This is a genomic window from Streptococcus sp. HMSC10E12 (assembly GCF_001807855.1).
GTDB classification, from domain to species: Bacteria; Bacillota; Bacilli; order Lactobacillales; family Streptococcaceae; genus Streptococcus; species Streptococcus salivarius.
This window is the reverse complement of record NZ_KV791076.1, coordinates 1-57,671: the sequence shown is the minus strand read 5'-3', so window position 1 is coordinate 57,671 and position 57,671 is coordinate 1. Positions and strand designations below refer to the sequence as shown.

56 protein-coding genes, 1 tRNA gene and 3 pseudogenes are annotated in these 57,671 nt (G+C 40.4%); 2 read left to right on the top strand and 58 right to left on the bottom strand.

All coding sequences use genetic code 11. The features are described from left to right. Positions 1 to 135 precede the first annotated feature (135 nt). The 3 genes from rpoC to pbp1b all read right to left on the bottom strand — a co-directional run bounded on the left by rpoC (position 136) and on the right by pbp1b (position 10,239). Positions 136 to 3,774, bottom strand: a complete 3,639-nt coding sequence (rpoC, locus tag HMPREF3112_RS00825; protein WP_070437474.1) for a DNA-directed RNA polymerase subunit beta' — start codon at positions 3,772 to 3,774, stop codon at positions 136 to 138. Positions 3,775 to 3,874: 100 nt separating this feature from the next. Beyond that, entirely contained in the window at positions 3,875 to 7,456 is a 3,582-nt protein-coding gene (gene rpoB / locus HMPREF3112_RS00820) for a DNA-directed RNA polymerase subunit beta (RefSeq protein WP_002885744.1), read from the bottom strand. Positions 7,457 to 7,815: 359 nt separating this feature from the next. Further along, on the bottom strand, positions 7,816 to 10,239 hold the full coding sequence (gene pbp1b / locus HMPREF3112_RS00815) for a penicillin-binding protein PBP1B (RefSeq protein ID WP_070437472.1): 2,424 nt from the start codon (positions 10,237 to 10,239) through the stop codon (positions 7,816 to 7,818). 101 nt (positions 10,240 to 10,340) lie between these two features. On the opposite strand from pbp1b, the gene tyrS reads away from it, so the two are divergent. Then, on the top strand, positions 10,341 to 11,597 hold the full coding sequence (tyrS, locus tag HMPREF3112_RS00810; protein WP_003092098.1) for a tyrosine--tRNA ligase: 1,257 nt from the start codon (positions 10,341 to 10,343) through the stop codon (positions 11,595 to 11,597). A 153-nt stretch (positions 11,598 to 11,750) separates the two neighbouring features. On the opposite strand, the gene ilvC is transcribed toward tyrS, so the two are convergent. From ilvC to HMPREF3112_RS00745, 13 genes and pseudogenes are all read right to left on the bottom strand, one after another. Beyond that, a complete protein-coding gene (gene ilvC / locus HMPREF3112_RS00805; protein WP_002885764.1) occupies positions 11,751 to 12,773 on the bottom strand; it encodes a ketol-acid reductoisomerase in 1,023 nt (340 codons plus the stop codon). A gap of 75 nt (positions 12,774 to 12,848) precedes the next feature. Then, positions 12,849 to 13,325 (bottom strand): acetolactate synthase small subunit, encoded by a 477-nt coding sequence (ilvN, locus tag HMPREF3112_RS00800; RefSeq protein WP_002892046.1) that lies wholly within the window; start codon positions 13,323 to 13,325, stop codon positions 12,849 to 12,851. Next, positions 13,318 to 15,018, bottom strand: coding sequence for an acetolactate synthase large subunit (locus tag HMPREF3112_RS00795; RefSeq protein ID WP_070437470.1), 1,701 nt, complete (start codon positions 15,016 to 15,018; stop codon positions 13,318 to 13,320). The genes ilvN and HMPREF3112_RS00795 overlap by 8 nt, the downstream gene beginning before the upstream one ends. Before the next feature lie 133 nt (positions 15,019 to 15,151). Beyond that, on the bottom strand, positions 15,152 to 16,873 hold the full coding sequence (gene ilvD / locus HMPREF3112_RS00790) for a dihydroxy-acid dehydratase (RefSeq protein ID WP_070437467.1): 1,722 nt from the start codon (positions 16,871 to 16,873) through the stop codon (positions 15,152 to 15,154). Between the two features lie 168 nt (positions 16,874 to 17,041). After that, positions 17,042 to 18,709, bottom strand: coding sequence for a DAK2 domain-containing protein (locus HMPREF3112_RS00785; protein WP_070437464.1), 1,668 nt, complete (start codon positions 18,707 to 18,709; stop codon positions 17,042 to 17,044). Then, entirely contained in the window at positions 18,709 to 19,074 is a 366-nt protein-coding gene (locus HMPREF3112_RS00780) for an Asp23/Gls24 family envelope stress response protein (RefSeq protein WP_002885694.1), read from the bottom strand. The genes HMPREF3112_RS00785 and HMPREF3112_RS00780 overlap by 1 nt, the downstream gene beginning before the upstream one ends. 111 nt (positions 19,075 to 19,185) lie before the next feature. Then, a complete protein-coding gene (locus tag HMPREF3112_RS00775; protein ID WP_048674234.1) occupies positions 19,186 to 20,472 on the bottom strand; it encodes an MATE family efflux transporter in 1,287 nt (428 codons plus the stop codon). Positions 20,473 to 20,532: 60 nt separating this feature from the next. Next, positions 20,533 to 22,017, bottom strand: a complete 1,485-nt coding sequence (gene thrC, locus HMPREF3112_RS00770; protein ID WP_014635127.1) for a threonine synthase — start codon at positions 22,015 to 22,017, stop codon at positions 20,533 to 20,535. 159 nt (positions 22,018 to 22,176) lie between these two features. Next, positions 22,177 to 23,154 carry a hypothetical protein gene (locus HMPREF3112_RS00765; RefSeq protein ID WP_048674235.1) on the bottom strand — a complete coding sequence of 326 codons (978 nt, stop codon included), beginning with the start codon at positions 23,152 to 23,154 and terminating at the stop codon, positions 22,177 to 22,179. Positions 23,155 to 23,179: 25 nt separating this feature from the next. After that, a complete protein-coding gene (locus tag HMPREF3112_RS00760; protein WP_048674237.1) occupies positions 23,180 to 24,025 on the bottom strand; it encodes a hypothetical protein in 846 nt (281 codons plus the stop codon). A gap of 160 nt (positions 24,026 to 24,185) precedes the next feature. Next, a pseudogene (gene adhE / locus HMPREF3112_RS00755) lies at positions 24,186 to 26,798 on the bottom strand (bifunctional acetaldehyde-CoA/alcohol dehydrogenase); the annotation flags it as partial. Between the two features lie 115 nt (positions 26,799 to 26,913). Beyond that, on the bottom strand, positions 26,914 to 28,809 hold the full coding sequence (locus HMPREF3112_RS00750; protein ID WP_048674241.1) for a M13 family metallopeptidase: 1,896 nt from the start codon (positions 28,807 to 28,809) through the stop codon (positions 26,914 to 26,916). An 81-nt stretch (positions 28,810 to 28,890) separates the two neighbouring features. Continuing rightward, positions 28,891 to 30,210 (bottom strand): annotated as a pseudogene (locus HMPREF3112_RS00745) (alpha-amylase family glycosyl hydrolase); the annotation flags it as partial. Between HMPREF3112_RS00745 and HMPREF3112_RS10860 the strand changes: the two are divergent. After that, a pseudogene (locus HMPREF3112_RS10860) lies at positions 30,206 to 30,391 on the top strand (UTRA domain-containing protein); the annotation flags it as partial. The pseudogenes HMPREF3112_RS00745 and HMPREF3112_RS10860 overlap by 5 nt on opposite strands. Positions 30,392 to 30,444: 53 nt before the next feature. Here the strand turns inward: HMPREF3112_RS10860 and HMPREF3112_RS00740 are convergent. From HMPREF3112_RS00740 to HMPREF3112_RS00545, 42 genes are all read right to left on the bottom strand, one after another. Further along, complete coding sequence (locus HMPREF3112_RS00740; RefSeq protein ID WP_048674243.1) at positions 30,445 to 31,005, bottom strand: TIGR01440 family protein; 561 nt, start codon at positions 31,003 to 31,005, stop codon at positions 30,445 to 30,447. Positions 31,006 to 31,020: 15 nt separating this feature from the next. Next, positions 31,021 to 31,359: a hypothetical protein gene (locus HMPREF3112_RS10855; RefSeq protein ID WP_082160352.1), complete on the bottom strand. Its 339-nt coding sequence runs from the start codon at positions 31,357 to 31,359 to the stop codon at positions 31,021 to 31,023. Between the two features lie 32 nt (positions 31,360 to 31,391). Continuing rightward, positions 31,392 to 31,748, bottom strand: a complete 357-nt coding sequence (locus HMPREF3112_RS00735) for a hypothetical protein (RefSeq protein WP_048674245.1) — start codon at positions 31,746 to 31,748, stop codon at positions 31,392 to 31,394. 403 nt (positions 31,749 to 32,151) lie between these two features. Further along, entirely contained in the window at positions 32,152 to 33,033 is an 882-nt protein-coding gene (locus HMPREF3112_RS00730) for a class II fructose-bisphosphate aldolase (RefSeq protein ID WP_002887043.1), read from the bottom strand. A 145-nt stretch (positions 33,034 to 33,178) separates the two neighbouring features. After that, positions 33,179 to 33,264, bottom strand: a tRNA-Leu gene (locus tag HMPREF3112_RS00725). 192 nt (positions 33,265 to 33,456) lie between these two features. Next, positions 33,457 to 34,752 (bottom strand): glutamate-cysteine ligase family protein, encoded by a 1,296-nt coding sequence (locus HMPREF3112_RS00720; protein WP_070437456.1) that lies wholly within the window; start codon positions 34,750 to 34,752, stop codon positions 33,457 to 33,459. A gap of 249 nt (positions 34,753 to 35,001) precedes the next feature. Next, positions 35,002 to 35,388, bottom strand: coding sequence for a 50S ribosomal protein L17 (rplQ, locus tag HMPREF3112_RS00715; RefSeq protein WP_002885709.1), 387 nt, complete (start codon positions 35,386 to 35,388; stop codon positions 35,002 to 35,004). Between the two features lie 17 nt (positions 35,389 to 35,405). Further along, positions 35,406 to 36,344, bottom strand: coding sequence for a DNA-directed RNA polymerase subunit alpha (locus tag HMPREF3112_RS00710; RefSeq protein ID WP_002887046.1), 939 nt, complete (start codon positions 36,342 to 36,344; stop codon positions 35,406 to 35,408). Between the two features lie 48 nt (positions 36,345 to 36,392). Further along, positions 36,393 to 36,776, bottom strand: coding sequence for a 30S ribosomal protein S11 (gene rpsK / locus HMPREF3112_RS00705; RefSeq protein WP_002885718.1), 384 nt, complete (start codon positions 36,774 to 36,776; stop codon positions 36,393 to 36,395). Positions 36,777 to 36,803: 27 nt separating this feature from the next. Next, a complete protein-coding gene (rpsM, locus tag HMPREF3112_RS00700) occupies positions 36,804 to 37,169 on the bottom strand; it encodes a 30S ribosomal protein S13 (protein ID WP_002885820.1) in 366 nt (121 codons plus the stop codon). 17 nt (positions 37,170 to 37,186) lie between these two features. After that, positions 37,187 to 37,303, bottom strand: coding sequence for a 50S ribosomal protein L36 (gene rpmJ, locus HMPREF3112_RS10850; protein WP_000868345.1), 117 nt, complete (start codon positions 37,301 to 37,303; stop codon positions 37,187 to 37,189). Positions 37,304 to 37,328: 25 nt separating this feature from the next. After that, the gene (infA, locus tag HMPREF3112_RS00695) at positions 37,329 to 37,547 is read right to left on the bottom strand and encodes a translation initiation factor IF-1 (RefSeq protein ID WP_001040189.1); all 219 of its coding nucleotides are present in this window, start codon (positions 37,545 to 37,547) and stop codon (positions 37,329 to 37,331) included. Positions 37,548 to 37,664: 117 nt separating this feature from the next. Then, the gene (locus HMPREF3112_RS00690) at positions 37,665 to 38,321 is read right to left on the bottom strand and encodes an adenylate kinase (RefSeq protein WP_002885632.1); all 657 of its coding nucleotides are present in this window, start codon (positions 38,319 to 38,321) and stop codon (positions 37,665 to 37,667) included. Positions 38,322 to 38,452: 131 nt separating this feature from the next. Beyond that, entirely contained in the window at positions 38,453 to 39,748 is a 1,296-nt protein-coding gene (gene secY / locus HMPREF3112_RS00685; RefSeq protein WP_002892081.1) for a preprotein translocase subunit SecY, read from the bottom strand. A 16-nt stretch (positions 39,749 to 39,764) separates the two neighbouring features. Continuing rightward, complete coding sequence (gene rplO / locus HMPREF3112_RS00680; protein WP_002885849.1) at positions 39,765 to 40,205, bottom strand: 50S ribosomal protein L15; 441 nt, start codon at positions 40,203 to 40,205, stop codon at positions 39,765 to 39,767. Positions 40,206 to 40,332: 127 nt separating this feature from the next. Then, entirely contained in the window at positions 40,333 to 40,515 is a 183-nt protein-coding gene (gene rpmD / locus HMPREF3112_RS00675; protein ID WP_002885773.1) for a 50S ribosomal protein L30, read from the bottom strand. A 14-nt stretch (positions 40,516 to 40,529) separates the two neighbouring features. Then, on the bottom strand, positions 40,530 to 41,024 hold the full coding sequence (gene rpsE, locus HMPREF3112_RS00670; RefSeq protein ID WP_002885626.1) for a 30S ribosomal protein S5: 495 nt from the start codon (positions 41,022 to 41,024) through the stop codon (positions 40,530 to 40,532). Positions 41,025 to 41,042: 18 nt separating this feature from the next. Beyond that, positions 41,043 to 41,399, bottom strand: a complete 357-nt coding sequence (gene rplR / locus HMPREF3112_RS00665) for a 50S ribosomal protein L18 (RefSeq protein ID WP_002885810.1) — start codon at positions 41,397 to 41,399, stop codon at positions 41,043 to 41,045. Positions 41,400 to 41,488: 89 nt separating this feature from the next. Beyond that, on the bottom strand, positions 41,489 to 42,025 hold the full coding sequence (rplF, locus tag HMPREF3112_RS00660) for a 50S ribosomal protein L6 (protein WP_002887056.1): 537 nt from the start codon (positions 42,023 to 42,025) through the stop codon (positions 41,489 to 41,491). 126 nt (positions 42,026 to 42,151) lie between these two features. Continuing rightward, complete coding sequence (rpsH, locus tag HMPREF3112_RS00655) at positions 42,152 to 42,550, bottom strand: 30S ribosomal protein S8 (protein WP_002885642.1); 399 nt, start codon at positions 42,548 to 42,550, stop codon at positions 42,152 to 42,154. 122 nt (positions 42,551 to 42,672) lie between these two features. Next, complete coding sequence (locus HMPREF3112_RS00650) at positions 42,673 to 42,858, bottom strand: type Z 30S ribosomal protein S14 (RefSeq protein WP_001085699.1); 186 nt, start codon at positions 42,856 to 42,858, stop codon at positions 42,673 to 42,675. A 17-nt stretch (positions 42,859 to 42,875) separates the two neighbouring features. Continuing rightward, positions 42,876 to 43,418: a 50S ribosomal protein L5 gene (gene rplE / locus HMPREF3112_RS00645; protein WP_002887058.1), complete on the bottom strand. Its 543-nt coding sequence runs from the start codon at positions 43,416 to 43,418 to the stop codon at positions 42,876 to 42,878. Positions 43,419 to 43,444: 26 nt separating this feature from the next. Beyond that, complete coding sequence (rplX, locus tag HMPREF3112_RS00640) at positions 43,445 to 43,750, bottom strand: 50S ribosomal protein L24 (protein ID WP_002885874.1); 306 nt, start codon at positions 43,748 to 43,750, stop codon at positions 43,445 to 43,447. 80 nt (positions 43,751 to 43,830) lie between these two features. Beyond that, positions 43,831 to 44,199, bottom strand: coding sequence for a 50S ribosomal protein L14 (gene rplN / locus HMPREF3112_RS00635; RefSeq protein WP_002885711.1), 369 nt, complete (start codon positions 44,197 to 44,199; stop codon positions 43,831 to 43,833). A gap of 24 nt (positions 44,200 to 44,223) precedes the next feature. Beyond that, a complete protein-coding gene (rpsQ, locus tag HMPREF3112_RS00630; protein WP_002885836.1) occupies positions 44,224 to 44,484 on the bottom strand; it encodes a 30S ribosomal protein S17 in 261 nt (86 codons plus the stop codon). Positions 44,485 to 44,511: 27 nt separating this feature from the next. Beyond that, positions 44,512 to 44,718, bottom strand: coding sequence for a 50S ribosomal protein L29 (gene rpmC / locus HMPREF3112_RS00625; protein WP_002885754.1), 207 nt, complete (start codon positions 44,716 to 44,718; stop codon positions 44,512 to 44,514). 9 nt (positions 44,719 to 44,727) lie between these two features. Beyond that, positions 44,728 to 45,141, bottom strand: a complete 414-nt coding sequence (rplP, locus tag HMPREF3112_RS00620; protein ID WP_000960950.1) for a 50S ribosomal protein L16 — start codon at positions 45,139 to 45,141, stop codon at positions 44,728 to 44,730. A 3-nt stretch (positions 45,142 to 45,144) separates the two neighbouring features. Next, entirely contained in the window at positions 45,145 to 45,798 is a 654-nt protein-coding gene (rpsC, locus tag HMPREF3112_RS00615) for a 30S ribosomal protein S3 (RefSeq protein WP_002885727.1), read from the bottom strand. Between the two features lie 12 nt (positions 45,799 to 45,810). After that, positions 45,811 to 46,155: a 50S ribosomal protein L22 gene (gene rplV / locus HMPREF3112_RS00610; protein WP_002887063.1), complete on the bottom strand. Its 345-nt coding sequence runs from the start codon at positions 46,153 to 46,155 to the stop codon at positions 45,811 to 45,813. A 15-nt stretch (positions 46,156 to 46,170) separates the two neighbouring features. Next, on the bottom strand, positions 46,171 to 46,449 hold the full coding sequence (gene rpsS, locus HMPREF3112_RS00605; protein WP_000533765.1) for a 30S ribosomal protein S19: 279 nt from the start codon (positions 46,447 to 46,449) through the stop codon (positions 46,171 to 46,173). Positions 46,450 to 46,542: 93 nt separating this feature from the next. Further along, positions 46,543 to 47,376: a 50S ribosomal protein L2 gene (gene rplB, locus HMPREF3112_RS00600; RefSeq protein WP_002887065.1), complete on the bottom strand. Its 834-nt coding sequence runs from the start codon at positions 47,374 to 47,376 to the stop codon at positions 46,543 to 46,545. Positions 47,377 to 47,393: 17 nt separating this feature from the next. Beyond that, positions 47,394 to 47,690 carry a 50S ribosomal protein L23 gene (locus tag HMPREF3112_RS00595; RefSeq protein WP_002887066.1) on the bottom strand — a complete coding sequence of 99 codons (297 nt, stop codon included), beginning with the start codon at positions 47,688 to 47,690 and terminating at the stop codon, positions 47,394 to 47,396. Then, positions 47,690 to 48,313, bottom strand: coding sequence for a 50S ribosomal protein L4 (gene rplD, locus HMPREF3112_RS00590; protein WP_002885795.1), 624 nt, complete (start codon positions 48,311 to 48,313; stop codon positions 47,690 to 47,692). The genes HMPREF3112_RS00595 and rplD overlap by 1 nt, the downstream gene beginning before the upstream one ends. A gap of 24 nt (positions 48,314 to 48,337) precedes the next feature. Further along, entirely contained in the window at positions 48,338 to 48,964 is a 627-nt protein-coding gene (gene rplC / locus HMPREF3112_RS00585; RefSeq protein ID WP_002885755.1) for a 50S ribosomal protein L3, read from the bottom strand. A 110-nt stretch (positions 48,965 to 49,074) separates the two neighbouring features. Further along, positions 49,075 to 49,383 (bottom strand): 30S ribosomal protein S10, encoded by a 309-nt coding sequence (rpsJ, locus tag HMPREF3112_RS00580; protein WP_002885653.1) that lies wholly within the window; start codon positions 49,381 to 49,383, stop codon positions 49,075 to 49,077. Positions 49,384 to 49,626: 243 nt separating this feature from the next. Then, entirely contained in the window at positions 49,627 to 50,628 is a 1,002-nt protein-coding gene (gene ruvB, locus HMPREF3112_RS00575) for a Holliday junction branch migration DNA helicase RuvB (RefSeq protein ID WP_002892095.1), read from the bottom strand. An 80-nt stretch (positions 50,629 to 50,708) separates the two neighbouring features. Next, entirely contained in the window at positions 50,709 to 52,532 is a 1,824-nt protein-coding gene (locus HMPREF3112_RS00570; RefSeq protein WP_060973086.1) for an acyltransferase family protein, read from the bottom strand. Further along, entirely contained in the window at positions 52,529 to 52,939 is a 411-nt protein-coding gene (locus tag HMPREF3112_RS00565; protein WP_014635145.1) for an MORN repeat-containing protein, read from the bottom strand. The genes HMPREF3112_RS00570 and HMPREF3112_RS00565 overlap by 4 nt, the downstream gene beginning before the upstream one ends. After that, on the bottom strand, positions 52,936 to 53,370 hold the full coding sequence (locus HMPREF3112_RS00560; RefSeq protein WP_070437453.1) for a low molecular weight protein-tyrosine-phosphatase: 435 nt from the start codon (positions 53,368 to 53,370) through the stop codon (positions 52,936 to 52,938). The genes HMPREF3112_RS00565 and HMPREF3112_RS00560 overlap by 4 nt, the downstream gene beginning before the upstream one ends. Before the next feature lie 274 nt (positions 53,371 to 53,644). Then, positions 53,645 to 54,937, bottom strand: coding sequence for an adenylosuccinate synthase (locus tag HMPREF3112_RS00555; RefSeq protein ID WP_014632520.1), 1,293 nt, complete (start codon positions 54,935 to 54,937; stop codon positions 53,645 to 53,647). 249 nt (positions 54,938 to 55,186) lie between these two features. Beyond that, positions 55,187 to 55,693 carry a DNA topology modulation protein gene (locus tag HMPREF3112_RS00550; protein WP_070437450.1) on the bottom strand — a complete coding sequence of 169 codons (507 nt, stop codon included), beginning with the start codon at positions 55,691 to 55,693 and terminating at the stop codon, positions 55,187 to 55,189. Between the two features lie 501 nt (positions 55,694 to 56,194). Next, complete coding sequence (locus HMPREF3112_RS00545) at positions 56,195 to 57,340, bottom strand: low temperature requirement protein A (protein ID WP_021152654.1); 1,146 nt, start codon at positions 57,338 to 57,340, stop codon at positions 56,195 to 56,197. Positions 57,341 to 57,671 lie beyond the last annotated feature (331 nt).

The following is a 57,671-nucleotide window of genomic DNA, read 5'->3' as shown; positions in this document are numbered from 1 at the left end:
TCTTATTATACAAAATTTTCTGGAAAAGATAAAAAAAATGGTCTTATATTTTATATTTATCAAAAATAGAAGAAATTCTAGTCATATAAATACGAAAAGAACCCACAATTCATTGTGAGTTCTTTTGCTTTCATTTTAGTCTTCAGATGATTCCACAATTGCTTCGTCAACAGCAATGTTTTCAATAACTTCAACTTCGTTAACTGAAAGTGGTTCAATGTTACGGTAACGAGCCATACCTGTACCAGCAGGGATAGTCTTACCAATGATAACATTTTCTTTAAGACCAAGGAGATGGTCTTTCTTACCACGGATAGCTGCATCTGTAAGGACACGTGTTGTTTCTTGGAAGGAAGCCGCTGACAAGAATGAATTTGTTTCAAGTGAGGCTTTCGTAATACCAAGAAGGACTGGACGAGATGTTGCAGGAACACCACCAGAGATAACAATATCCTTGTTAGCGTCTGTAAAGTCAGAAATGTCCATAAGTGTACCTGGAAGGAGATCTGTATCCCCTGGATCCATAACACGTACTTTACGAAGCATTTGACGAACCATTACTTCGACGTGTTTGTCACCGATTTCTACCCCTTGGCTACGGTAAACTTTTTGTACTTCTGCAAGAAGATAAGTTTCAACTGACAAGGTATCACGTACTTCAAGGAGACGTTTAGGTTGGATTGAACCTTCTGTCAAGGCCGCACCACGGTGTACTTCGTCACCCACTTCAACTTTCATACGAGCTGTAAATGGAACAACGTATTCACCCATTCCAGTCTTACCTTGAACGAAGACTTTCTTAGTACGTGTTGCAGCATCTTCTTCGATTTCAATAACAGTACCCTTAACTTCAGTGATAACCGCTTCCCCTTTAGGGTTACGTGCTTCAAAGATTTCCTGGATACGTGGAAGACCCTGTGTGATATCGGTGTTTGAGGCTACCCCACCGGTGTGGAAGGTACGCATAGTAAGCTGTGTACCAGGTTCCCCGATAGATTGAGCGGCGATAGTACCAACTGCTTCACCAACTTCAACCGCATCACCTGTTGCCAAGTTGATACCGTAACAGTGACGGCAGACACCGTGACGTGTGTTACATGTAAAGACTGAACGGATAGTTACTTCTTCAACACCAGCATTGACAATAGCAGCAGCCATGTCTTCAGTAATCAAAGTATCTGGACCTACGATTACTTCACCTGTTGTAGGATTCTTAACTGATTTCTTAGTGTAACGACCTTGAAGACGTTCTTCAAGTGTTTCCGTAACTTCTTTACCATCAGTAATCGCACGGATGAGAAGACCACGGTCTGTTCCACAGTCGTCTTCACGGATGATAACATCTTGGGCAACATCAACCAAACGACGAGTAAGGTAACCTGAGTCGGCTGTCTTAAGGGCCGTATCGGTCATACCTTTACGCGCACCGTGAGTAGAGAAGAACATTTCCAAAACGCTCAAACCTTCACGGAAGTTTGAAAGGATAGGCAATTCCATGATACGTCCGTTAGGAGCAGCCATCAAACCACGCATACCGGCAAGTTGAGAGAAGTTAGAGATGTTACCACGAGCTCCTGAGTCCATCATCATAACGATTGGGTTCTTAGGATCTTGTGTCTCAATCAGACGTTTTTCAAGTGCTTCTTTCGCTTCACGCCATGTTGTTGTAACAGCAACATAACGGTCATCATCTGTCATCAAACCACGACGGAAGGCCTTGTTAATTTCTTCAACACGGTGGTGAGCAGCATCAATAATTTCTTGTTTGTTATCGATAACTGGGATATCGGCGATACCCACTGTCAAACCAGCAAGTGTTGAGTGGTAGTAACCAAGGTCTTTCAAACGGTCAAGGAAGGCTGATGTTTCAGTCGTACGAAGACGTTTGAAGGTTTCAGCGATGATGTTACCAAGATTTTTCTTCTTGAATGGCGCATTAATTTCCAAACTATCAATAACTGTTTGGATATCTTGACCTGGTTCAAGGAAGTACTTATCTGGTGTACTATCTGTCAAGTTCTCATTTGTTGTTTCTTGAAGATATGGAATTTCTGCTGGAATGATTGAGTTAAAGAGAATCTTACCAACAGTTGTAACCAAAATCTTGTGAAGTTGGTTTTCTTTCCAAGGTTTATCAGGCATGCTGTCTACTGCGATACCGACACGGCTATGCAAGTGAACATAACCATTACGATAAGCCATAACTGCCTCATCAATATCCTTGAAGACCATACCTTCACCCTCACGGCCGTCTTCTTCCATAGTCAAGTAGTAGTTACCAAGAACCATATCCTGAGATGGCGTTACGACCGGTTTACCGTCTTTAGGGTTAAGGATGTGTTCAGCCGCAAGAAGGAGCAAACGTGCTTCAGCTTGAGCTTCTTCAGACAATGGAACGTGGATGGCCATTTGGTCACCGTCAAAGTCGGCATTGTAGGCCTCACATACCAATGGGTGAAGACGAAGGGCCTTACCATCAATCAAGACAGGTTCGAAGGCCTGGATACCCAAACGGTGGAGGGTAGGTGCGCGGTTAAGAAGTACTGGGTGTTCCTTGATAACATCTTCAAGAATATCCCAAATACGTTCATCACCACGTTCAACCATACGTTTAGCGGCTTTCACGTTACCTGCGTATTCACGCGCAACGATTTCACGCATCACAAATGGTTTGAAAAGTTCGATGGCCATCAAACGTGGCACACCACATTGGTACATTTTAAGTGTTGGACCAACGGCGATAACGGAACGTCCAGAGAAGTCAACACGTTTACCAAGCAAGTTTTGGCGGAAACGACCTTGTTTACCTTTAAGCATGTGGCTCAAAGATTTAAGTGGACGACTACCTGGTCCAGTGATTGGACGACCACGACGACCGTTGTCGATCAAAGCGTCAACCGCTTCTTGGAGCATCCGTTTTTCGTTTTGCACGATGATACCTGGGGCATTCAATTCAAGCAAACGAGCCAAACGATTGTTACGGTTGATAACACGACGATAAAGATCGTTCAAGTCAGATGCCGCAAAACGTCCACCATCCAATTGAACCATTGGACGAAGGTCTGGTGGCAATACTGGCAAGATGTTAAGCACCATCCATTCTGGTTTGTTACCAGACTTGTAGAAGGCATCAAGAACGTCCAAACGACGAACAGCTTTAACACGTTTTTGACCAGTTGCTGTTTTCAACTCTTCTTTGAGTTCAGCAATTTCAGCTTCCAAATCTACTTGTTTCAAGAGATCTTGGATAGCTTCGGCACCCATTTTAGCGACAAATGAACCATGTCCATACTCTTGCAATTTTTCACGATATTCACGTTCTGTCAAGAGAGATTTTGGTTCAAGTGGTGTTTCCTTTGGATCAATAACCACGTAAGCTGCGAAGTAAATAACTTCTTCAAGCGCACGAGGACTCATGTCCAAAGTCAATCCCATACGAGAAGGGATTCCCTTGAAGTACCAGATGTGTGATACTGGTGCTTTCAACTCGATGTGACCCATACGTTCACGACGAACCTTAGCACGTGTTACTTCAACACCACAGCGGTCACAAACGATACCTTTATAACGGATACGTTTGTATTTCCCACACGCACATTCCCAGTCTTTGGTAGGACCAAAGATCACTTCGTCGAAGAGACCTTCGCGTTCTGGTTTGAGCGTACGGTAGTTGATTGTTTCAGGTTTCTTAACTTCACCATAAGACCATGAACGGACCTTAGTTGGTGAAGCTAGTGTGATTTGCATACTTTTAAATCGATTTACGTCAACCACTAGTATTACCTTTCTTTTGTTCTATTGACAATAGCAGCGCTATTCTCACCTTTATCAGCTACCTTAGCAGAGAGAGTGAGCTCCCTCTCTAAAGCTTATTTTATTCTGTTTTATCTGAAGCTTCTTCTTTAGCTTTTTCTAATTCAGCAGCTTCTTTAGCTTGTTGTACACGTGCTTTTTCAAGATCATCAACGTGCATGACATCATCGTCTTCACCTTCATCAAGATCACGTAATTCAACTTCGTAGTCATCCTCATCAAGGACACGCATATCAAGACCAAGTGATTGCAATTCTTTAACAAGTACTCGGAATGATTCTGGTACACCTGGTTTTGGAATTGGTTTACCTTTAGTGATAGCTTCATAGGCTTTCAAACGTCCGTTAACGTCATCTGACTTGTAAGTCAAGATTTCTTGAAGGATATTTGATGCACCATAAGCTTCAAGGGCCCAAACCTCCATCTCACCGAAACGTTGTCCACCAAATTGTGCTTTACCACCAAGAGGTTGTTGGGTAACAAGTGAGTAAGGACCTACTGAACGAGCGTGAAGTTTATCATCAACCATGTGGTGAAGTTTGATCATGTACATGACACCAACTGACACACGGTTATCAAATGGTTCACCTGTACGTCCATCGTAAAGGATTGTCTTAGCATCACTATCCATACCTGCTTCACGAACAGTATCCCAGAGATCTTCTGAGCTTGCTCCATCAAAGACTGGTGTTGCGATGTGGATACCCAAGTTACGTGCAGCCATACCAAGGTGAAGTTCCATAACCTGACCGATGTTCATACGTGATGGCACCCCAAGTGGGTTCAACATGATATCAACTGGTGTACCGTCTGGAAGGTAAGGCATGTCTTCAACCGGAACAATACGAGAAACAACCCCTTTGTTACCGTGACGACCGGCCATCTTATCTCCGACCTTGATCTTACGTTTTTGAGCGATGTAAACACGAACAAGCATGTTAACACCTGATTGCAATTCATCACCGTTTGCACGTGTGAAGATTTTAACATCACGAACGACACCATCACCACCGTGAGGTACACGGAGTGACGTATCACGTACTTCACGAGATTTATCACCAAAGATAGCGTGGAGAAGACGTTCTTCAGCAGAAAGGTCTTTTTCACCCTTGGGTGTTACCTTACCAACAAGAATGTCACCTTCTTTAACCTCAGCACCGATACGGATAATACCCATTTCGTCAAGGTCTTTGAGGGCTTCTTCACCAACGTTTGGCAATTCACGTGTGATTTCTTCAGGCCCAAGCTTTGTATCGCGTGTTTCTGATTCGAATTCTTCCAAGTGAACAGATGTATAAACGTCATCTTTCACAAGACGCTCACTCATGATAACGGCATCCTCGAAGTTGTAACCTTCCCATGTCATGTATGCGACGATAGGGTTTTGACCGAGGGCCATTTCTCCACCTTCCATAGATGGACCATCAGCGATAAAGTCACCTTTTTCAACAATATCGCCAACCTTAACCAAAGTACGTTGGTTATAGGCAGTACCTGAGTTTGAACGACGGAATTTTTGAATAGTATAAACATCAAGAGAACCATCTTCACGACGAACTTCAACTTTATCAGCATCAGAGTAGACAACTTTACCGTCGTGTTGGGCGATAACTGCAGCTCCTGAATCGTGGGCAGCTTGATATTCCATACCAGTACCAACATAAGGTGCTTTAGGATCAATCAAAGGCACAGCCTGACGTTGCATGTTGGCACCCATAAGGGCACGGTTAGAGTCATCGTTTTCTAAGAAAGGAATACATGCTGTCGCAACGGCAACTACCTGTTTAGGAGAAACATCCACGAAATCTACAAGGTGTGATGGGTACTCTTGGTTATTACCTTGGTGACGACCCATAACGATTTCTTCTGCAAATGTTCCATCTTCGTTCAATTTAGAGTTAGCCTGAGCAACTGTGTACTCATCTTCTTCATCAGCAGTCAACCAAACCACTTCGTTGGTTACTTTACCAGTTGCACGGTCAACCTTACGATATGGTGTTTGAATGAAACCGTACTTGTTAAGGTGTCCGTATGAAGACAAGTTATTGATCAAACCGATGTTAGGTCCTTCAGGTGTTTCAATTGGACACATACGACCGTAGTGCGTGTAGTGCACGTCACGAACTTCATATCCGGCACGGTCACGTGTCAAACCACCAGGTCCCAAGGCTGACAAACGACGTTTGTGTGACAACTCTGACAATGGGTTGTGTTGGTCCATGAACTGTGACAACTGTGAAGAACCGAAGAATTCTTTAACAGCTGCAGTTACAGGGCGAATATTGATGATTTGTTGTGGTGTCAAGACTTCGTTATCTTGAACTGACATACGCTCACGTACGTTACGTTCCATACGAGCCAAACCAATACGGAATTGGTTAGCAAGCAATTCACCAACGGCACGGATACGACGGTTACCAAGGTGGTCGATATCGTCTACTTTACCGATACCTTCAGCAAGGTTGAGGAAGTAACTCATTTCAGCCAAGATATCCGCTGTTGTCAAAGCACGAACTTTGTCATCTGGGTTGGCATTACCAACAATTGTAACCACACGATCTGGATCATTTGGTGCAACAACCTTGAATTTTTGAAGAACAACAGGTTCTGTAACCACCGCATAATCGTTTGGTGTGTATACAAATTTGTTCAAATCACCATCCAAGTATTCTGCGATTGAATCAATCACATCACGTGTCATTTCAGTACCAGCTTCAACAAGGATTTCACCTGTTTCAGGATCTACCAAGTTTTCAGCAATTGTTTGTCCCAAAAGACGTGTCTTGATGTTAAGTTTTTTATTGACTTTGTAACGACCAACAGCAGCCAAGTCATAACGACGTGGATCAAAGAAACGAGCTACAAGCAAGCTACGTGAGCTGTCGGCAGTTTTTGGTTCACCTGGACGAAGACGTTCATAAATTTCTTTAAGCGCTTCATCAGTACGTGAATCTGCTGGGTTTTTGTGGATATCTTTTTCAATGGTATTACGAACCAACTCGCTATCACCAAAGATATCAACAATTTCGTCATCACCTGAGAATCCAAGCGCACGCACAAGCGTTGTGAATGGAATCTTACGTGTACGGTCGATACGAGTGTAGGCAATGTCTTTTGAATCTGTTTCAAGCTCAAGCCATGCCCCACGGTTAGGGATAACTGTTGATCCATAACCCACTTTACCGTTTTTATCAACCTTATCGTTAAAGTAAACACCAGGTGAGCGCACCAACTGAGAAACGATAATACGTTCACCACCATTGATGATGAAAGTACCCATCTCAGTCATAATAGGGAAATCTCCGAAGAAGACTTCCTGAGTTTTGATTTCACCAGTTTCTTTGTTAATAAGACGGAAAGTCACAAAGATAGGTGCTGAGTATGATGCATCGTGGATACGAGCTTCTTCAAGTGTATACTTAGGCTCTTTCAATTCGTAACCAACGAATTCCAATTCCATAGTGTCTGTGAAGTTTGAGATAGGAAGTACATCCTCAAAAACCTCTTTAAGACCAGTATCCAAGAATTCTTTGAATGAATCCGTTTGGATTTCAATCAAGTTTGGTAAATCAAGAACTTCTTTGATTCTTGAAAAACTACGACGGGTACGATGTTTCCCGTATTGAACGTCATGTCCTGCCAAGTCTTCTACTCCTTTTCTACATTCGAGACCTGCTTTGCAAGTCGTGCACTTTAAATATTTGTCTTCTGCCTTGTTCAGTCGCTTGTCCCATTAACAAGTGATTAAACACTAACATCCACTTATCTGATCAAGGATAAGCAAAACTCTTAGTATTTGAATTTTTAGAACCTTTAAATATGAGTTACAACACTTGAAAATCCTAAAAATAAGCACAAAAATAGCAGCTAAATCTGACCGAAAAAACGTTGATTTAACTGCTGTATCTCTTGATTGGACAATATTTCAACCAAGTAAGACGACAAATAGTTGTCTATATTATACCTAATTTTTTGCTTTTTTGCAAGTTTTCTTGGGAATTCCTAATGCCCTCCAAGAATGCTAGACCAGGCTTTTTGATAGTCACTGTCAGTTCCACCAATAGCAAATTTGTAGGTTGTATCTCCAGGCCCATTTTTAGCCCAATAAGTATCGACCATTTCACCACTTACAGAAACATTACGACCATTGACAGACACTGTTGCTGGTTTAAGGCCTGTTGATTTGAGCACACTTGCCTTAATAGCACTTGAATCGATATTAAACTTATCTCCCGTTTTAAAAATACCTGGATTGGCATTGTAGATGGCGGAAGTTAAACGAGCCATATATTGCGCATTGTAGGTGTAACCCGTTTTAGAATTGGTTGGTGTATTATTGTCATAACCAGCCCAACCACCAAGAGTAATACCAGGCGTTGAGACGATCAACCAAGCATCTGCAAAGTTATCTGTCGTTCCTGTTTTACCCATCCAGTCAGCTGAGGCTGCTGCACCATTGACATTTTTCAATTCAGAATGAAATTGAGTTGTCGCTCCCTTAACCACAACTTCCTTGAGCAGGTTATCCATGATGCTAGCCGTAGCTCTTGAAAAGACTTGAACCCCTTCAGATTTATGCTGATAGATAACTTCGCCAGTCCGGTCAGTAATACTATCAATCATATGACCCTTCTCATAGACGCCACCATTTGAAAGCATCTGATAGGCATTTACTTGCTGGGCAACCGTGGTTTCAATTCCCCCGCCAAGAGGTAAACTCTCGATATTGTAGTTAGCAATCTTATAACCCATCTTGGTCATGTAACCCTCAACGTCAACATCATGACGTTGAAGCATTTGATATGTCCAAAAGGCTGGAATATTCCACGAGGTATTGAGTGCCTCTTGTAGGTTCATCATAGCTGTACCCTTATCACCATCATGGAGAATAGGCGTTCCACCCGTAAAATTAGTTGGGTAGTTAGAAAGGATACTTGAGCTACCCATTAAACCTTGATCAATAGCAATTCCATAAGCAATAATAGGCTTAATAGATGAGCCTGGGGAGCGTGCCGTATCAAAAGCATGATTATTTTGATTATTTTCGTAACTACGACCACCAACAAATCCTAGAATTGCTCCAGTCGCATTATCCATGAGCACATTTCCGACTTCAACTCCACTATTTCCACCTTGGTCGAGGAGGCCACCATATTGACTCGCAGCATCTTGCATCGCATTATAAACTGCATTATCAATAGTTGTCTTAACGCTGTAGCCACCGGTTTGTAGCTCTTGTAGGGCCCTCTCACGATAGCTTTCCTTGGTCTTATCATTTTTCAAATCTTGACTCGATACCTTGTCACGTTTAACTAGATAATCATACATGACATCCTGAGCCTCAGACATGACAGAATAGTACAAATAGTCATGACTTACGGCATCAGACTTCTCACCAGCCTTGAAATCTTTAGTGATATCATAATCCTTATAGCTTTCATACTGCGACTTATCTAGATAGCCACCGCGATAAAGATTGTAGAGTACATCTTGCTGACGTGCTAAGCCATAAGAAAGATCCTCTGCATTTTTTAATTGACCGTCAGCTGTATAAGGTGAGTAGACAATCGGGCTCTGTGGCAAACCTGCCAGATAAGCCGCCTGAGGAACTGTCAAATCCGCTGCAGATACCCCAAAAATACCTTGAGCAGCCTCCTCAATACCAGCAATATTTTTCCCCTTGTTGTTACGTCCAAAAGGAGAAACATTCAGATAATCGGTTAAAATTTCATTTTTAGAAGCGCGACGCTCCAATTGTAAGGCATAGATAATCTCTGCTGCCTTACGTTTAAAGGTTGGCGCATCGCCTGTTACCTGTTGCTTGATTAACTGCTGCGTTAGCGTCGAACCACCACTTGAAGAGCCAACCCCCAAAACTGATGACACCAAAGCCCTAAAAACTGCCTTTGGTACAACACCCTTATGCTTTTTAAAATTTTCATCCTCAGTCGCAATGATGGCATTTTTGACATTGTTAGAAATCGCATCACTCTCAATAGGTGTTCTCAGCAAGTCAGTATCAATATCCGCAATCTTCTTGGAATCGGAATATCTCATCGAAGATACCAAACTAACCTCACTAATCTGATTCAACAAGGTTTTGTCCTTAATCGACGGAACAGACTCAATTTGACTCCCCAGATAACCCAAACCAATTCCTGCACCGAATAAGGTAAGAACGATAATAACCACATAAAAGAAATCAGACAAGAGCTTTAAAGTTTTTAAGAAAACATCACCCATGTCTAAGAGTGTCATCCCATCCTCAGGCGACTTCCGTGCTTGCTTACGATTCCACTTAGATCCAGTCGTAGCTTTCCTTTCTTTAAAAGATTTATCTCCTCTTTTAGACCTAGAACTAGCAAACTTTGTACGAATAGTCTGCCCTAGTCGCCTAAAATAATTTATTATTTTTTCAAAATTCATAGAAATACCTCAAAGCCTATTATAACAAACTTTGACAAAGCTTGCATAGGGTTGCTTTCTTTTGGTATAATGGTTCAGAATATACTTTACTGGAGAATATCATGACAATTTTTGAAGAACTAAAAGCACGTGGCTTGATTTTTCAAACCACTGATGAAGAAGCCCTTGTAAAAGCCTTTGAAGAGGGACCAGTCTCATACTACACTGGTTATGACCCAACAGCAGACAGTCTCCACCTTGGACACCTTGTCGCTATCCTTACAAGTCGCCGACTTCAATTGGCTGGACACAAACCTTACGCCCTCGTTGGTGGTGCAACAGGTTTGATTGGTGACCCATCATTTAAAGATGCTGAACGTAGCCTGCAAACCAAAGAAACTGTTGAAGGTTGGGTTGAAAAAATCCAAGGACAACTCTCTCGTTTCCTTGATTTTGAAAATGGTGACAACAAGGCCGTTATGGTCAACAACTATGACTGGTTTGGTTCAGTCAGCTTCATTGATTTCTTACGTGACGTAGGTAAATACTTCACAGTTAACTACATGATGAGTAAGGAATCTGTTAAGAAACGTATCGAAACAGGTATCTCTTACACTGAGTTTGCCTACCAAATCATGCAAGGTTACGATTTCTATGAACTCAACGATAAGTACGGCGTAACCCTCCAAATTGGTGGTTCTGACCAATGGGGTAACATGACAGCAGGTACTGAGCTCTTGCGTCGTAAAGCAGATAAATCTGGACACGTCATCACTGTACCACTTATCACAGATTCAACTGGTAAAAAATTCGGTAAATCAGAAGGTAACGCTGTCTGGCTTGATGCTACTAAAACAACCCCTTACGAAATGTACCAATTCTGGCTCAACGTCATGGATGATGACGCCGTTCGCTTCTTGAAGATTTTCACTTTCTTGTCACTTGAAGAGATCGAAGAGATCGGTAAAGAATTTGACCAAGCTCGTCATCAACGTTTGGCACAAAAGGTTTTGGCTCGTGAAGTTGTTACTTTGGTCCACGGTAAAGAAGCTTACGAACAAGCTGTTCACATCACTGAACAACTCTTCGCTGGTAACCTTAAAGCTCTCTCAGCACGAGACCTTAAAGTTGCCCTTAACGGTGTCCCAACTTATGAAATTTCTGCAGATGAAAATCTGAACATCGTTGAACTTCTCGTCAATGCAAAAATTTCACCATCTAAACGTCAAGCACGTGAAGATGTCCAAAACGGCGCTATCTACATCAACGGTGAACGTGTACAAGACTTGGATTACACTCTCTCAGACACAGATAAAATTGATAATGAAATTACTGTTATCCGTCGTGGTAAGAAGAAAAACTTTGTCTTGACTTACTAATTTATAGCTATTCTCACTCCTTAATGGAGTGAGTTTTTTTGTTGCACTATATTTTACAATTTATCTACCAAAAAAGAGCAGTAGGATTGATTCCCAACTACTCTCTTCAGAACACAAAAAACCAGCACTAGGCCGGTTTTCGAGACTATCACATTAGTTATAGATTTTGAATGCGTCGTCGTCGTTTTGACCAACGAATGGCATTGCTTTACGCAATTCAGCACCAACTTTTTCGATTTCAAGGTTAGCAGCTTCTTCACGGTAAGCAGTAAGTTTTGGACGTCCAGCCTTGTAGTCGTTAACGAAGTCGTTAGCGAATTTACCATTTTGGATGTCAGCAAGAACTGCTTTCATATTTTCTTTCACTTGTTCAGTGATAACACGTGGACCTGATACGTAGTCACCGAATTCAGCAGTGTTTGAAATTGATTGACGCATTTTCTTGAATCCACCTTCGTAGATCAAGTCAACGATCAATTTCATTTCGTGAAGCACTTCAAAGTAAGCCAATTCTGGAGCATATCCAGCTTCAGTCAAGACTTCAAAACCAGCTTCGATAAGGGCAGTCAAACCACCACAAAGAACTGCTTGTTCACCAAACAAATCTTCTTCAGTTTCTTCTTTGTATGTTGTTTCAAGAAGACCAACACGTGCTGCACCAACACCTTTACACCAGTCCATAGCGATGTCTTTAGCGTTACCTGTAGCATCTTGGTATACTGCGTAAAGTGCAGGAACACCAAAACCTTCTTCAAATGTACGACGTACCAAGTGACCAGGTCCTTTAGGAGCACACATGAAGACATCAACATCTTTAGGAACTTTGATGAATTCGAAGTGGATGTTAAATCCGTGTGCGAAACCAACAGCATTACCAGCTTCAAGGTTTGGAGCAATTTCTGCTTCGTAAAGTTCTTGTTGGATTTCGTCTGGAGCCAAGATCATGATAACATCAGCCAATTTAGTTGCTTCTGCTACTGTGTAAGTATCAAAACCATCTTCCTTAGCTTTATCAAATGATTTACCTGGACGAACACCGATGATCACATCGTGACCTGTATCACGCAAGTTTTGTGCATGCGCATGACCTTGTGAACCGTAACCGATAACGGCGATTTTTTTACCGTCAAGTGCTGCTACTTTTACGTCTTTTTCATATTCCATTTGAACTGCCATAGTAATATGTCTCTTTTCTAAAAAAATAATTTATTGCCTTTTTAAGGCTGGGTTAACAAATTTAAGTTGGATTTTTTAATCACGGGTAAATCCAGTAGCACCCGTACGAGCGATATTTTTGATTCCGTAAGGACGAATAACTCGTAGAAGCGCCTCGCTCTTTTCAGCATCACCAGTCATCTGGATAGTGATAGAGCTTGGTGCCACATCAACCACCGAAGCACGGAAAGGTTGAATAATCGCCAAGATTTCAGCACGTTTAGAGGTTGGTGCTGATACCTTAACTAGGATAACTTCACGTTCCAAGTGTGGCTGATCCGTGATATCACGGATGCGAATCACATCAATCTGACGATTAAGCTGTTTGATGATTTGTTCCACTTCATTTTGAGTATTCACATCAATAATAATCGTAATACGTGAAACGTTAGGATCCTCAGAAGCCCCTACAGAGATACTTTCAATGTTAACTTGACGTCGTGAAAGAACACCTGTGAAGCGGTTAAGGACACCTGAACGGTTCTGAAGTTTAGCTGTTAACATTCTACGCATTGAACTTCACCCCCAACATTTCGTGATTACTCTTACCAGCCGGAACGATTGGCAAGACATGCTCTTTACGAGAGATATCCACCTCGATGAACATTGGCACGTCTTCCTTGATAACTTCCAAATCCTGATCAATTGTCTCTGGATTATCAAACTTGTAAGACTTAATGCCGTAAGCTTGAGCCATCAATTGGAAATCTGGAAGGGTATCAAAGACAGACTCTGATGTACGCCCTTCGTAGAAGGACTCTTGCCATTGACGTACCATACCAAGTGAGTGGTTATTCAACATAACAACCTTGATTGGCACCTTGTAAACATTTAAGATAGCCAATTCTTGATTCGTCATTTGGAAACCACCATCACCAACAAAGAGGATAACTTCTTTATCAGGATTAGCAATTTTAGCACCAATTGCTGCTGGAACACCGAACCCCATTGTTCCAAGACCACCTGAGGTCACCAATTGACGCTCATTTTGGTATGGATAATACTGAGCTGTCCACATTTGATGTTGACCAACGTCAGTAACAACAACCGCGTCACCCTTAGTCAATTCACCGATACGCTCGATAACTGCCTGAGGCTGTACCATACGTTCCTTCTTATCGTAAGAACGTACACGCTCTTTATCTTTTGTAACTTTTTCAATCCATTTTTCAGTGTTATTCTTAACCACTGGTTCTGCTAAGAGCATTTCAAGAGCTTGCTTGGCATCACCAACAACTGGAAGGTCCACTGCAATAATTTTACCAATCTCAGCTGGATCTACATCAATATGGACAACCTTGGCATTCTTGGCAAATGTTTTAGGATTACCTGTCAAACGGTCATCAAAACGACAACCAATGGCAATCATAAAGTCAGCATCGGTCATAGCAATGTTAGCTGCATATGAACCGTGCATACCACCCATACCCAAGAAGAGGGGGTGACTAGTAGCAATTGTCCCTTGACCTAAAAGACTTGTAACAACTGGGATTTGGTAGCGTTCTGCAAAAGTAACTAGCTCCTTAGCAGATTCAGAATAAGACACCCCACCTCCAGCTACAATAACCGGCTTCTTAGCTTTACCCAACTGCTTCAAGATTTTCTTGATTTGCATTTCGTTTGGTCTTAGCGTCGGTTGGTAACTTGGAAGATTAATTTCAGGATCGTTGATGAAGGCTGTTTCCTTAGCCACGACATCTTTAGGGAGGTCGACAACAACTGGACCAGGTCGGCCAGTTGTTGCAATATGAACCGCTTCCCTAATAATACGAGGAATATCAGCTGTATCGCGAATCTGATAATTGTATTTGGTAATCGGCATGGTAATTCCGACAATGTCAGCCTCTTGGAAGGCATCCTTACCAATACCTGGTGTTGCGACCTGACCAGTAAAGACTAGGAGAGGTACGCTATCACTCATAGCATCTGCAATCCCGGTAATAGCATTAGTGGCACCAGGACCACTCGTTACAAGAGCAACACCGAGTTTACCAGTTGATTTGGCATAACCTTCAGCTTCGTGCAGACTTCCTTGCTCATGACGAGATAAGATATGATTAATCTTGTCATTTTTGTAAATAGCATCATACAAAGGAAGAACCGCTCCGCCAGGATATCCAAAGATAGTTGAAATCCCAAGTTCAAGAAGTGTATCTAGAATTAAATCAGCACCAGAGCGTGCTTCTTCAAGTTCAATTTTCTTCACATGGACCTCCTTTAGTAGTTGTTTTTTTCGAATTGTCTAAAAATTCAAAACCTTGTATACTATGATAACATTTTTAACCAAATTTGCAAGGGTTTCGGAGAAAAATATCACAAACTCTTCGGAAAGAATGTTCTTAGTTTTTTTCTTGTGCTTGACGTTCTGCTTTACGTTCTTCGAATTCTTCGTCACTCATCAAAGTTCCGCCAACATTGGCTGATTTAGCAAAGGCTGTATAGCGACGCAACCAACCACTTGAAATTTTTGATTTGAAAGTTTTCAAATGTTTGCGGCGTTCTTCAAGGGTTGCATCATCGACAAGCAGATCAAGGGTACGATTTGGTAGGTCAATCACGATTTCATCCCCATCTTCGATTAGGGCGATATTACCACCTTCTGCTGCTTCTGGAGAAACATGACCAATAGCAATACCACGAGTAGCTCCTGAGAAACGACCATCCGTAATCAGAGCCACATCCTTACCAAGACCGCGTCCGACAATCTTAGAAGTTGGTGCCAACATTTCTGGCATACCAGGTCCACCCTGAGGACCTTCGTAACGAATGACAACGACATGGCCCTTCTTAACTGTTCCATTATCAATTAACTCAAGGGCCTGATCTTGTGAATCACAACAAATAGCTTTACCACGGAAAGTTTTAACAGACGGATCTACACCACCGACCTTGATAACCGCTCCATCCTGAGCAATATTTCCGTAAAGGATAGACAAACCACCAACTGGTGAGATAGGATGCTCAATTGGATGGATAATTTCTTCATTTTTGATTTCAGCACCAGCTACGTTTTCTTTCAAAGTCTTACCAGTAACTGTAATACGATCACCCTTAATGGCTCCTTTTTTAATCAACTGATTAATAATGGCTGGAACACCACCAGCTTCATGGACATCATGCATAGTGTAAACACTTGAAGGTGCAATTTTAGAGAGATAAGGTGTCTTCTTGGCAATCTCGTTAATGTCTTTAAGATCATAGTCAATACCGGCCTCACGCGCAATAGCAAGCGTATGAAGAACAGTATTGGTTGAACCACCCATGGCCATATCTAGAGCAAACGCATCATCGATGGCTTCTTTGGTCACAATATCACGTGGGCGAACATTATTTTTGATGTTATCCATCAATTTTGTGGCTGCTTGACGAACCAATTCACGGCGTTCATCTGAAACGGCTAGGATAGTACCGTTACCTGGAAGGGCAAGGCCCAAAACTTCCATCAAACAGTTCATTGAGTTAGCGGTAAACATTCCTGAGCATGAACCACAAGTTGGACAAGCATTTTTCTCCAAATAATCGAGCTCTTCCTTGCTCATATCTCCAGCCTGATAGGTACCTACAGCTTCAAACAAACTTGATAGCGTCGCTTGGTGACCAGTCATGTCAACGCCACCCTTCATAGGGCCACCAGAACAAAATACTGCTGGCACATTAGTACGCATGGCCGCCAAAATCATCCCTGGTGTAATCTTATCACAGTTAGGAATGTAGAAAACCCCGTCAAACCAGTGGGCATTAATAACTGTTTCTGCAGAATCGGCAATCAATTCACGAGATGGAAGACTGTAACGCATCCCAATATGCCCCATGGCAATCCCATCATCCACACCAATGGTATTAAACTCAAAAGGAATACCGCCAGCCTCACGGATAGCTTCCTTGGCAATATCTGCTAATTCACGCAAGTGAACATGCCCTGGAACAATATCAATATAAGAGTTACAAATAGCAATGAAGGGCTTTTGCATGTCATTGGCAGATTTAACTTGCCCAGTCGCATACAAAAGTCCGCGTGCTGGTGCCTTATCAACACCAACTTTGATCATATCACTTCTCATGATGTTACCTTCAATCTATAAAATTTCTTACAACATATGTTACCACTTTGGAAAGTAATGTCAAGGAATTTTCAGAATATTTTTGTAATTCCGAAAAGATATCCCTGCTATATCAAAACTGACAAAACAAAAAGGAAGCCCTAAGACTTCCTAAATGATTATTCAAAATTATTCAACACTGAAGAGGTATGGATAAACTGGTTGGTCTCCTTGGAAGATTTCAACTTCGATATCTTCGTGAGCCTCTTCCAATTTTTCCGCAAGTGCTTGAGCTTGTTCTTGATTACCTTCTTCGCCGACGTAAATCATAACAATTTCACTGTCTTCGTCAATCATTTTGTCAAAGGTATCAAGAAGGGCTTGGTCCATATCTGGTGTAGACACAAGGATCTTACCATCCACCATACCAAGGATGTCATTTTCATGAATCTCAAGACCATCAATAGTTGTATCACGTACCGCCAATGTCACGCTACCACTTGTTACATCTGAAAGACTAGCTGTCATAGCTTCAACATTAGCTTCGATACTTTGGCTAGGATCGAAAGCAAGCAAACTTGTAAATCCTTGTGGAACTGTACGTGTTTCAACAACAGCCGCATTGACATCTACTACTTCAGCAGCTGATTGCGCTGCCATAAAGATGTTTTTATTGTTTGGCAAGATGATTACATTCTTAGCATTGACCTGTTCAATAGCCTTAACAATATCTTCTGTTGATGGGTTCATTGTTTGACCACCTGAAATCACATAGTCAACACCTTGTGATTTGAAGATATCTGCAAGTCCATCTCCGGCAACAACTGCAATAAGGGCAAAGTCTTTAGGAGCAGAAGGTGTAGCTTGGATAGCTTCTTCTTTTTGAACTTGTGCATCGTGTTGGTTACGCATGTTGTCAACCTTAACTTTGACAAGAGCCCCATATTTAAGACCTTCTTGCATGACAAGACCTGGATCCTCTGTATGGACGTGAACTTTTACAATTTCATCGTCGTTAACCACAAGAAGAGAATCCCCAAGGTTACTCAAGTAATTTTGGAACTCTTCATAGTCAAAGTCTTTCACATAAGTCGGACCTTGTTTGAGACCAATCATGATTTCCGTACAGTAACCAAAAGTAATGTCTTCTGTTGCAACATGACCAGCAACTGACTTATGATGTTCTGCATTGATCATCTCTGTCATAGTAGCTGGTGTCGCTTGGAAGTCCTCTGAAGCGATATACTCACCTGTGAGGGCTGACAAGAATCCTTCATAAATGAAGACCAAACCTTGACCACCTGAGTCTACCACACCAACTTCTTTCAAAACTGGAAGCATCTCTGGTGTCTTAGCCAAGGCAGCTTTAGCTCCGTCAAGAGCTGCACGCATAACCTCAACAGCATCATTTGTAGATTCAGCTTTCTTAATTGCTGCTGAAGCTGCACCACGAGATACTGTAAGGATTGTTCCTTCGACAGGTTTCATAACAGCTTTATAAGCAACTTCAACCCCTGCTTGGAAGGCATGAGCTAGATCTTGGCCGTCAAGTTCCGTTTTATCCTTGATACTTTGACCAAATCCACGGAACAATTGTGACGTGATAACACCTGAGTTACCACGGGCACCCATCAAAAGACCTTTAGACAAAATCTGACCAACTTCACCAACTGTTGAAGCTGATTGATCTGCGACAGCTTTGGCTCCGTTATCCATAGTCATTCCCATATTTGTTCCAGTATCTCCATCTGGTACTGGGAAGACATTGAGTGAATTCACATATTCTGCTTGCTTACCTAGACGTGTTGCTGCCGCTTGGACCATCTCCTGAAGCAAGCTTGTTGTAATTTTAGACACTAGTTTTCTCCTACGACTTTAATATTTTGAACGTAAACATTTACTGTTTCAGCCTTGATACCGAGTTGATTCTCAAGATTAAATTTCACACGTTCTTGAATATTTTTTGAAACCTCACTAATCTTAACACCGTAACTCATAACAGTGTAGACATCCACAGTGATACCTGCATCAGTAGATTTCACGACAACTCCTTTTGCGTAGTTTTCTTTTCCAAGAAGTGCTTGAAAATTATCTCGGATAGCACTCTTACTTGCCATACCGACAACGCCAAAAATTTCTGTTGCTGAACCGCCAACTACTGTTGCGATGACATCATCTGACAATTCGATTTGACCATCTTTTGTATTGATTTTTACAGTCATAATTACTACCTCAAAAAGTTTTTATCAGCTTATTTTACCATATTCGAGCCTACTTGTAAAAAATAAGAAGAAGATACCCTTTGAATAAGAGTATCTCCTCAGTATTTATCATTAAAACTTTCTCTTTACAAGATAACGACGATACATCACGTAGAGGAAGATTGCACGCCATACATTATCAACAACGGTTGCAATCCAGACACCAGCAAGACCCATTCCCAGACTCACCCCAAGGAAGTATCCTGAGAAAATTCGGATGATCCACATCCCAATAGTCGTCGCATAGAAAGGCATCTTAGCCTTACCCAGACCTTGCCAAACTGCTGTGTAGACTAGAGTCCCAGAAGTCAAAGGATTCCCAAGGAAAGAATAAAGAATAACTACCTGACTAGCCGCAATAGCTGCTTTATTATCCGTAAAGAGACCTGATAATCCTTGGCCAAAGAGCAAGATACTCCCTGAAACCAGAACCATCAAGAAGGTTGAAATCCAATAAGACTCTCGTATAATACGCTTCATCTGCGTCTTATCCCCTCGACCCAGACTATTGGCAACCAAGATAACCGTAGCCGTTGCGACTCCCATACCAGGCATATAGTTAAACTGGGTGAGATTTTCACCAATGGCATTACCACCGACAACGGCTGTACCAAAGGTAACAATAATAGCCACGATGACCACATCTCCAGCACGCATCATCAGTCGCTCACCTGCTGCTGGCAGGGCAATGCCCAACAACTCTCTATTAAAAGGTTTGGTAATTTCAAGATGCTTCACATCCAGTTTCATCGCTTGCCAGAGTATCACTGTCCCAACCAGACGAGAGAAAACCGTAGCTGTAGCTACCCCAATAATCCCCCAATGTCCCACAAAGATGGCTAAAGAAGATAAAATAGCATTAAGAACATTGGTCAAAAGACTGACGACCATGGAAATACGAGGCCGTCCCTTGGCCCGTAGGATGTTACCAAAAGTAGTCATCAAGGCTAAGAAGACCACTCCTCCACCGACAAGAGCAAGGTAGAGACTACCAGCCTGAGTCACAGATTGCTCAGTACCTAAAAGATTAAGAATGGCTACACCACCAAAAATGGAAAGTAGACCAAGGATGAGACTAAGAGCAAGGGTAATAATAATAGCATCCCAGGTGTCTCGGTTAGTCGCTTTAACATCTCCCTTACCTAGACTTCTAGCAATGACACTGGCACTCGAAGCTCCTAGAGCAATGAAGATAGCCTGGTAAATCGTAATGATATTATTGGCTACGGAAACCCCCGATATAGCGACAATACCAACCTGAGCCACTAGGTAAGAATCGACGACCCCCATCAACATTTGTAGAAGGTTTTCGGCCATAGCAGGCAAGGCTATGTTTAGAATTTTCTTTGTTTCTGTCATAATATTCTTTTCTATATTGATAAAAATAGGGCTGATTTCTCAGCTCCTATTTTTTTATTCTTATACACCAAGATAGCTTTCAACTGCTTTTTGCATATCAGCTGCCGCAACAACTGTTTTATGGCGAACTTCTGCATGTTCAAGTCCATCTACAGCAGCTGGGATAGCTACACCTGAAAGTTGGTGCAAATCTTCTACTGCTTTGAAATCATCCCCACTATCTTTACCAGTGACAGCTGAAACTGCCACACGTGGGAACTTGTATGGGCTAGCTGTTGAAGCGATAACTGTTGGTGTGTGGTCATCTGTCTTTTGAACATATGCTTCGTAAACAGCTGAGGCAACTGCTGTATGAGGATCTTCGATATACTTGTCTTCATCATAGACACGCTTGATTTCAGCAGCTGTTTCATCCTCAGTTGCAAAACCTGCTGCAAACAAATCAAGAATATCTTTATCTGCATCAGCCAAAGTATACTCACCCTTAGTCACAAGTGCATCCATAAGCTCTTTAGTCTTAGTAGCATCATTACCAAGAAGGTGGAAAATCAAACGTTCCAAGTTAGAAGATACCAAGATATCCATAGAAGGGCTTGTTGTTACCTTGAAGTCACGTTTCTTATCATAAGTACCCGTTGCGAAGAAGTCTGTAAGGACGTTATTTTCATTAGAAGCACAGATTAATTTGCCAACTGGAACACCAATCTGACGTGCATAATAAGCCGCCAAGATATTACCAAAGTTTCCTGTTGGTACTGTGAAGTTCACCTTATCTCCGTTTTGGATATGACCTGCCTTAACCAACTGTGCATAGGCATATACATAGTAAACCACTTGTGGTACCAAACGACCAACATTCATTGAGTTAGCTGATGAGAATTGCGTATGATGAGCCAACAATTTCTCACGCAAATCAACATCATTAAACATACGTTTCACATCTGTTTGGGCATCATCAAAGTTACCATCAATGGCAATAACGTGCGTATTAGCTCCTGTTTGAGTGGTCATTTGCAATTCTTGGATTTTTGAAACACCGTCTTTTGGATAAAAGACAATGATTTCAGTTCCAGGAACATCTGCAAAACCAGCCATGGCAGCTTTACCAGTGTCACCTGATGTCGCTGTCAAGATGACAATCTTATTATCAACACCTTGCTTTTTAGCTGATGTTGTTAGCAAGTAAGGCAAGATTGAAAGGGCCATGTCTTTGAAAGCGATAGTAGAACCATGGAAAAGTTCAAGGTTGTAGTGGTTCTTAAGTTTAACTACTGGTGCAATGGCAGCTGTATCAAACTTGTCATCATATGCATTTGTGATACAGTAATCCAATTCCTCTTCCGTAAAATCATCCAAGAAAGCTGACAAGACTAATTTAGCAACTTCTTGGTAAGAAGCATCTTTCAATTGGTCAAAGTCCAAAGTAACCTCAGGCGTTGACAACGGTGTGAACAAGCCACCATCTGTTGCCAAACCTTGAAGAATAGCCTGACTAGCTGTTACTTTATTATTTTCGTCACGTGTTGATTGGTATACAAGTGTCATGGTAAATCCTCTTTTTAGATAGTCTGTGGCTCTATTGTAGCATAATTGTCAGAATATTTCTACACGTATTGTGACTTGTGAGAAAATCATTCGGATATCACCCTATTTTCTCCTCTCAAAAACATGAAAAAATCCGGAATAGCTATTCCGGATGTCATCTTAAAATTTATCTTTGGTGTCATTCTTAGTTGAGAAAGTGATATCTTTTGATTTTCCATCACCACTAAGCGTTACTTTCTTATCTTTTTTAGTCACTTTTAGCTCTTGACCTTTTTTCACATTGAGACCATCAATATCAACGTCTTTGTTGACAGAAGTAACGGTCATCTTATGTCCCAAACGGCTAACCTTCCCTTTGAAAAGGGTTGTCGTTGTTTCGCCTGTCTTCGAATCATACTTTTGACCGCTGTCTTTTGCAGCTTTTTCAAGAGCTTCATCAAGTTCTTTTTCTATGGTTTCCTCACTGTAATAGTTTTCAAAGGAATCTCCATAGAAGGCTTTAAATAAATCTCCAAAGGCTGAGAAGGACTTCTGAACCCTCTCACGATAATCCTTGATATAGGTTTTCTTATCAAAAGTATAGCTAGCAGTAACCTTCGCATTGCTACCTTTTACTTTCATGGTTACAGCCGTATCTGTAAAGTACTTTTCAAGCTCCTTACTATCCAAGTCTGTCAAACTTTCAGACATGCTTGAGCTATACTCTCTACCTAGAGAACTACTGTACCATTTGCCATCAATATTACCTGTCACATAACGGTAAGTCATAAAGCCACCGATACATAAGAAGACAAGGACCACTGCTGACAAAACTGAGACTAGGATGCGTTTTTTCTTTTTGGGATCCATTGTTTTTTTAGGAGACAAATTTGCCATAGCTGCTTGTCCTTCTGGAAAAGCAACCGTAGAAGGTGCTGTTGCTGTTACCGCTGGTGCCGTTTCTGTTGGTAGAGGACTAGTGCTTGTCTCGACGATTTCTGCCTCAACCTTAATAGGTTCAGCAGTAGCTGTATCTTCAGTTTTAGCTGGTGCTTCATTGACAAACTCTCCAGCTTTCAAAGCATCCGCCATTTCCTGAACACTCGGCTTACGTCCGTTTACCGTCTCAAAATAGTCCAACCATTCTGCTCTTGTCATTTATATTCCCCTTTAATTTCCTTTTTTATTTATTTTTTGTAAAGCTAATGTCACCAAATTCACTGTGTGCCTTGATAGTAAAGCCTTCATTGTTAGGCGTATAATCTAAGACATCACCTTTTTTAAAAGCATCTGAATCTCCAGCCTTATCCACAGTGATTGTTTGCTCCCAACGGTTAATATCACCCGTGAAAGCAGTTGTTGTAACACGACCGGTTTTGGCATCGTAGGTATAACTCTTTGGAAGTTCTTTCTTCACTGTCTCATCAAACTGTTTATAGTAGTCTTTTTCTGACAATGAATAACTATCAAAAACCTCCGAAAACTCCTCGCCGTACTGACCTTTCAATTCAGTAACTCTACTTTTGTAAGCCTGATAAAGACCTTTACGATTGTAAACAAAGCTCACTTTTAAGTGAGCCTTATTGTCAGTAATGCTCATTGCTGTATTGATATCGGTGATAAGATCTTGACCTTGTGGTAAAGCATTACTAACTTTATTCTTAGTATTAGCAGTATCTTTCAGAGTGGCTAACATTTTCTCACTAAAGGTTGGGCTTGTCCAATCGCCCTCAATGCTTGCGGCTCGATAACGGTATCCCATCACGAGACAAACAATCAAAAGTATGGTGAGTATCGCTGCAATCACACCTGATACCATCCCCACAATATTTTTTGAGGTTACTGGCTCCTTTGATTCTTTTACTTGTTGACTAGGATTGAATTGAACACTCACCATCCTATCAGCATTAAACTCTTTAAACTTATTAGTCGCTCTATTCCCTGCTGTAGAAGCCATTGATGACCTCAATTCATGAGGCTTGAGAGGATGTGCTGCTTCACCCAAACTAAGCCCTTCTTCTTTTGTCATAGGAATCTCCTTATCTTGCTGTAAGGTTATTATAACAATTCTTAAAGCGTTTTTCTATCTTATTCGGGAAAGTCCTTTATTTTTAATTTGGATAAACACTCTAATATAGAGGATTTCTAGCAAAAAAAGTAGCCCTTATAGAGCTACTTTTGTCTATCGCTTACCCTTTGTAATCAAAGGCAATTTCGATAATTTCTTTCAATTCTGAAATAAGTGGTTCTTTCGGATTAGCTGTTGTACATTGGTCTTCATAAGCATGTTCAGCCAAAGTATAGGCAGTGTCTTGAAGAAGTTTCTTAGTGACACCTTGTCCCTTCCAGTTCATGTCAATACCAACGGCAACACCCAATTCGTATACTTTTTGTGCCAAAACTTCAACCAATTCAGCATCTGATTGTTTGTCAGTACCCCATCCCATGAAACGAGCGATATCTGCGTAATCTTTGTCTGCACGGAAGTAGTCATATTTAGGGAACATAGCGTGTTTTTGAGGATCACGACCATTGTAACGGATAACGTGAGGCATCAAAATCGCATTAGTACGTCCGTGTGGAATGTCAAACATAGGACCAACCTTATGAGCTAGTGAGTGGTTAATACCAAGGAAGGCATTGGCGAAGGCCATACCAGCCATTGTTGACGCATTATGCATTTTTTCACGTGATTCTTCATCACCAAAGCGGTAAGAATGTTCAAGATTTTCAAAAACAAGTTTAATTGCTTGGAGTGAAAGCCCACGTGTATAGTCGCTAGCCATGACTGATACATAAGATTCAATGGCATGAGTCAAAACGTCCATACCTGTATCTGCTGTAACGCTGGCAGGTACACTCATAACCAAAGCAGGGTCAACGATAGCAATGTCCGGAGTCAAAGCATAATCTGCCAATGGGTACTTGATATGAGTTTCACTATCAGTGATAACCGCAAATGACGTTACTTCTGAACCTGTCCCTGAAGTTGTTGGGATACAGATGAATTGTGTCTTCTGAGCGTAAGGAATCTTGTAAGTACGTTTACGGATATCCAAGAATTTTTGTTTAGCACCGAAGAAGCTTACATCTGGGTGTTCAAAGAACATCCACATAGCCTTAGCAGCGTCCATTGCAGAACCACCACCAAGAGCGATGATTACATCTGGCTGGAAATCTACAAAGCGTTCCAAACCTTTATAAACGGTATTAGTAGATGGGTTTGGCTCAACATCTGAGAAAACATCTACTGCCGGTCTGTGGCGGTTAAGTTCCAATTGGCGTTTAACCAAGTCTGCATAACCAAACTGAACCATACCAGGGTCGCAAACCAACATCACGCGCTCAGCTTCAATGTGACGCAAGTAAGTTATTGAATCTTTTTCGAAGAAGATTTTTGGTGGGACGCGAAACCATTGCATGTTATTGCGACGCTTTGACAATGTTTTAACATTCAAGAGATCAAATGAGCTAACATTGTGTGACACTGAGTTATGACCGTGTGAACCACAACCAAGAGTCAATGATGGGATCATGTTATTGTAGATATTACCGATACCACCTTCAGCTGATGGACTATTAACCAAGACACGGCAGGCTTTCATGCGGATACCATATTGGAGTTGGAGCTCTTCATTTTCAGTGTGGATAACAGCAGTGTGTCCAAGACCACCCAAATTGAGCATGCCTTCTGCTTTTTTGAATCCATCTTCAACACCATCAGATTTGATAAGAGCAAGTACTGGAGACAATTTTTCCAAGGCAAGTGGGTGTTCCATTGTTGCATCTGGAATTTCTGCCAAAAGCATTTTTGTACCTGCAGGAACTTTAAGGCCAGCTTTTTCAGCAATTTCAATAGCTGAGTGACCTACAATGGCACCATTTACAGCTGTACGCGCTTCATTAAGAACGACTTTTTCCAATTTAGCAATATCAGCTTTTTTAGAAATGATGACACATTGATGTGCTTCAAATTCAGCCTTAACTTCATCATAAATAGCTGCATCAACGATAGCTGCTTGTTCAGACGCACAAATCATACCATTATCAAAAGTTTTTGAAACGATGATATCGTTGACCGCACGTTTAACCTTAGCATCAGCAGCGATATAAGATGGGACGTTTCCGGCTCCTACACCAAGCGCTGGTTTACCAGTTGAATAAGCAGCCTTAACCATTCCAGGTCCACCAGTCGCAAGTACTGTGGCAATCTTAGGATGGTTCATCAAAAGACCAGTTGCTTCGATAGATGGCTCTTCAATCCACTGAATGCAGTCCTTAGGTGCACCTGCTTCAATAGCCGCATCACGAACAATACGAGCAGCTTCTGCAGATGATTTTTGAGCTGATGGGTGGAAGGCGAAGACAATAGAGTTACGTGTCTTCAATGCAATGAGGGCTTTGAAAATCGTTGTTGAAGTTGGGTTAGTTGTTGGTGTAACCCCACAGATAACACCGACCGGTTCAGCGATAGAAACCAAACCTTGTTCTTTATCTTCAGCAATAACGCCTACAGTTTTGTCATATTTAATACTATTCCAAATGTATTCAGAAGCATACATGTTCTTGATGGCTTTATCTTCATAAATACCACGCCCTGTTTCATCAACGGCCAATTTAGCCAAATACATGTGTTTATCTAGGGCAGCAATCGCAGCTTGGTGAACAATATGGTCCACTTGCTCCTGCGTAAAGTTAGCCATAGCATCAAGGGCTTCAACACCCTTTGTTGCCAATTCATCAATTACTGTTTGAACATCTTTAGTTTGTTTAGTCATATGAAACTCCTTTGAATACTTGTTAAAAACTTCACAAGCTTTAACACAAGTATATTATAACGTTTTCTAGTCGTTATGTAAACCCTTACAACGACAAAAATAAAGAAATCCATCCAATTTTGGACAGATTTCATCATTATTACCAAATAATCACGCGATCTTCTGGGGCACGCCACATGCCGTCGCCCTCTTTAACGTCAAATTCCTTGTGGAATTCGTCGAAGTTGCTCACGATAACATTGGTGCGCCATTTGGCTGGAGCATGCACATCCACGCTAGCTAACATTTGCATGTATTCTTCACGCGCCTTCATACGCCAAATCGTCGCAAAGTTAACAAAGAATTCATGAACTGAAAAATCCTTATCTCGTTTAGCTGCTTCTAAAGCACAGGCTACACCACCGAGGTCAGCAACATTCTCAGAAACAGTTAATTTACCATTGACCTTGGCACCATAAGAGTCCAAGCCCTCAAACTGATCCACAATCTTGTCAGTACGTTCCTTAAAGGCTGCATAATCCTCTTCAGTCCACCAATTCTTAAGACTACCGTTCTCATCAAAGGAAGCACCGTTTGTATCAAAGGCATGGGAAATCTCATGAGCAATGACAGCACCAATACCACCGTAGTTGGCTGATGACGATTGGTGAAGGTCATAGAAAGGTGCTTGAAGGATAGCTGCTGGGAAAACAATTTGGTTCTGCTGTGGATCATAGTAAGCATTAACCATGTGGGCAGGCATATGCCACTCACTACGATCAACAGGTTGATTCCACTTGCTCCAACTATGTGCAACTGAAATTTCGACTAACTTCTGTGCATTCTCAACAAGTGATAAGTTTTCATCAATAATCTTCCTATCATATGTCTCAGGTAGTTTTTCTGGATAACCAATGTGAGGCGTAATAACATTAAGTTTCGTAATAGCCTTTTCACGTGTTTCTGGTGCCAACCAATCCGCAGTTTGAAGGCGTGATTTATAAACATCAATCATAGTTGCCACCTTCGCTTCAACATCTGCTTTTGCTTCTGGAGAGAATTTTTCACCTGCATACCAAAGTCCAAGAGCCTGATTGTAAGGTCCTTGTGCCAAATAGTAGGCTCCTTTTTTCTTGTCCCAGGCTTGTGGTGTTCCTGAAAGCGCACGACCATATTTTCCAAATAGAACACGAAGTTCGTCTGTCAAATAGGCATTCCAAATTGTCGTAGCATCGATAAGTAGGCTCGCCTTAAGTAGCTCCCAATTATCTTCTGAATAATATTCCGCCGCAAATTCTGTCCAGAAGCGCTCTTCAGGAACGATAACTTTATCAGGAACTTGTCCCAAGATTTCTGTGAAGATGTTATCAAGTGGGAGTTCCGGTGCTAGCTTGGTAAAGTCTTCCCAATCATATGGGTGGTAGAGTTCCACATACTCGGAAGATTCTTCACTCGAAAGGACATACTTGGCCAACTTAGCATCAAGGGCGATAACCTTGTCCAAGATATCTTTGATTTCTTCAGCTGTAAAGCCATATTTCTCAAGGAGTTCTTCTTCCATTTCACGCCAAATTCCTAAAAGCTCCTTGCCCTTCTCATTATCCTCAGTGTAATAGGTTGTATCAGGTAAAATAATACTTGGCGCTGCTGCCCAGAGGACATTTAATTGAGCATTCATAAAGTCTGGAGATACACCGAATGGGAACTCATTAGGCTTACCAGACATCTCATAGTCAGCAATTTTCGAAGCAAACTCTGAAAATGACGAGAGTTGCTTGTATTCTTCAATCCAAGGTTTAACAGGCTCGATACCCAATGCCTCACGTTTGTCAAAGTCCGTAGCCATACGGTGAAACTTTATAAAGTTTTGTAGAATGGTATTGTCAGGAACATTCTCTCCTGCCAACCATTGATCAGTCGTTGCAAGCATGAGGTCTTCAATTTCATCTGCTAAATCTGAGAAACCTCCTGTGCGTGGTTTATCATCGGGAATCACTGCTGTTTTTTCCCACTCACCATTAATCGCATGGTAAAAATCATCTTGTAAGCGTGTCATTACACTTCCTCCATCAACATTAAAAGTGCTTTCATTATAACAAAATTCCCCAGCAAAAGCATTTACTGAGGAAAGTTTGGCTTATTTTACTAAGATTGCTAGGGTTTGATAAGGTTTCAAAATTATCTTTTCAGCGAGCTCTGTATCGTCATAGTTTGACAAGAGCACGTGCCCTGCTTGGTATTCTGCTGGAATCGCCACTTCAACTTCACTTCCGTAGAAATTATTGAGTACCAAGAGTTTTTGAACGTCTAAGTAGCGTTCAAAGGCGTAGACTTGTTGACTATCCTCAAATGCTGGCTGATAGCTTCCTTCTGAAATGATAGGTATTTCTTTGCGCAAGCGAATCAATTCTTTATAGAATTTAAAGATTGGTCCATCGATTTCATTTTCAACGTTGATGTCTTTATAAGATTTACCGACTTTCAACCATGGAGTGCCTGTTGAAAAACCTGCATTCTCAGAAGCATCCCATTGCATTGGCGTACGAGAATTATCACGTGATTTGGCTTGAATGATCTTGAAGGCCTGCTCAGGAGACTCGCCTTGGTCCAAGAGCATTTGGTAAGCATTGATGGACTCGACATCCACGTAATCTGCCATAGAATCATAATCTGGATCAATCATCCCGATTTCTTCGCCCATGTAGATATAAGGTGTTCCACGTGATAGGTGAATGCTAGCTGCTAGCATGGTCGCTCCTTCATTACGAAAGTTCTTAATATCCACAAAGCGATTCAAGGCACGAGGTTGGTCATGGTTATTCCAGAAAAGGGCACTCCAACCACCTCGTTCACTCATTTCCTTACCCCAGGTATGATAGAGACGTTTGAGCTCTTCAAAATCAAAGGGAGTAATAGTCCATTTTTGTCCATCTTCATAATCTACTTTAAGATGATGGAAGTTAAAGGCCATAGACAACTCGTGACGCTCCGGTGCTGAATAAAGAACACAGTTGTCATTTGTTGTCGATGACATCTCTCCAACTGTCATAAAGCTACCATCAGAACCAAAGGTCGCTTCATTCATCATACGAAGATAGTCATGGACAATTGGTTTATCCGTATAAGCTGGTTTCCCTTCATTTTCAGGGCAATCCACTAAGACTTCATCTTTCCCAATCAAATTGATCACATCGAAACGGAAGCCTTTGACTCCCTTGTCACGCCAGAAGTTGACCACCTTGAACAACTCCTTACGGACATTGGGATTGCACCAATTAAGGTCCGACTGTGTTTCATCAAAGAGGTGAAGATAGTATTTCCCTGTATCTCCAAAAGGAGCCCAGGCAGAACCACCAAATTTAGACAACCAATCGGTTGGTTGGTTCTGAATAAAGAAGAAATCTTGATAATACTGGTCTCCAGCCAAAGCTTTTTGGAACCACTCATGCTCCAAAGAAATCACTATTGATAATGCTACCGATCAAGATAAGATTCTTATCGACCTAGGTAAAGACCAGCACGTTGTTTGTATCCGTTCTAAAGTTTATTTAACTAATGGAAAACAGTTCCAATTTACGGAAAGTCGCCACAAACTTGAAAAATTCAAATTTGTCGATTATGCCAAGCGTCGTCATTGAAAGAAAGGGCTCTGCTCACAGAAAAAGTATCGGACAAGAATGTCCGATACTTTTTAGTTTTTACGGATAGGATCTGCTAGATACTCAGCACGAGCTCCACCAATTAACTTAGGACGACTCGCCAAAGCAGTCACATGAGCACCACCTAATTCTGGAGTAATCGGGCGAAGAGGAACTTGGACCCTCTTCACATGCATACCAATAGAGGTATCCCCAATATCGATACCAGCCTGAGCGACAATTTCCTCCACCTCAACAGGATCCTTCATATAGTCAAAAGCAGCCAGCTGACCACTTCCCCCAGCATGCAAGGTCGGAAGAACATTAACAATTTCCAAATCTTTAGCCATGGCGAGCTCACGCTCAACAACCAAAGCACGATTCAGATGTTCGCAGCCTTGAACAGCCAAGTAAATTCCTTTAGGTTTCAAAACTTCAAGAATCGTTTTCACAATTCGTTGGCCAATTTCACGGCTAGAGGCTTTTCCGATTATCCCACCAGCGACCTCACTGGAAGACAATCCCAAGACAAAGATAGCTCCTCGCCCAATAGCGGAACGTTCAACAATATCTTCTACAAGCACACGTGTCTTCTCTTCTAAATCTAGCAACATCACAACAGCCCTCCTTTAGACAACAGCTGTATTCAGGATTCGCACAATAAGATAGTACAGAATCACAAAAAAGATAAGGAAAAATACCCCTAATAATAATAACTGCCCACGGCGTTTCTTACTTAGGTCCCAGAAGAAACCAAATCCCATCAAAAAAGGACCAACACTATAACTTAGCATAAACCATAAATCTACACGTGCTATATGCCAAAAAGAAGAAATAAAGGCCACCAAACCTATTAAGGATAATATCCAAGAAAACTCCCAACGATCTGATTTAGCAAAAGCCAAGCCTATTAAGAAGCAGCCCAAGGCAGGCATGATAATAAATGATAGGGTCATAAAATAAAACATGCCATTATTATAGCATGTTTTACAGTTTCATGTTAGTGACGGTTAATGACACCATAAGCAATAGTGAATGCAATAGCAGCAATACCTACAACGATTGCCATGACAGCCCAGAAAATAGTCATCGCACGGCGTCCCTTGCGATTGTTAAAAGGAAGTCCCCAACCAATCATGATGACACCTAGCAATCCAAGCCAGATTTTATAAGTGATAACAATCGCCGCATCAAAATAGGCAAAAGCAACCAAACCTAAACCTAGCAAAGAAATCAAATAAGACCACTTACCCTTCAAAAATGAAGGCAAGGCCCAACCAAATAACACTAAACCTAGTAGAGCAAGAGCTCCACCACCAAAAAATACGGGTAAAATATAATTATCAAACATATTCATATTATAGCATATCTTAAAAAGTTAGGAAATAGAATCTATCGACCTAAGTGGTATCCACTCTTTAAAATTTGTTCACTCTCAATCATAGATTGATTCGCAGATACTACCTATTTATTTGGGGATAAAAAAACAAGACTCAGAAAGGACCTTGTTTTAATAGCCTAATTGCGCTTTGTTTGGACTACATCTATAATCAAAACGAACTGAAATTTATAAATCGGGGGCAAAATGGGGGCAAAACATAAGAAAAAGGCTTGTCCATATTGGACAAACCCTTTCATTTCAAGCTTATATAGTCTAATTAAGCTTTGTTTGCTCCCAATCACAGATTGATTCGCAGACACTAACTATTTATTGGGTACAAAAAAACAAGATCCAGAAAAGACCTTGTTCTTTTTTTCAACTAAGCTTTGTTTGCTGAACCGAATACGTCGATACGTTCTTCAACAGCTTCTGTAATAGCTTCGAAACCTGGTTTCAAGAATTTACGTGGGTCGAAGAGTTTCTTCTTGTCGTATTCTGCTTCATTTGCTTCGTATTCAGCAACAAATTTACGTGTTGCGTTAGCAAATGCGATTTGACACTCAGTGTTAACGTTAACTTTAGCAACACCAAGTTTGATAGCTGCTTGGATTTGATCGTCAGGAATACCTGATCCACCGTGCAATACGATTGGGAAGTTAGGAACAGCTTCTGTCAATTTTTGCAAGTGGTCAAGGTGAAGTCCGCTCCAGTTTTCTGGGTAAGGACCGTGGATGTTACCGATACCTGCTGCAAGGAAGTCGATACCAGTTGCAACCATAGCTTTAGCATCTTCGATTGGTGCCAATTCACCATCACCGATGATACCATCTTCTTCACCACCGATTGTACCAACTTCAGCTTCAACTGATACACCGTTAGCGTGTGCAAATTCAACAACTTTAGCTGCTTTTTCAAGGTTTTCTTCAACTGGAAGGTGTGAACCGTCAAACATAACTGAAGTGTAACCTACACGGATACATTCCAAAGCATCATTGTAGTGACCGTGGTCAAGGTGAATAGCAACTGGTACAGTGATACCCATTGATTCAACCAATTCTTCGATGAGAACTTTACACAATTTGTAACCACCCATGTACTTAGCTGCACCCATAGAAGTTTGGATAAGTACTGGAGCTTGTTTAGCTTCTGCTGCACGCAAGATAGCTTGAGTCCACTCAAGGTTGTTTGTGTTAAATCCACCAACTGCGTAACCATTATCACGAGCTGCTTGGACAAATTTTTCTGCTGAAACGATTGCCATTATAAAGGCCTCCTATATTTTTTTGGGTTTGAACCCGTTTACAAGTTTATTCTATCACAATTAGACTCAAAAAACTAGCTTTTCTACAATTTGTAAGCGTTTTGATTTTTTAATACAAAAAAACCAGTCATCTGACTGGTTACTCTGCGGAAAGAGGGACTTGAACCCTCACGACCTAAAGCGGTCACAGGATCCTTAGTCCTGCGCGTCTGCCAATTCCGCCATTTCCGCTAACAACATTAGTTATTATATCAAGATTGACAACTTGTGTCAATACCTTTTTGAAAGTTTTTTTATAACTTTCTCTTGTCTCTTTCGAAACAACTACTATATAATACCATTTATTGTTTGCTGACGTCAATACTTTTTTGCCTTTTTTTAAATTTTTTAGCAAAAGTTATCTATTATATCTTATATCAAAGGTTAAACCAAACTCTTATTCAGCCTATCTAATCTCTCTCTAAGGGGCGCTAAGTAGACTTCTTCTCCAAAACCACGCGATTTTAAGCCATCCTCAGCACAAGACAATAGCGATTCTGTCAAAGGTAAAATCATTTTGAGGTCTGTATCAGAAATATCCTTTTTCGAATATAAACGACGAATTCTAGGATAATCATAGTCAAACGCTTCAAAAATAGGTGCGTCATTCAAAATATTTTCTAGATTTTCCAAATTGACTAAAAGACCAAGGTGAAAGGCTGCTGGCGCAAAGGTTGATGAGAAAGGTTGGGTACAAACACTGCGAAACTCAATAGTCCCTCGCGTCGTTAAATCTTGGAATTGATAAGAACGGTGAGTCTTAAAATCTTCCTCACTTGGCTCAATAGTGACTACTTCGCCATGAATAGAGTGTGCCTTGATAGATGACGTACTTAGATAGTCTTTAGCACGTATTGGTTCAAAATAGTAGGTTTCATCACCACGCTTAGCAGTAAAAATGGCTGTCTCAGACAAGTAAGAAAAATAGTCATCTTCGCTTTTAAACACCTTGGGAAATACCCCTGCATTTTCCTCAAAAACACCATGCATGGAATTCTCCCAGAAAACATCACGAGAAAGCGCTAAATCCCAATCTGAGCCCCAAAATTCAGAGTTTGCCAATAATACTGCTTTGGGTCCCTCTATTTGATTAAAAGCATTTAAAACCCTTAAATAGGACGTTTTTGAAACATCTAACTGTACCTGACTCCCACAGATGAAAGAACCATATTCTGGATAATCATGAAAGAAAGGATCGTTCTTTGCTTTAGATAGCTCAAGAAAATCCATAAGCATCTCATAACGAGGAGATTTAACAGGTCTGTTATCATTTTTTGCCCAGTTTGGATTCACTCCCCAACCTTGCAACTCATGATTATGATTCTGAAGATAGGGTTGGATTATACTGAGGTAAGTATCCAGACGTTCCTCAACCTCAGAAATTCTCTCAGCCTTTGCAAAAGCAAACTCAATCGTATTGTAGGAGACTTCAAAAAGGATCATGTCTCCAGAAGTTTTATCAATAAGCTGAATAGGATTGTTATCAGAATCATACTTATCAGCTTTAAAATCAAAATTATCTAAGAGAAAGACTAACAACTGTTTCATAAGAGAGACATCTGTAGCATTACCACTCAAATTAACAACTGGGTATTCCAACTCAATCCCCACAAATAATTCGGGTTGCTCCTTAATTGGCTCATAATACCTTTGCTTAAGCAGTTCCTTGGCTGTTGTCAAAATAATGTCCCCCTTTTTAAAATAAGCTTATTCCATTATATCAAAATATTCAGACGATTTATAGCCCAAAAAAACGCCTGCTTACGAAAAATAACAGTATTACCTTTCGTAAACAAGCGTTACATGCTTATTTATTCCCATTTTTATGATGAGTGTTCCCGCTAGGCGTATGCCCAGCGGTAGACCAGAGCTAGACTAAGAAAAGCTAAGCTATTCCATCATCATAACACTCAACAAAATTGATAAAAATTAAACAAGTTCGATGATTGCCATTGGGGCAGCATCGCCACGACGTGGTTCTGTTTTAAGGATACGAGTGTATCCACCGTTACGTTCAGCATAACGAGGTGCGATTTCTGAGAAAAGTTTTTGAAGAGCAGTTGTTGATGTATATTTATCAGTTGCTTCATCATAGCTTTCAGATGCAATTTCGTTGCGTACAAATGCAGCTGCTTGACGACGTGCGTGCAAATCACCACGTTTACCAAGAGTGATCATTTTTTCAACTGTTTTACGGATTTCTTTAGCACGTGCTTCAGTTGTAACGATTGCTTCGTTAATGATAAGATCTGTAGTCAAATCACGAAGAACCGCTTTACGTTGTGAGCTTGTGCGTCCAAGTTTACGGTAAGCCATGTTATCCTCCTATATTATTATTTATCGTTTTTGAGTCCAAGTCCAAGATCAGCCAACTTAACTTTGACTTCTTCAAGAGATTTACGACCTAGGTTACGGACTTTCATCATTTCAGGCTCAGTTTTTTCTGTCAAATCATGAACGGTATTAATACCGGCACGTTTCAAACAGTTATATGAGCGTACAGACAAATCAAGTTCTTCGATGGTACGGTCAAGCACCTTTTCATCGTTCACTTTTTCAGTTTCTTTCATTACATCAGTAGCTTTAGCAACATCAGTAAGGTCAGTAAACAAGTTCAAGTGTTCAATCAAAACGCGAGCCGAGAGACCGAGGGCATCTTCAGGGATGATTGTTCCGTTTGTCATGATTTCGATTGTCAATTTATCAAAACCATCGTTGCTACCTACACGAGCAGGTTCAACTTGATAATTGACTTTTTTTACTGGTGTGTAGATTGAATCTACAGCCAATGTTCCCACTGGTGCATCATCTTTCTTGTTTTCATCTGCTGGAACATAACCACGGTTTGTAGCTACTGTCATAGTCGCTTTCAAAGAAGCTCCTTCAGCGATAGTGAAAAGATAATGATCAGGGTTAACAATTTCAATGTCGCTATCAGTCAAGATATCTCCAGCAGTAACTTCAGCTGGACCTTGAACATCAAGTTCAATTGTTTTTTCGTCTTCGACGTAAGATTTTACAGCAAGTCCTTTAATATTAAGGATGATTTGCATCACGTCTTCACGGACGCCTGGTACGGTATCAAATTCGTGGAGTACTCCATCAATCTTAATTGATGTTACGGCAGCACCTGGAAGTGATGACAAAAGTACACGACGAAGAGAGTTACCCAAAGTTGTACCATAACCACGTTCTAGTGGTTCGATGACAAATTTGCCGTAATCTTTATTTTCATCAATTTTTGTTATTATTGGTTTTTCAAACTCAATCATTTATTATACTCCCTCGAAACGAACCTTGTGTACTATTGTTATTAAAGATTACACACGACGACGTTTTGGAGGACGACAACCATTATGTGGTACAGGTGTTACATCACGGATTGCTGTTACTTCAAGACCTGCAGCAGCAAGAGCACGGATAGCAGACTCACGACCTGAACCAGGACCTTTAACAGTTACTTCAACTGTTTTAAGACCATGTTCTTGTGCAGATTTAGCAGCAGCTTCTGAAGCCATTTGTGCAGCAAATGGTGTAGATTTACGAGAACCTTTGAAACCAAGAGCACCAGCTGATGACCATGCTACAGCGTTACCATGCACATCTGTAATCATAACAATAGTGTTATTAAAAGTAGCGTGAATGTGAGCAATACCAGATTCGATATTCTTTTTCACACGACGTTTACGTGTTGGTTTAGCCAATGTTTTTTACCTCCTATTTTATTTTAATTATTTTTTCTTACCTGCAATCGCAACAGCTTTACCTTTACGAGTGCGGGCATTGTTTTTAGTGTTTTGTCCACGGACAGGAAGTCCACGACGGTGACGGATACCACGGTATGAACCGATTTCCATCAAACGTTTGATGTTAAGGTTAACTTCACGACGAAGGTCACCTTCAACTTTGATTGCATCCACTTCGCGACGGATAGCGTCTTCTTGATCGTTTGTCAAATCTTTAACGCGGATGTCTTCAGAAACGCCTGCAGCAGCCAAGATTTTCTTAGATGTTGCAAGTCCGATACCGTATACGTAAGTAAGTGAAATTACTACACGTTTATCGTTTGGAATGTCAACTCCAGCAATACGAGCCATGATTTCTCCTTTCTATATTATCCTTGACGTTGTTTGTGTTTTGGATTTGTTGGACAAATTACCATAACACGACCGTTACGACGAATAACTTTACAGTATTCGCAAATTGGTTTAACCGATGGTCTTACCTTCATGTTTTAATCCCTCCAATTATTTCGATTATTTAAAGCGGTATGTGATGCGTCCACGTGTCAAATCATAAGGACTCATTTCAACAGTCACACGGTCACCGACCAAAATACGAATGTAGTTTTTACGGATTTTACCAGAAACTGTCGCCAAAATTTGGTGTCCATTTTCCAATTCAACAGTAAACATAGCATTAGGCATAGTTTCTACAACTTTACCTTCAATTTCAATCACGTCTTCTTTTGCCACGCAAAAGTACCCCCTAAAATTTCGATTTGATTTCCTCTGAGCACAGAGGTAACAATTATAAGTCAGACTAAAGTATTATAACATGCTTAAGTCTGATACGCAAGTAAGATTATATAATTATTTAATTGCTGCAATCGCTTTTTTAACATCAGCGAATACATCATCGATATCTTGGTTACCTTGAATATCTGATACAAGACCAAGCTCACGATAATGTGCAATAATTGGCTCACCTTGAGCAATGTTTACGTCAAGACGACGTTTAACAGTTTCAGGTTTGTCATCTTCACGTTGGAAGAATTCATGTTCGCCACAAACATCACATGTTCCTTCAACCTTAGTTGGGTTGAATACTTTATGATATGTTGCACCACATGAGCGACAAATGAAACGACCTGAAAGACGTTCAACCAAGCTCTCTGGATTAACTTCAATATTGATTACACCGTCAAGTTTAATACCAAGTGCTTTCAATGTTTCATCCAATGCATGAGCTTGCTCAATAGTACGTGGATAACCATCTAGCAAGAAACCTTTTTCAGCAATATCAGATTCAGCCAAACGCTCTTTAACGATTCCGTTTGTCACTTCATCTGGTACCAATTCACCTTTATCGATGAATGATTTTGCCAAAGTTCCCATTTCTGTTTGGTTAGCCATAGCAGCACGGAACATATCACCAGTTGAGATGTGAGCTACACCAAATTCTTCTACAATTTTTGCAGCTTGAGTCCCTTTACCAGCACCTGGTAGACCCATAATTAAAAGATTCATCTTACGAACTCCTTATTTTTGTTTTCAAATAACTCTATCAAAGTTTAAAAACATTGGTAGAGTTATCAAAAAACAAAAGAGAAGGGACAGAAAGTAACCTTTCTTTCCCTCTCAATTGTTCATGAGAAGACTTAGTCTTCAAGATTCATAAATCCAACGTACTGACGTTTCAATAGGTAACCTTCGAGTTGTTTCATACCTTCAATACCAGTTGAAATCAAGATCAAGAGAGATGTACCACCAAGCGCGATTGAGCTTGTAAGGTGCATAAACTGTTGAGCCGCAATTGGAGCCAATGAAATAAACGCGAGAAATACAGCTCCGATTGTTGCCAATCTCTTAAGCAATGAAGACATGTACTTTTCAGTCTCACGACCTGGACGAACACTAGGAATGTAAGACCCATTCTTTTGAAGATTTTCAGCAGTTTTTTCAGGATTTACTTGGACAAATGTGTAGAAGAATGAGAACAAGATAATCAATATCGCGTAAGTGATCATTCCACTAGGTGTATTATACGAGAGTAGTCCTTGTAAGTGTGATAACCATGTAACCTTCGAGAAGAATGGAAGAATAGTACTAGGAATTGTTGTAATCGAGCTAGCAAAGATAACGGGAATAACACCAGCTGGATTAACTTTCAATGGAAGGTAAGAACTCGTTGGAGCCCCTTGAACCAATTTAGTATATTGAATTGGAATTTGATATTCTGCCTGTTGAACAAATGTCGTAAAGAAGACAATCGCCAAACCTACCACAATTAGCAAAGCAACTATGATATATGAACGAGTCAATTCTCCTGAACGAACGTTGACAAAGAAATCCTCGTAAATTGTTGAGAACATTTTTGGAATAGAAGCAATGATCCCTGAAAAGATAATCATTGACACACCATTACCAAAACCTTTATCTGTGATTTGTTCACCAAGCCATGTCACAATTATGCTACCAGCAGTTAGAATTGTCCCAATCAATAGGTAGGTTGAAACATTTGGTGTTTTAACCAATGAAATTGATGAGAGAGTATTAAAACTTGCTGTAATACCAATCGATTGAACAAAGGCTAAAACAAGAGTGATGTAGCGAGTCGCTTGGTTCAATTTACGACGACCAACTTCCCCTTGTTTGCCCCACTCTACAAATTTTGGATAAATATCCATCTGCAAAAGTTGGACAATGATTGATGCTGTAATGTAAGGACTAACCCCCATCGAGAAGATAGAGAAGTTATTCATGGCATTACCAGACACCAAGTTAAGCATGTTCAAGAAAGGTAAATCACTTAATTGTTTCAAACTTTCCGCATTGATACCAGGAACTGTTACATGAGTCCCTACACGAAAAACGAAAATAATGAAGATTGTAAATAAAATCTTATTACGAACGTTTTTGACTTTCAATGCGTCTTTTAATAGTTTAAAGAACATAATGAGTTACCCCTCATTAGATGACTTCGATTGAACCACCTTTAGCAGTGATAGCTGCTTCAGCAGATTTTGAGAATTTAGCTGCTTTAACAGTCAATTTCTTAGTCAATTCGCCGTTACCAAGAACTTTAACGCCTGATTTTTCAGCACGAACGATTCCAGCTTCTTTAAGAACTGCTGGAGTTACTTCTGTACCATCTTCAAAGACGTTCAATTGATCAAGGTTTACAAGTGCGTATTCTTTAGCGTTGATGTTAGTGAATCCACGTTTTGGAAGACGACGGAACAATGGAGTTTGTCCACCTTCAAATCCTGGACGTACGCCACCACCGCTACGAGCTTTTTGACCTTTTTGACCACGGCCTGAAGTTTTACCGTTACCAGATGAAGTACCACGACCTACACGGTTACGGACTTTACGAGAACCTTCAGCAGGTTTCAATTCATGAAGTTTCATTATTATTTTCTCCTCTTTTTGTAAAATGCTAGCGCCTCTAACCAAGTAAGGTAGCTTAATTAGAAACTCGCCTATACATGAAATTCAGTTTAAGTCGCAAGGGAACCCTCACGACTTAAATCAATTTTTATTTAACGTCTTCTACAGTTACCAAGTGAGATACTGCGTTGACCATACCACGGATAGCAGCGTTGTCTTCTTTAACAACTGAGCTATTCAATTTACCAAGTCCAAGAGCAACAACTGTTTTACGTTGTTCTGGTTTGCGTCCGATTGGAGACTTAGTCAAAGTAATTTTAATTTGAGCCATTGTTATCTCCTTTCTTATGCCAAGTCAGATACTGAGATGCCACGAAGAGCCGCAACTTCTTCAGCACGTTTAAGTTGTTTCAATCCTTCAACAGTCGCACGAACGATGTTGATTGGAGTGTTTGAACCGAGTGATTTAGATGTTACATCAGCAACACCAGCCAATTCGATGACGGCACGAACTGCACCACCAGCGGCAACCCCAGCCCCTTCAACAGCTGGTTTCAACAATACTTTCGCTCCACCAAATTCTGAACGAACTTCGTGAGGAATAGTTGTACCAACCATAGGAACTTCGATAAGGTTTTTCTTAGCTGCTTCAACTGCTTTACGGATAGCTTCTGGAACCTCTTGAGATTTACCAGTACCAAATCCTACGCGACCATTACGGTCACCAACAACAACAAGAGCAGCAAAACGCATGTTGCGTCCACCTTTTACAACTTTAGTAACACGGTTGATAGCAACTACGCGTTCTTCAAGTTCTACTGCATTATCTTTAAATGCCATTATTAAGTGTCCTCCCTATTAGAATTTCAATCCGTTTTCACGAGCTGAGTCAGCCAAAGCTTTAACACGTCCGTGATAGAGATATCCACCGCGGTCAAACACCACTTCAGAAATACCTTTAGCTACTGCGCGTTCAGCAACAAGTTTACCGACAACAACGGCTTGTTCTGTTTTAGTTCCTTTAGAAACTTCTTTATCAAGAGTTGATGCACTTGCGAGCGTTACACCCGCTACGTCATCAATAACTTGAGCGTAGATGCCTGTATTAGAACGGAAAATGTTCAAACGTGGGCGATCAGCAGTTCCAGAGAGTTTTCCGCGAACGCGACGGTGGCGTTTTTGGCGGAGTTTGTTTTTATCTGGTTTCGAAATCACAATTTTCACCTCTTAATTATAATGCTAGCTCATGAGAGCTTTTGGTAAAGAGACAATCCACAAAGAATTGCCATAAGGATAAAATCCTATTATTTACCAGTTTTACCTTCTTTACGACGTACGTATTCACCAACGTAACGGATACCTTTACCTTTGTAAGGTTCTGGTGAACGAAGGCTACGGATGTAAGCTGCTGTTTGACCAACAACTTCTTTGTTAATACCACTTACAACGATTGAAGTTGCAGATGGTACTTCAAAAGTAATACCTTCTGGAGCTTCAACTTCGTCTTGGTGAGATTTACCAACTGAAAGAACAAGTTTTGTTCCTTGGAGTTGCGCACGATATCCGACACCGCGCATTTCAAGTTCTTTTTTGAAACCTTCAGAAACACCAACAACCATGTTGTTCAAGTTTGCACGTGAAGTACCGTGGATTGTTTTGTTTTCTTTTGAGTCGTTTGGACGGTGAAGTGTAACTTCATTACCTTCAACTTTGATTTCAATGTTTTTGTTAAACTCACGAGTGAGTTCGCCTTTAGGTCCTTTAACAGTAACAACGTTATCGTTGTTTGTTACTTCAACACCAGCAGGCAAAGTAATAACTTTATTACCAATACGTGACATAGTATTTAATTCTCCTGTTAGATTATCAAGCCACAAAGTGACTAGTTTTCACGGGGATGAGTTCCATAGAATATAATCAACGAAACTCGCACAAATCATTTGAGATAAGTGCTTAGTATCAGCTTCTTACCAAACGTAAGCGATAACTTCTCCACCAACGTTCTTTTGACGAGCTTCTTTATCAGTCAAAAGACCTTCTGAAGTAGAGATGATCGCGATTCCAAGTCCGTTAAGAACTTTAGGAACATCTTCACGTTTAGAGTAAACACGAAGACCTGGTTTAGAAATACGTTTCAAGTTAGTGATAACACGTTCACCGTTTTGTCCGTATTTCAAGAATACGCGGATGATACCTTGTTTGTCATCTTCGATAACTTCAACATTTTTTACGAAACCTTCACGTTTAAGGATTTCAGCGATACCTTTTTTAATGTTTGATGCAGGTACTTCAAGTACTTCGTGTTTAGCTTGGTTAGCGTTACGAATACGTGTCAAGAAATCTGCAATTGGGTCAGTCATAACCATTTTATATTTTCTCCTCTTACTAGTAGTTTGAATAATTCACTTGCTAGTTAATGATTGAGCTAGGCTCAGATTGTGTTAAATACATTCAAATTAGGTAAAACTAACTTAAATGTACCATGTTTTTACCAAGAAGCTTTGGTAACACCTGGAATTTGACCTTTGTAAGCCAATTCACGGAAGCAAACACGGCAAAGTTTAAATTTGCGATAAACTGAGTGTGGACGTCCACAACGTTCGCAACGAGTGTAAGCTTGCGTAGAGAACTTCGCAGGGCGTTTGTTCTTAGCAATCATTGATTTTTTAGCCAATTTATTTACCTCCTAGATTATTTTGCAAAAGGCATTCCAAGGCCTTTAAGCAATTCACGACCTTCTTCGTCAGTGTTAGCAGTAGTTACGATAACGATATCCATACCACGTACTTTATCAACATCGTCGAAGTTGATTTCTGGGAAGATAAGTTGTTCTTTAACACCAAGTGTGTAGTTACCACGTCCATCAAATGATTTAGTTGGAACACCATGGAAGTCACGAACACGTGGAAGTGATACTGATACCAATTTATCCAAGAATTCGTACATGCGTTCACCACGAAGGGTAACTTTAGCACCGATCGCTACACCTTCACGAAGACGGAAGCCAGCGATTGATTTCTTAGCTTTAGTAATCAATGGTTTTTGACCTGAAATAAGTGCCAACTCAGCAGCAGCTTTTTCAAGAGTTTTAGCGTTGTTTACAGCTTCACCAACACCCATGTTGATAACGATTTTATCAACTTTTGGCACAGCCATAACTGAAGAATAATTGAATTTTTCAGTCAAAGCTGGAATTACTTCGTTAGTGTATTTTTCTTTAAGACGGTTAGCCATTTAATACTTTCTCCTTTCCTTCGTGATTAGTCAAGCACTTCGCCTGATTTTTTGTTGTAACGAACTTTTTTGCCGTCAACAACTTTGTAACCTACACGTCCAGCTACACCGTTCTTGTCAAGAACTTGAACGTTTGAAGCGTGGATTGGTGCTTCTTTTTCCACGATAGCACCTTGAGGGTTTTCAGCTGATGGTTTTTGGTGTTTTTTGATGATTGCAACACCTTCAACAACAACTTTGTTTACTTTTGGAAGAGCTTTAAGAACTACTGCTTCAGTTCCTTTGTCTTTACCAGCAATAACGCGAACTTTATCGCCTTTTTTTACAAACATTTGAGTATTTCTCCTATTATTTCTTACGCCCTAATGGGCACCCTGAACATTTCAGGGGACTAAGTTTGTGTTAATTCAGATTAAAGTACTTCTGGCGCCAAAGATACGATACGCATGTATCCACCTTCACGCAATTCACGTGCAACAGGGCCAAAGATACGAGTTCCACGAGGAGTTTTGTCATCGCGGATGATTACTGCAGCGTTATCATCAAACTTGATGTATGAACCGTCTGGACGGCGAGCACCAGTTTTTGTACGAACGATAACAGCTTTAACAACATCACCTTTTTTAACAGCTCCACCTGGTGTAGCTTGTTTAACAGTTGCAACGATAACGTCGCCGATGTTAGCGAATTTACGTCCTGAACCACCAAGAACTTTGATAGTCAAGATTTCACGAGCACCGCTATTATCAGCAACTTTTAAGCGACTTTCTTGTTGAATCATTTCAATTGTCTCCTTTTAGTTTTATTAGATAATAACAGCTTCTTCCACAACTTCTACAAGACGGAAGCGTTTTGTAGCTGAAAGTGGGCGAGTTTCCATGATACGAACGATATCGCCTTCTTTAGCAACGTTGTTTTCATCATGTGCTTTGTATTTTTTAGAATAGTTGATACGTTTACCATAGACTGGGTGGTTACGTTTAGTTTCAACTACAACTGTGATTGTTTTATCCATCTTGTCAGATACTACGCGTCCAACAAGGGTTTTACGTTGATTACGTTCCATTATTAGAATTGCTCCTTTCCCAATCTATTATTTGATTTCAGATTGCACCGTTTTAACACGTGCAATTTGTTTTTTCACTTCGTTCAAACGGGCAGTTTGATCAAGTTGACCTGCTGCAGCTTGGAAACGAAGGTCGAAAAGTTCTTTCTTAAGTTCGTTTTCTTTTTTAGCAAGCTCTTCTTGAGACAAGCCACGAAGCTCAGCAACAAACTTTTTGATTTCTTCAAGTTTCATGTCTTCTCCTTATTCTGCTTCACGTTTCACGAATTTACATTTAACTGGCAATTTGTGGCTAGCAAGACGAAGCGCTTCACGTGCAACTTCTTCAGAAACACCTGCGATTTCGAACATTACTTTACCACGTTTAACTGGTGCTACCCAACCTTCAGGTGCCCCTTTACCAGAACCCATACGTACACCGATAGCTTTAGCAGTGTATGATTTGTGTGGGAAGATTTTAATCCAAACCTTACCACCACGTTTCATGTAACGAGTCATGGCAATACGAGCAGCCTCGATTTGACGGTTTGTAATCCAGTGGCTAGTTGTAGCTTGAAGACCGTATTCACCGAATGATACTTCTTTACCACCTTTAGCCTCACCGCGCATTTTTCCACGGAATTCACGACGGTGTTTAACACGTTTAGGTACTAACATTTGTTATTTGCCTCCTTTAGTGTTTTTACGAGCTGGAAGAACTTCTCCACGGTAGATCCAAACTTTAACACCAAGTTTACCGTAAGTTGTGTCAGCTTCTTCCCAAGCGTAATCAATATCAGCGCGAAGTGTGTGAAGTGGAACTGTACCTTCAGAGTATCCTTCTGCACGGGCGATATCTGCACCGTTCAAACGACCTGATACTTGAGTTTTGATTCCTTTAGCTCCAGCACGCATTGCACGTTGGATAGCTTGTTTTTGTGCACGACGGAAAGCAACACGTTGCTCAAGTTGGCGAGCAATTGTTTCACCAACAAGGTGAGCGTCCAAATCAGGTTTCTTGATTTCAACGATGTTGATGTGTACTTGTTTTCCAGTCAATTTGTTAAGTTGAGCGCGAAGAGCGTCAACGTTTGATCCACCTTTACCGATAACCATACCTGGTTTTGCAGTGTGAAGTGAAACAATAACTTTGTTTACAGCACGTTCGATTTCAATAGTTGAAACTGAAGCGTCTGCAAGTTCTTTTTGAATGAATTTGCGGATTGCCAAATCTTCGTGAAGGTAATCTGCGTATTCTTTTTCAGCATACCATTTCGCATCCCAGTCACGGATGATCCCGACACGCATACCAATTGGATGTACTTTTTGACCCACGAGTTTACCTCCTTATTTTTCTGACACAACTACTGTTACGTGAGTTGTGCGTTTGTTGATTGGTGAAGCTGAACCTTTCGCACGTGGACGGAAACGTTTCATTGTTGGTCCTTCGTTTGCGAATGTTTCAGATACTACCAAGTTAGCTTTTTCCAAACCAAAGTTGTTTTCTGCGTTAGCGATAGCAGAGTTAAGAGTTTTCTCAACAATGCGAGCTGCTTTGTTTGGAGTGAATTTCAAGATTGCGATTGCATCAGCAACGTTCTTACCACGGATAAGATCAAGAACAAGACGTGTTTTACGAGGTGAAACACGCACTGTACGAGCCATTGCTTTAGCTGAAGTAATTTCTGCCATTGTGTCCTCCTCCTATTAACGACGTGTTTTCTTATCGTCAGCTGCGTGACCTTTGTAAGTACGAGTTGGTGCAAATTCACCAAGTTTGTGACCTACCATGTCTTCTTGGATGTAAACAGGAACGTGTTTACGTCCATCATAAACTGCGATAGTGTATCCGATGAAACTTGGGAAAATCGTTGAACGACGTGACCAAGTTTTAATTACTTTTTTCTTTTCGTCATTTGCTTGAGCTTCAACTTTTTTCATCAAATGCTCATCGACGAAAGGTCCTTTTTTAAGACTACGTCCCATTTTGTAGTTTTCTCCTTTAAATTGAATGTACCACAGCGGCTTGCACTAAGAAATGCTACCGAGTTGGCGGATGTTATGTGCTAAGCGACTAAATTATTTTTCGTTACGACGACGAACGATAAGTTTGTCAGATTTAGCTTTCTTGTTACGAGTTTTAAGACCAAGCGCAGGTTTACCCCATGGAGTAGATGGCGCTTTACGTCCAACTGGTGCTTTACCTTCACCACCACCGTGTGGGTGATCGTTAGGGTTCATTACAGAACCACGAACTGTTGGGCGAATACCTTTCCAGCGATTACGGCCGGCTTTACCAAGGTTGATAAGTGATTGTTGTTCGTTACCTACAGTACCGATAGTTGCACGACATGTACCAAGAACCATACGAACTTCGCCTGATTGAAGACGAACAAGTACGTATTTACCTTCTTGACCCAAAACTTGAGCAGAAGCACCAGCGGCACGGATAAGTTCAGCACCTTTACCTGGTTGAAGCTCGATGTTGTGGATAACTGTACCAACTGGGATGTTTGCAAGTGGAAGAGCGTTACCAATCTTGATATCCGCATCTGGACCTGAAACGATACGTTGACCTACTTCAAGACCTTTAGGTGCGATGATGTAAGCTTTAACCCCGTCAGTGTAGTGTACAAGAGCGATGTTTGCAGTACGGTTTGGATCATACTCAATTGTTTTAACAACTGCTTCAACGCCATCTTTGTTACGTTTGAAGTCAATCAAACGGTAGTGACGTTTGTGTCCGCCACCTTGGTGACGTACAGTGATACGACCGTTGTTGTTACGACCAGCTTTGTTCTTAAGAGAAACAAGCAATGATTTTTCAGGAGTGCTTGTAGTGATTTCTGCGAAATCCAAAGAAGTCATGTTACGACGGCCATTTGTCGTTGGTTTATAAACTTTAATACCCACGTTAATTTCTCCTTTGATTATTCAGCTTCAGCTGCAAACAACTCGATTGCTTTAGAATCAGCTGTAAGAGTGATGATAGCTTTTTTAGTTTTTGAAGTGAAACCAGTGTAACGTCCAACACGTTTTTGTTTTGGTTTAACAGTTACAGTGTTCACGCTAGCAACTTTAACACCTTCAAATGCAGCTTCAACTGCTTGTTTGATCAAGAGTTTGTGTGCACGTGTATCAACTTCGAAAGTGTATTTTCCTGCTTCAAGAGCAATCATAGATTTCTCAGTGATAACAGGTTTTTTGATTACGTCATACAAATTCATTATGCAAGAACCTCCTCGATTGATGAGATAGCTTCTTTAGTAACAAGAAGTTTATCTGCGTTTACGATGTCAAGTACGCTTGCAGTTGCAGGAGTTGCAACAGTTACGTTTGCAAGGTTACGTGCTGAAAGTTCAGCGAATTTGTTTCCTTCTTCAACGATAACAAGTACTTTAGAATCGATGCTAAGAGCTGAAAGAACGTTTGCGAATTCAGCAGTTTTTGGAGCTGCAAATGAAAGAGCTTCAACTGCTACAAATTTATCTTCTGCAACTTTAGCTGAGTAAACAGATTTCAATGCAAGGCGACGAACTTTTTGTGGAAGTTTGTATCCGTAAGAACGTGGAGTTGGTCCGAAGACAACACCACCACCACGCCATTGTGGTGAGCGGATAGAACCTTGACGAGCACGTCCAGTTCCTTTTTGACGCCATGGTTTACGTCCACCACCTGATACTGCTGAACGGTTTTTAACCGCGTGAGTACCTTGGCGAAGGCTAGCACGTTGGCTGATTACGACATCAAATACTACTGATTCGTTTGGTTCGATACCGAAGATAGCGTCGTTAAGTTCAACTGTGCTAACTTCTTTACCAGTTTGGTCAAATAGTTTTACGTTTGCCATTTTTAACTGATTTCTCCTTTCTTATTATTTAGCAGCTTTAACTGCTGATTTGATAGTGATAAGAGATTTCTTAGCACCTGGTACGTTACCTTTGATAAGGATAACGTTTTTCTCTGGGATAACTTGTACAACTTCAAGATTTTGAATTGTCACACGGTTGCCACCCATACGTCCTGCCAAGTGTTTGTTTTTGAAAACACGGTTAGGCGCAACAGGTCCCATTGAACCTGGACGACGGTGGTAACGAGAACCGTGAGCCATAGGTCCGCGTGATTGACCGTGGCGTTTGATAACACCTTGGAAACCTTTACCTTTTGAAGTACCAGTTACGTCAACAACATCTCCAGCTTCGAATGTGTCAACAGTGATTTCTGATCCAACTTCCAAGCCTTCAATGTTTTTGAATTCACGAATGAAGCGCTTAGGAGCTGTGTTAGCTTTCGCTACGTGGCCTTTGGCAGGTTTGTTGCTCAATACTTCGCGTTTGTCGTCAAAACCAACTTGAACTGCTTCGTAACCGTCTGTTTCAACAGTTTTAACTTGAAGCACAACGTTTGGAGTAGCTTCGATGACAGTAACAGGGATAAATTCACCTGCTTCAGTGAAGATTTGAGTCATTCCCACTTTTTTCCCTAAGATTCCTTTTGTCATGAGAAAATATTTCCTTTACTTTATTGTTTTTTCAAAAAGTTTTTAACGAGCGTTTTTTATGCTCAAAAAAGTTTTTAACGAGCGTTTTTTATGCTCAATCAAACTTTAAATTAAAGTTTGATTTCTACGTTCACACCACTTGGAAGATCAAGTTTCATCAAAGCGTCAACTGTTTTTTGAGTTGGGTTGATGATGTCGATAAGACGTTTGTGTGTACGCATTTCAAATTGTTCGCGAGAATCTTTATATTTGTGAGTCGCACGAATAATTGTGTAGAGACTACGTTCAGTTGGAAGTGGAACTGGTCCAGCAACTGTCGCACCTGTGCGAGTTGCAGTTTCTACGATTTTTTCAGCCGCTGTATCAAGCGTACGGTGTTCGTAAGCTTTCAAACGGATACGAATTTTTTTGTTTGCCATTTTTTCTCCTCTTTCGTCTATTTAAGATAATAGGCTAGCTCCTCAAGAAAACCAACACGGATTGCGTGGCAGTGCAACCAGGCGTGTCGCAACCTCTTGTATCATAGCTAAGCGCTGTATTTACAGCACCATAATATAATAACAAAAGAACCCACTCATTGCAAGGGATTTTTTAAGTTTTTTTCTTTTTTCTTTATTTTCTTTTTGACTAAACAAAAAAATCCACCTTCGATGGATTTTTTATCAACTTTCTTTAGTGTAGTCGTACCCCATGTGTTCATAGGCTTTAACCGTTGCAACACGTCCTGTTCGTGTTCGCATAATAAATCCTTTTTGAATTAGATAGGGTTCATACATATCTTCTACCGTTTCTCGCTCTTCAGCAATATTAACTGACAAGGTCCCTAGACCAACCGGTCCACCACCATACATCTCAATCATGGTTCGGAGAATTTTTTGGTCGACATAATCTAGTCCTTCATGGTCCACATCCAACATAGTCAACGCCTTGTCTGCAATCTTATCATCAATGATGCCATCACCCATAATTTGTGCATAGTCTCTCACACGCTTAAGTAGGCGGTTAGCAATACGTGGCGTTCCACGACTACGACGTGCTAACTCTAGGGCAGCCTCAGGTGTTATAGTCATATCAAAGATTTCTGAAGTGCGTTCTATAATTTCCTTCAAATCTGGTAACTCATAATATTCCATATGACCATTAATCCCAAAACGAGCCCTCAATGGATTTGACAACATACCTGCTCGTGTGGTTGCACCCACTAAAGTGAACGGTGGTAACTCTAGGTGAACACTACGACTTGTTTCACCTGCACCAATCATGATATCGATGTAGTAATCTTCCATAGCACTATAAAGTACTTCTTCCACTGCCATAGGCATTCGATGAATCTCATCAATAAATAAGATATCACCCGGCTCCAAGTCATTTAGTATGGCAACCAGGTCTCCAGCCTTCTCAATTGCTGGCCCAGACGTCTGCTTTAAATTGACGCCCATCTCATTAGCTATCACAAAAGCCATGGTCGTTTTCCCTAAACCTGGAGGACCAAACAAAAGAGTATGATCCAATGCTTCATCACGAAGTTTAGCTGCCTCTATAAAAATCTTTAATTGGTCCTTAACCTTATCTTGACCAATATATTCCTTAAAGTACTGAGGACGAAGGGTACGCTCAACATACTCTTCATCTCCTAGTAAATCATTATCTAATATTCTTGCCATAGGCTTATTTTAGCACAAAACAAAAAATGCAGTCAAAATTTGTCCATAAAAAAGAAGACAAGACTTGCCTTCTCTTTTGATTATTTCTTACCACCCTTAACTGGTGCCTTATCAGCTTTCTCTATAGCTTCTTTAATTGTCTTAGTATAGAGTTTAGCACCACGGTTAATAGAGTCGCTATCAGATCCAAAGTGAACCCCATCTGTACCATTCCAGATAGAAATATTTTCTTTAGCCACTTGATACCAGTCAGCAACCGTCACAAAGTCGTATTTCTTAGCCATCTCTAACTCATACTTACGTAACTGAATCAAAGATTGGGCCTCATTACCAGATTTACTACCATTATATGGTGTCACAAAGATAATATGGTGACCCTTAGGTAAATTCTTGATGATTTTATTAATAACGCCTTTATAGTCGTCAATCTCATTAACACCACCAGCAATGACAACATCCTTAGCAAGAGCATTACTATCCGCGTAATCTTTAAGCAAATCATTGATTGTTGATAGGTTACGACTGACAACTGCATCTATAGCGACATTATCAATACTTGATTCCAGCTGATCTTTTGATCTAAGAGCTACGGAGTCCCCTAAAACTGTCACTCCCTTATTCACACCAAATGAAGTAGCCTGACTGTTTTCCGCATTGGTACGCGTTAATTTCATCTTAGTCTGAGCTTGCGACAAACCATTAGCTTCTAAATCTTTCTCGAAGTTTCCTACAGCTGGCGCAAAGAGAGAAATAAGCACTGTAATTAAAGTAAGACCACTAAAAACATAAAGCACAATATGTCGGTACGGCGTCAAGTCTAAATCTATTCCAAAGAGACTGGCCTTTCTTCCTGCAATAAATGGCTCTATTATATAGTAGGAAAGTGTTGCGAAAACAATTGACAGAATCGTTGTCAGAATGACTGCAATAATATTATTGGTCAATTGACTAAAGATAATATATAGTGGCCAGTGAAAAAGATAGACACTATAGCTAATCTCTGCCAAATAACTAATAAGAGCAGGCTCTGATTTTCCAGGCAATTTCTCATGAAGGACACGGGCAGAGTAAATCATAACAGCCGTGAACAAACTAGCTAAAACAAAACCAAATAGATAGGTAATGCGTTCCTCAAAATGGAGAACTAAGCCCAACAATACGAGCAAGGCAAAACTTCCTACCATATAAAGGACTGTCTTTTTCAGAGTCCAAAGGCGTATATTTTTCTTGAACCTAGCGGTCGTTTCATACACACCTGAAAGTGTCGCAAAAAGCGAACCTAGGAAAAACGGATAGGCATGCGTAATTGACGAGAAATATAAGCGAGAAAAACTATCAACAAAGAAAGCACTAATAAACATTGATAGGAAACTCACCATAAAGCAGGCAAGAGATACCATAAAGACTAGGCTTCTAAATTTATTTTGATGTTTAACACGCTTAGCTAAGAACCAAAGCAAGGCACCCCAAAGAATATAATAGTGAACCTCAATAGCCAGACTCCATGTATGGAGGTAAATATGCTGGTTAAACTGGTTCTCATAATTTCCCCCGGTCAAAATCTCATAATAGTTAGTTACAAAACCGATAACAGAGGTGATTTGACGTCCAATACCTGCAATAAAATCATTTCGAACCAAGAGTGCCAAAGGGGTGCAGATAAGAACCATCAACACAAGTGGTGGTACTATCCGGTAGAAGCGTCGTCGCATAAAACCAAGGTAATCAATGCGATGCGTCCTAGATACCTCATCAATCAAAAGTGCTGTAATCAAATACCCTGAGAAGGTAAAGAAGACATCAACACCGATGAAGCCCCCAGGAAGAATACTTGGGAAGAAATGATAAATCAGAACCAAAAGAAGTCCTGTCACACGAATATAAGAAAACCAGTTAATTCTCATCCTTTAAAAATCCCCTGTTTAAATTTTCCTTTGTAGGTAACCTTATTTTCAGTAGTCAATTTTCCTTGACCATCGGCTTGACCAGACTTGAACTCTCCTTGATAAATCCAACCCTCATGAGATTTGAAGGTTCCTTGACCATTAAAGGAACCATTCTTAAATTCTCCCGTATAGGTATCACCATTATCATAGGTCAAAGTTCCTTGACCATTCAATCGATGGTTCTGCATCTGACCTTTATAGGCAATCTTAGTCCCATCAATCTTGATAGAATGTTGCGTTTTTATAGTCACCAAAAACAAGGACAGGGCGCATAAAATAATAACCCCTACTGTAATACGCTCAAATTGATTTCGGTCAATATCAATATTTTTAAAATCAAAATCCTTTAGTTGTTTAAAATTCATTGTCTATCCTTAATCCACTGTAACCAGTCTCGACAACCTGCAGTTACCAATTTATATGTTTCTTCAAAGTCACCTGTATACCATGGGTCCGGCACTCCACCAGGTCGGAAAAGCTTGATTTTATCGTCATAACGCCCTGCAGATATCTGTAAAAGATCCTCAACATTTGACTCATCCATTCCCACAACTAGATCAAAGAACTCAAAATCAGCCTGACTAATCTGTTGTGAGCCCTTGGAAGAGTCAAAAGGAATAGCATATTTCCTTAAAATCTTTTGGGTTCCTTGATGAACTGGATTTCCATGCTCCCATGAAGATGTCGCGCGACTTTCGATATGCAAAGACTTTTCTTGGTCCAGCTCTTTCATCACAAATTCTGCCATTGGGCTACGACAAATATTCCCCAGACAAACAAATACAATCTTATTCATTATTCACCTCTTGCCAAAACTATTAAGAGATATGCTCACTTATTTTCTTCGTCAAAATTATGAACACACTTTTAAATCATGAAAGTAGGTTCTCATTAATTTTCATTTAATCAATCCATATTATACCGAAAAACTAATCAAATAGAAAGGTTTCTTTCCTAATCATATCGAAAAATTAGTAACCTTTTTTAACAGTTGCAACATTCATATTAATCTATATGTTTAAGGCGTGAGAAAAGAGAACCTAGTTTCCTAGATTCTCCTTTTGTTGGCTTTAGATATTTGACCAAACACTTTCAAGGATGTTTGTTTGTTCACGTCCTGGTCCTACAGAGAAAGTAGAGATACGTACACCTACCAATTCACCAACACGACGAACATAATTACGAGCATTTTCAGGAAGCTCATCTAAACTACGACAACCTGTGATGTCTTCTTCCCAACCTGGCAATTCTTCATAGATTGGTTTACAACGTTTCAGTTGCTCAAGACTAGCTGGGTAGTGATCAATACGCTCACCATCAAGGTCATAAGCTACACAAATTTTTACAGTGTCAAGACCTGAGAGAACATCGATACAGTTCAAGCTGAGGTTTGTGATGCCTGATACACGACGACTATGGCGCATCACCACTGAGTCAAACCATCCTACACGACGTGGACGTCCTGTTGTTGTTCCATATTCATGACCAACTTCACGGATGCGTTCACCAACTTCATCAAATAACTCAGTTGGGAAAGGACCATCACCAACACGACTCGTATAGGCCTTACATACACCGACTACCTTATTAATTTTAGATGGACCAACACCAGAACCGATTGTAACACCACCCGCAACTGGGTTTGATGACGTTACAAACGGGTAAGTACCTTGGTCAATATCAAGCATAACCCCTTGAGCTCCTTCAAAGAGGACACGTTTACCTGCATCAAGAGCGTCATTCAAGATAACGGATGTATCTGTGACATATTGCTTAATTTGTTGTCCGTAAGCGTAGTATTCTTCAAAAATCTCATCGAATGATAATTCTTCAGCTTCATACATCTTACTGAAAAGACGGTTTTTCTCAGCTAAGTTCGTTTTCAAACGATCAGCAAAGATTTCTTTGTCCAAAAGGTCTGCAATACGGATACCTACACGCGCAGCCTTATCCATATAGGCAGGACCAATACCTTTGTTAGTTGTACCAATCTTATTGTCACCTTTGGCGGCTTCTTGCAGTTGATCAAGTTTAATATGGTACGGCAAGATAACGTGTGCGCGGTCAGAAATACGAAGGCTCTCTGTTGACACACCTTCTGCATGAAGATATTCCAACTCTTTGACAAGTGATTTAGGATTGACCACTACACCGTTCCCGATAACAGAGATTTTCTCTGGGAAGAAAATACCTGATGGAATCAAGTGCAATTTAAATTTCTTACCATCGATAACAATCGTGTGACCTGCATTGTCTCCACCTTGATAACGTGCGATTACTTCGGCATCTTGACTTAGGAAATCTGTAATTTTCCCTTTACCTTCATCACCCCACTGGGTACCCACAACAACTACTGATGTCATATTATTTTGATAACGGACAGCTCCACCTTTACGAGGCTGTCCCCACCTTTCTTGAAAAACTTCACGGTGGGAATTTCACCCACAAGTTTCGCGTTACAGTTTATTATAGCAGAAAAAAGGCTATTTGTTCAACGTTGAAAGCGCTTCTTACGAAATATTCTGACAGTTATGTCTCGGTTTGCGACTGGTTGCTTACTGTGTATTTTATGTAAAACTACCAGCTATTTTATGACTAAATAATTCTACTAGCTATTTAACCTGCTTCATATAATGATTTAACTGCCTTTGATTCTTTAAAATAATTGTCTTGTCAGAATAATTTTTAACAACTACATTATATTGCTCGACATATTTTTTAGAACGTCCGTCTAATAAAATCCATTTCACAAATGCAAAATCAAATTTTTCATTACAGTCTTCTGCTATGCTAGGACGTGTCTTTCCCCTATATGTTAAATAGCGCCTAAATGCCCGATAGAGACAATTAACTCTGTTAAAGTTGAAATAGACAATACAGTCAGCTTCCCTCATGCGTTCTTCATAAAGACAGGCCGAGTAATTCCCTTCAATAATCCAATCACGTTGTAGCATAAATGTTGATATATCGTCAGTCATTTCATCAACTGTTCGCTCTTGCCAATTTGATGTGAAATGAATTTTATCTAAATGAAGAACCTCACAATTGTAGTGTTGACCTAAAAAGTTTGCCAAAGTAGACTTTCCAGAGCCGCTATAGCCAATGATTGCAATTTTCAATACAGGTCTCCTTTTTCAATTCTGTTTCCTGACTAATATCATAACACAAAGCATATATCTTAGAAGGAATTATCATTTGGAACAACTCTCGTTTGGACAAACAAGCACGTAAAGTTCTGTTTAAAGTGAGTTCTTTCTTAGAAAAATAAAAAAAAGAGACCTACAATCAAGTCTCTTTTCGATATTAAGCTGCCCCCTACATGGATTTGTAAGAACTTTTCATATTGAAAATAAACAAAAATGTTGAAATATAGCTGATTTTAGGGAAATACTTTTAGGTGTTTTCAATGTCAGGATTTAAAAATGGGGCAAAAGTGGGGCAAAAACGAATGACTCGTATTTTGTTTGAAAACCTATAATACCTAATGATTATGCTATTCTAGATATATAGTTTTGTTATAAATAAATGTCAGTGCGAGATCAAATTGGAGGATAAAATGGAAAAACAAATTAATGAAAAAAAAGCCTTGGTTCCCAAAGCTTTTTTATGTTATAAACTCATTAAAAGAACCCCCAGTTAGATTTGGAATATTTTTTATTCTGTGTCACATAAAAATAAATAAAATGAATGGCTATAGCTAGAGCGAAGATGGTTGCAATACTCAGCACTATTGTAGGATTCGAAGCGAAAACCAAAGAGAGAATCAAGGCAGCCAGATAGAGTGTCGCTTGAGCACAGTAGTAACTTCTCGAATAGCGAAGATAGTTTTTGTTATAGGGCCCATTTGCTAGGACAGCAGCTTGGAAGAGGCCAATTCCGATATAAAAGAAGCTGATTGCAACGAGAAGATTAGCCTCAGGATTCAGAAGAAAACCCATCGAAACTGTCATCAACATAAGCCCAATGAAAATAGGATAGTGACTATAAATTATAAATAATCCCTTTTGATTGGATCCTTCGTCAATAGCATGGTCAAATTCACCAAAATAAAACAAGAACAGAGAAAGCATGATAACGAAATTAAGAACCGAATATATCGAGAAATTCTCAACTGTAAAGAAGTTAACTAGCCCAATAACCATCTCTCCAAACGTAATAATGACAAGAAGGGAGACGCGCTCGATTAAATGGGGAAGATTTACTTGGAAATGCTCATCTTTAGTAATCAAGAAAATTGGCACAATAAATGTTAGCAGAATACTAGCAATAAAGATATAGACTCCAACGTAAATAGGAAAAAGAGCTGCCAGATAGACTCCTAAGCTTTGTAGACCTGTCAACCATAGAAAACCTTTGATACTTTCCCGATCAGCACTATCGGTTGATCCTCTAAAAAACTGAACCAAATATTGAAAAAATAAGGTAAGGGTTAATGTGCCAACAGCCCAACAGGTATGATAGTACCATTGTTGCCAATTGTATCCAATCATATTGGATATAAAGAGCATAAGTCCCATGTTGATAAACATGATTACCATGTTAAATAACGAGTTTGTTCCATAGCGATTGGTATAAATGGTTTGAATCATCCAGGAATTGATGATAACCATGACAGAGATGAAGAAATCAAGTAAAGAGTCCCAAGCCAAAACACCGTTATGAATAGGGTGAATTAAAGCAGTTGCTTTTGAAATTGCAAAAACAAACACTAGGTCATAAAATAGTTCTGAAAATTCTACACGTTTATGCTTAATAAGAGTTGCCATCTTAAGACCTTTCTATTCTAGAAGTACAATTTATTATAACAGAAAATGGTAATGAGAGAAAAGGAGATGCTTAAATAACTTCATGTGACGCGAATTGTCAAAACCTTGGAGCACATTTACCTCATGTACCAACTCACAGGCAGAGTGTTTGATGATTGATAATGAAGAATAAGATTTTACAATAGAAAAGCGAGGATATCCTCGCTTTTTTTATTTAATCTAATAGCTCCTTATTTTCAATTAAGAGCTCTAGTGGAGATTTATCTCTTGCTTCAATAAAACCAGGTTCATATTGGGTATGAAGTGTTCTTTTCTGAGAAGTTGGATCAAT

What these genes read in the sequence shown, in the direction of transcription:
- pbp1b (WP_070437472.1), bottom strand. Translation starts at nt 10,239, where the DNA reads ATGAATTTTGAAAAAATAATAAATTATTTTAGGCGACTAGGGCAGACT.
- tyrS (WP_003092098.1), top strand. Translation starts at nt 10,341, where the DNA reads ATGACAATTTTTGAAGAACTAAAAGCACGTGGCTTGATTTTTCAAACC.
- ilvC (WP_002885764.1), bottom strand. Translation starts at nt 12,773, where the DNA reads ATGGCAGTTCAAATGGAATATGAAAAAGACGTAAAAGTAGCAGCACTT.
- ilvN (WP_002892046.1), bottom strand. Translation starts at nt 13,325, where the DNA reads ATGCGTAGAATGTTAACAGCTAAACTTCAGAACCGTTCAGGTGTCCTT.
- ilvD (WP_070437467.1), bottom strand. Translation starts at nt 16,873, where the DNA reads ATGAGAAGTGATATGATCAAAGTTGGTGTTGATAAGGCACCAGCACGC.
- HMPREF3112_RS00780 (WP_002885694.1), bottom strand. Translation starts at nt 19,074, where the DNA reads ATGACTGTAAAAATCAATACAAAAGATGGTCAAATCGAATTGTCAGAT.
- HMPREF3112_RS00775 (WP_048674234.1), bottom strand. Translation starts at nt 20,472, where the DNA reads ATGACAGAAACAAAGAAAATTCTAAACATAGCCTTGCCTGCTATGGCC.
- thrC (WP_014635127.1), bottom strand. Translation starts at nt 22,017, where the DNA reads ATGACACTTGTATACCAATCAACACGTGACGAAAATAATAAAGTAACA.
- HMPREF3112_RS00765 (WP_048674235.1), bottom strand. Translation starts at nt 23,154, where the DNA reads ATGACAAGAGCAGAATGGTTGGACTATTTTGAGACGGTAAACGGACGT.
- HMPREF3112_RS00760 (WP_048674237.1), bottom strand. Translation starts at nt 24,025, where the DNA reads ATGACAAAAGAAGAAGGGCTTAGTTTGGGTGAAGCAGCACATCCTCTC.
- HMPREF3112_RS00750 (WP_048674241.1), bottom strand. Translation starts at nt 28,809, where the DNA reads ATGACACGCTTACAAGATGATTTTTACCATGCGATTAATGGTGAGTGG.
- HMPREF3112_RS00740 (WP_048674243.1), bottom strand. Translation starts at nt 31,005, where the DNA reads ATGTTGCTAGATTTAGAAGAGAAGACACGTGTGCTTGTAGAAGATATT.
- HMPREF3112_RS10855 (WP_082160352.1), bottom strand. Translation starts at nt 31,359, where the DNA reads ATGTTTTATTTTATGACCCTATCATTTATTATCATGCCTGCCTTGGGC.
- HMPREF3112_RS00735 (WP_048674245.1), bottom strand. Translation starts at nt 31,748, where the DNA reads ATGAATATGTTTGATAATTATATTTTACCCGTATTTTTTGGTGGTGGA.
- HMPREF3112_RS00730 (WP_002887043.1), bottom strand. Translation starts at nt 33,033, where the DNA reads ATGGCAATCGTTTCAGCAGAAAAATTTGTCCAAGCAGCTCGTGATAAT.
- rplQ (WP_002885709.1), bottom strand. Translation starts at nt 35,388, where the DNA reads ATGGCTTACCGTAAACTTGGACGCACAAGCTCACAACGTAAAGCGGTT.
- HMPREF3112_RS00710 (WP_002887046.1), bottom strand. Translation starts at nt 36,344, where the DNA reads ATGATTGAGTTTGAAAAACCAATAATAACAAAAATTGATGAAAATAAA.
- rpsM (WP_002885820.1), bottom strand. Translation starts at nt 37,169, where the DNA reads ATGGCTCGTATTGCTGGAGTTGACATTCCAAACGATAAACGTGTAGTA.
- rpmJ (WP_000868345.1), bottom strand. Translation starts at nt 37,303, where the DNA reads ATGAAGGTAAGACCATCGGTTAAACCAATTTGCGAATACTGTAAAGTT.
- HMPREF3112_RS00690 (WP_002885632.1), bottom strand. Translation starts at nt 38,321, where the DNA reads ATGAATCTTTTAATTATGGGTCTACCAGGTGCTGGTAAAGGGACTCAA.
- secY (WP_002892081.1), bottom strand. Translation starts at nt 39,748, where the DNA reads ATGTTCTTTAAACTATTAAAAGACGCATTGAAAGTCAAAAACGTTCGT.
- rplO (WP_002885849.1), bottom strand. Translation starts at nt 40,205, where the DNA reads ATGAAACTTCATGAATTGAAACCTGCTGAAGGTTCTCGTAAAGTCCGT.
- rpmD (WP_002885773.1), bottom strand. Translation starts at nt 40,515, where the DNA reads ATGGCTCAAATTAAAATTACTTTGACTAAGTCTCCAATCGGACGCAAA.
- rpsE (WP_002885626.1), bottom strand. Translation starts at nt 41,024, where the DNA reads ATGGCATTTAAAGATAATGCAGTAGAACTTGAAGAACGCGTAGTTGCT.
- rplF (WP_002887056.1), bottom strand. Translation starts at nt 42,025, where the DNA reads ATGTCACGTATTGGTAATAAAGTTATTACTTTGCCTGCTGGTGTTGAA.
- rpsH (WP_002885642.1), bottom strand. Translation starts at nt 42,550, where the DNA reads ATGGTTATGACTGACCCAATTGCAGATTTCTTGACACGTATTCGTAAC.
- rplE (WP_002887058.1), bottom strand. Translation starts at nt 43,418, where the DNA reads ATGGCTAACCGTCTTAAAGAAAAATACACTAACGAAGTAATTCCAGCT.
- rplX (WP_002885874.1), bottom strand. Translation starts at nt 43,750, where the DNA reads ATGTTTGTAAAAAAAGGCGATAAAGTTCGCGTTATTGCTGGTAAAGAC.
- rplN (WP_002885711.1), bottom strand. Translation starts at nt 44,199, where the DNA reads ATGATTCAACAAGAAAGTCGCTTAAAAGTTGCTGATAATAGCGGTGCT.
- rpsQ (WP_002885836.1), bottom strand. Translation starts at nt 44,484, where the DNA reads ATGGAACGTAATCAACGTAAAACCCTTGTTGGACGCGTAGTATCTGAC.
- rpmC (WP_002885754.1), bottom strand. Translation starts at nt 44,718, where the DNA reads ATGAAACTTGAAGAAATCAAAAAGTTTGTTGCTGAGCTTCGTGGCTTG.
- rplP (WP_000960950.1), bottom strand. Translation starts at nt 45,141, where the DNA reads ATGTTAGTACCTAAACGTGTTAAACACCGTCGTGAATTCCGTGGAAAA.
- rplV (WP_002887063.1), bottom strand. Translation starts at nt 46,155, where the DNA reads ATGGCAGAAATTACTTCAGCTAAAGCAATGGCTCGTACAGTGCGTGTT.
- rpsS (WP_000533765.1), bottom strand. Translation starts at nt 46,449, where the DNA reads ATGGGACGTAGTCTTAAAAAAGGACCTTTCGTCGATGAGCATTTGATG.
- HMPREF3112_RS00595 (WP_002887066.1), bottom strand. Translation starts at nt 47,690, where the DNA reads ATGAATTTGTATGACGTAATCAAAAAACCTGTTATCACTGAGAAATCT.
- rplD (WP_002885795.1), bottom strand. Translation starts at nt 48,313, where the DNA reads ATGGCAAACGTAAAACTATTTGACCAAACTGGTAAAGAAGTTAGCACA.
- rplC (WP_002885755.1), bottom strand. Translation starts at nt 48,964, where the DNA reads ATGACAAAAGGAATCTTAGGGAAAAAAGTGGGAATGACTCAAATCTTC.
- rpsJ (WP_002885653.1), bottom strand. Translation starts at nt 49,383, where the DNA reads ATGGCAAACAAAAAAATTCGTATCCGTTTGAAAGCTTACGAACACCGT.
- ruvB (WP_002892095.1), bottom strand. Translation starts at nt 50,628, where the DNA reads ATGGCAAGAATATTAGATAATGATTTACTAGGAGATGAAGAGTATGTT.
- HMPREF3112_RS00570 (WP_060973086.1), bottom strand. Translation starts at nt 52,532, where the DNA reads ATGAGAATTAACTGGTTTTCTTATATTCGTGTGACAGGACTTCTTTTG.
- HMPREF3112_RS00565 (WP_014635145.1), bottom strand. Translation starts at nt 52,939, where the DNA reads ATGAATTTTAAACAACTAAAGGATTTTGATTTTAAAAATATTGATATT.
- HMPREF3112_RS00560 (WP_070437453.1), bottom strand. Translation starts at nt 53,370, where the DNA reads ATGAATAAGATTGTATTTGTTTGTCTGGGGAATATTTGTCGTAGCCCA.
- HMPREF3112_RS00555 (WP_014632520.1), bottom strand. Translation starts at nt 54,937, where the DNA reads ATGACATCAGTAGTTGTTGTGGGTACCCAGTGGGGTGATGAAGGTAAA.
- HMPREF3112_RS00545 (WP_021152654.1), bottom strand. Translation starts at nt 57,340, where the DNA reads ATGGCAACTCTTATTAAGCATAAACGTGTAGAATTTTCAGAACTATTT.